52 protein-coding genes, 3 tRNA genes and 2 rRNA genes (2 of these 57 running past the window's edge) are annotated in these 56521 nt (G+C 58.7%); 31 read left to right on the top strand and 26 right to left on the bottom strand.

The window, feature by feature from the left end:
- A 23S ribosomal RNA gene (locus FRH_RS02905) occupies positions 1-1304 on the top strand (it extends 1587 nt beyond the left edge of the window).
- A 162-nt stretch (positions 1305-1466) separates the two neighbouring features.
- Positions 1467-1582 (top strand): 5S ribosomal RNA (gene rrf, locus FRH_RS02900).
- Positions 1583-1967: 385 nt separating this feature from the next.
- On the opposite strand, the gene hisC is transcribed toward rrf, so the two are convergent.
- A complete protein-coding gene (gene hisC / locus FRH_RS02895; RefSeq protein WP_281997703.1) occupies positions 1968-3032 on the bottom strand; it encodes a histidinol-phosphate transaminase in 1065 nt (354 codons plus the stop codon).
- A gap of 182 nt (positions 3033-3214) precedes the next feature.
- Here hisC and FRH_RS02890 point away from each other — a divergent pair, with 182 nt between their 5' ends.
- The 4 genes from FRH_RS02890 (at position 3215) to mnmH (ending at position 7293) form a co-directional block, all read left to right on the top strand.
- Entirely contained in the window at positions 3215-3664 is a 450-nt protein-coding gene (locus tag FRH_RS02890) for a copper resistance protein NlpE N-terminal domain-containing protein (protein ID WP_139526264.1), read from the top strand.
- 98 nt (positions 3665-3762) lie between these two features.
- Positions 3763-5136, top strand: a complete 1374-nt coding sequence (gene radA / locus FRH_RS02885; RefSeq protein WP_139526265.1) for a DNA repair protein RadA — start codon at positions 3763-3765, stop codon at positions 5134-5136.
- Between the two features lie 34 nt (positions 5137-5170).
- A complete protein-coding gene (gene selD, locus FRH_RS02880) occupies positions 5171-6208 on the top strand; it encodes a selenide, water dikinase SelD (protein ID WP_139526869.1) in 1038 nt (345 codons plus the stop codon).
- Positions 6205-7293, top strand: a complete 1089-nt coding sequence (gene mnmH, locus FRH_RS02875; protein ID WP_281997702.1) for a tRNA 2-selenouridine(34) synthase MnmH — start codon at positions 6205-6207, stop codon at positions 7291-7293. Before selD ends, mnmH begins: the two co-directional genes overlap by 4 nt.
- 25 nt (positions 7294-7318) lie before the next feature.
- Here mnmH and FRH_RS02870 read toward each other — a convergent pair whose 3' ends face one another.
- Complete coding sequence (locus FRH_RS02870) at positions 7319-8011, bottom strand: type 1 glutamine amidotransferase (RefSeq protein ID WP_281997701.1); 693 nt, start codon at positions 8009-8011, stop codon at positions 7319-7321.
- 153 nt (positions 8012-8164) lie between these two features.
- On the opposite strand from FRH_RS02870, the gene FRH_RS02865 reads away from it, so the two are divergent.
- Positions 8165-8767 (top strand): YjaG family protein, encoded by a 603-nt coding sequence (locus tag FRH_RS02865; protein ID WP_153844182.1) that lies wholly within the window; start codon positions 8165-8167, stop codon positions 8765-8767.
- 4 nt (positions 8768-8771) lie between these two features.
- On the opposite strand, the gene FRH_RS02860 is transcribed toward FRH_RS02865, so the two are convergent.
- The 5 genes from FRH_RS02860 to hisB form a co-directional block, all read right to left on the bottom strand.
- Positions 8772-9278, bottom strand: a complete 507-nt coding sequence (locus FRH_RS02860; protein ID WP_281997700.1) for a hypothetical protein — start codon at positions 9276-9278, stop codon at positions 8772-8774.
- 31 nt (positions 9279-9309) lie between these two features.
- Positions 9310-10083, bottom strand: a complete 774-nt coding sequence (hisF, locus tag FRH_RS02855; RefSeq protein WP_139526270.1) for an imidazole glycerol phosphate synthase subunit HisF — start codon at positions 10081-10083, stop codon at positions 9310-9312.
- Positions 10080-10826, bottom strand: a complete 747-nt coding sequence (hisA, locus tag FRH_RS02850; RefSeq protein ID WP_219861792.1) for a 1-(5-phosphoribosyl)-5-[(5-phosphoribosylamino)methylideneamino]imidazole-4-carboxamide isomerase — start codon at positions 10824-10826, stop codon at positions 10080-10082. Before hisA ends, hisF begins: the two co-directional genes overlap by 4 nt.
- An 11-nt stretch (positions 10827-10837) precedes the next feature.
- Entirely contained in the window at positions 10838-11479 is a 642-nt protein-coding gene (gene hisH / locus FRH_RS02845; protein WP_139526272.1) for an imidazole glycerol phosphate synthase subunit HisH, read from the bottom strand.
- 94 nt (positions 11480-11573) lie between these two features.
- Positions 11574-12167, bottom strand: coding sequence for an imidazoleglycerol-phosphate dehydratase HisB (hisB, locus tag FRH_RS02840; RefSeq protein WP_139526273.1), 594 nt, complete (start codon positions 12165-12167; stop codon positions 11574-11576).
- Positions 12168-12339: 172 nt separating this feature from the next.
- Between hisB and FRH_RS02835 the strand changes: the two genes are divergently transcribed.
- From FRH_RS02835 to FRH_RS02805, 7 genes are all read left to right on the top strand, one after another.
- Positions 12340-12819 carry an acetyl-CoA sensor PanZ family protein gene (locus FRH_RS02835; protein WP_139526274.1) on the top strand — a complete coding sequence of 160 codons (480 nt, stop codon included), beginning with the start codon at positions 12340-12342 and terminating at the stop codon, positions 12817-12819.
- Positions 12820-15153 carry an AsmA family protein gene (locus tag FRH_RS02830; RefSeq protein ID WP_153844179.1) on the top strand — a complete coding sequence of 778 codons (2334 nt, stop codon included), beginning with the start codon at positions 12820-12822 and terminating at the stop codon, positions 15151-15153. It abuts the gene before it with no gap.
- A gap of 102 nt (positions 15154-15255) precedes the next feature.
- Positions 15256-16347, top strand: coding sequence for an A/G-specific adenine glycosylase (gene mutY, locus FRH_RS02825; RefSeq protein ID WP_153844178.1), 1092 nt, complete (start codon positions 15256-15258; stop codon positions 16345-16347).
- Between the two features lie 48 nt (positions 16348-16395).
- Complete coding sequence (locus FRH_RS02820; protein ID WP_139526277.1) at positions 16396-16671, top strand: oxidative damage protection protein; 276 nt, start codon at positions 16396-16398, stop codon at positions 16669-16671.
- Between the two features lie 152 nt (positions 16672-16823).
- A tRNA-Phe gene (locus tag FRH_RS02815) sits at positions 16824-16899 on the top strand.
- Between the two features lie 6 nt (positions 16900-16905).
- A tRNA-Gln gene (locus FRH_RS02810) sits at positions 16906-16980 on the top strand.
- A 72-nt stretch (positions 16981-17052) separates the two neighbouring features.
- Positions 17053-17128: transfer RNA gene (locus tag FRH_RS02805), tRNA-Thr, on the top strand.
- A gap of 390 nt (positions 17129-17518) precedes the next feature.
- Here FRH_RS02805 and FRH_RS02800 read toward each other — a convergent pair.
- Together FRH_RS02800 and FRH_RS02795 are read right to left on the bottom strand one after the other, a co-directional pair.
- The gene (locus tag FRH_RS02800; protein WP_139526278.1) at positions 17519-17842 is read right to left on the bottom strand and encodes a DUF4124 domain-containing protein; all 324 of its coding nucleotides are present in this window, start codon (positions 17840-17842) and stop codon (positions 17519-17521) included.
- Positions 17843-18087: 245 nt separating this feature from the next.
- The gene (locus tag FRH_RS02795; RefSeq protein ID WP_281997699.1) at positions 18088-18537 is read right to left on the bottom strand and encodes an META domain-containing protein; all 450 of its coding nucleotides are present in this window, start codon (positions 18535-18537) and stop codon (positions 18088-18090) included.
- Positions 18538-18808: 271 nt separating this feature from the next.
- Here FRH_RS02795 and FRH_RS18565 point away from each other — a divergent pair, with 271 nt between their 5' ends.
- From FRH_RS18565 to FRH_RS02775, 3 genes are all read left to right on the top strand, one after another.
- Positions 18809-19090, top strand: a complete 282-nt coding sequence (locus FRH_RS18565; RefSeq protein ID WP_139526280.1) for a general stress protein — start codon at positions 18809-18811, stop codon at positions 19088-19090.
- Between the two features lie 332 nt (positions 19091-19422).
- Positions 19423-20259: a manganese catalase family protein gene (locus tag FRH_RS02780; RefSeq protein WP_153844174.1), complete on the top strand. Its 837-nt coding sequence runs from the start codon at positions 19423-19425 to the stop codon at positions 20257-20259.
- A 42-nt stretch (positions 20260-20301) separates the two neighbouring features.
- Positions 20302-20805 carry a DUF892 family protein gene (locus FRH_RS02775; RefSeq protein WP_139526283.1) on the top strand — a complete coding sequence of 168 codons (504 nt, stop codon included), beginning with the start codon at positions 20302-20304 and terminating at the stop codon, positions 20803-20805.
- A gap of 179 nt (positions 20806-20984) precedes the next feature.
- Here the strand turns inward: FRH_RS02775 and FRH_RS02770 are convergent, their stop codons facing one another.
- Positions 20985-23009, bottom strand: a complete 2025-nt coding sequence (locus tag FRH_RS02770) for a CocE/NonD family hydrolase (RefSeq protein WP_281997697.1) — start codon at positions 23007-23009, stop codon at positions 20985-20987.
- A gap of 10 nt (positions 23010-23019) precedes the next feature.
- The gene (locus FRH_RS02765) at positions 23020-24198 is read right to left on the bottom strand and encodes an ATP-grasp domain-containing protein (protein ID WP_281997696.1); all 1179 of its coding nucleotides are present in this window, start codon (positions 24196-24198) and stop codon (positions 23020-23022) included.
- Between the two features lie 538 nt (positions 24199-24736).
- On the opposite strand from FRH_RS02765, the gene FRH_RS02760 reads away from it, so the two are divergent.
- The 3 genes from FRH_RS02760 to FRH_RS02750 all read left to right on the top strand — a co-directional run bounded on the left by FRH_RS02760 (position 24737) and on the right by FRH_RS02750 (position 27634).
- A complete protein-coding gene (locus tag FRH_RS02760; protein ID WP_239297009.1) occupies positions 24737-25540 on the top strand; it encodes a Crp/Fnr family transcriptional regulator in 804 nt (267 codons plus the stop codon).
- Positions 25541-25858: 318 nt separating this feature from the next.
- A complete protein-coding gene (gene thpD, locus FRH_RS02755; RefSeq protein ID WP_281997695.1) occupies positions 25859-26842 on the top strand; it encodes an ectoine hydroxylase in 984 nt (327 codons plus the stop codon).
- A 126-nt stretch (positions 26843-26968) separates the two neighbouring features.
- Entirely contained in the window at positions 26969-27634 is a 666-nt protein-coding gene (locus tag FRH_RS02750; protein ID WP_139526288.1) for a fumarylacetoacetate hydrolase family protein, read from the top strand.
- 80 nt (positions 27635-27714) lie between these two features.
- Here FRH_RS02750 and speA read toward each other — a convergent pair whose 3' ends face one another.
- Positions 27715-29637: a biosynthetic arginine decarboxylase gene (gene speA / locus FRH_RS02745; protein WP_281997694.1), complete on the bottom strand. Its 1923-nt coding sequence runs from the start codon at positions 29635-29637 to the stop codon at positions 27715-27717.
- Positions 29634-30593, bottom strand: a complete 960-nt coding sequence (locus FRH_RS02740; protein ID WP_153842471.1) for a homoserine kinase — start codon at positions 30591-30593, stop codon at positions 29634-29636. Before FRH_RS02740 ends, speA begins: the two co-directional genes overlap by 4 nt.
- A 173-nt stretch (positions 30594-30766) precedes the next feature.
- Here FRH_RS02740 and polA point away from each other — a divergent pair, with 173 nt between their 5' ends.
- A complete protein-coding gene (gene polA, locus FRH_RS02735; protein WP_281997693.1) occupies positions 30767-33532 on the top strand; it encodes a DNA polymerase I in 2766 nt (921 codons plus the stop codon).
- 112 nt (positions 33533-33644) lie between these two features.
- Here polA and FRH_RS02730 read toward each other — a convergent pair whose 3' ends face one another.
- The gene (locus FRH_RS02730; RefSeq protein WP_281997692.1) at positions 33645-34670 is read right to left on the bottom strand and encodes a Fe(3+) ABC transporter substrate-binding protein; all 1026 of its coding nucleotides are present in this window, start codon (positions 34668-34670) and stop codon (positions 33645-33647) included.
- A 237-nt stretch (positions 34671-34907) separates the two neighbouring features.
- Between FRH_RS02730 and FRH_RS02725 the strand changes: the two genes are divergently transcribed.
- Entirely contained in the window at positions 34908-36005 is a 1098-nt protein-coding gene (locus FRH_RS02725) for an ABC transporter ATP-binding protein (RefSeq protein ID WP_281997691.1), read from the top strand.
- Between the two features lie 25 nt (positions 36006-36030).
- On the opposite strand, the gene FRH_RS02720 is transcribed toward FRH_RS02725, so the two are convergent.
- The 4 genes from FRH_RS02720 to dctP form a co-directional block, all read right to left on the bottom strand.
- Positions 36031-37731 carry an iron ABC transporter permease gene (locus FRH_RS02720; RefSeq protein ID WP_139526294.1) on the bottom strand — a complete coding sequence of 567 codons (1701 nt, stop codon included), beginning with the start codon at positions 37729-37731 and terminating at the stop codon, positions 36031-36033.
- A 173-nt stretch (positions 37732-37904) separates the two neighbouring features.
- Positions 37905-39233, bottom strand: coding sequence for a TRAP transporter large permease subunit (locus tag FRH_RS02715; protein WP_196781559.1), 1329 nt, complete (start codon positions 39231-39233; stop codon positions 37905-37907).
- Entirely contained in the window at positions 39230-39733 is a 504-nt protein-coding gene (locus FRH_RS02710; protein WP_139526296.1) for a TRAP transporter small permease subunit, read from the bottom strand. Before FRH_RS02710 ends, FRH_RS02715 begins: the two co-directional genes overlap by 4 nt.
- A gap of 77 nt (positions 39734-39810) precedes the next feature.
- Positions 39811-40914 carry a TRAP transporter substrate-binding protein DctP gene (gene dctP / locus FRH_RS02705; protein WP_139526297.1) on the bottom strand — a complete coding sequence of 368 codons (1104 nt, stop codon included), beginning with the start codon at positions 40912-40914 and terminating at the stop codon, positions 39811-39813.
- A 331-nt stretch (positions 40915-41245) separates the two neighbouring features.
- On the opposite strand from dctP, the gene FRH_RS02700 reads away from it, so the two are divergent.
- Both FRH_RS02700 and FRH_RS02695 read left to right on the top strand, forming a co-directional pair.
- Positions 41246-43447, top strand: a complete 2202-nt coding sequence (locus FRH_RS02700; protein ID WP_281997690.1) for a GNAT family N-acetyltransferase — start codon at positions 41246-41248, stop codon at positions 43445-43447.
- 32 nt (positions 43448-43479) lie between these two features.
- Positions 43480-44937 (top strand): aminoacyl-histidine dipeptidase, encoded by a 1458-nt coding sequence (locus FRH_RS02695; RefSeq protein ID WP_153842475.1) that lies wholly within the window; start codon positions 43480-43482, stop codon positions 44935-44937.
- 106 nt (positions 44938-45043) lie between these two features.
- Here FRH_RS02695 and FRH_RS02690 read toward each other — a convergent pair whose 3' ends face one another.
- On the bottom strand, positions 45044-45520 hold the full coding sequence (locus FRH_RS02690; protein WP_139526300.1) for a Dps family protein: 477 nt from the start codon (positions 45518-45520) through the stop codon (positions 45044-45046).
- Positions 45521-45681: 161 nt separating this feature from the next.
- Positions 45682-46815 carry a glycerate kinase gene (locus FRH_RS02685; RefSeq protein WP_153842476.1) on the bottom strand — a complete coding sequence of 378 codons (1134 nt, stop codon included), beginning with the start codon at positions 46813-46815 and terminating at the stop codon, positions 45682-45684.
- Between the two features lie 116 nt (positions 46816-46931).
- Between FRH_RS02685 and FRH_RS02680 the strand changes: the two genes are divergently transcribed.
- Genes FRH_RS02680 through FRH_RS02665 form a run of 4 tightly spaced genes read left to right on the top strand, consistent with a single transcriptional unit; the run spans position 46932 to position 49607 of the window.
- A complete protein-coding gene (locus tag FRH_RS02680) occupies positions 46932-47495 on the top strand; it encodes a hypothetical protein (RefSeq protein WP_153842477.1) in 564 nt (187 codons plus the stop codon).
- Positions 47492-47866, top strand: a complete 375-nt coding sequence (locus FRH_RS02675) for a hypothetical protein (protein ID WP_153842478.1) — start codon at positions 47492-47494, stop codon at positions 47864-47866. Before FRH_RS02680 ends, FRH_RS02675 begins: the two co-directional genes overlap by 4 nt.
- The gene (locus FRH_RS02670) at positions 47866-48537 is read left to right on the top strand and encodes a DUF1007 family protein (protein WP_153842709.1); all 672 of its coding nucleotides are present in this window, start codon (positions 47866-47868) and stop codon (positions 48535-48537) included. The genes FRH_RS02675 and FRH_RS02670 overlap by 1 nt, the downstream gene beginning before the upstream one ends.
- 59 nt (positions 48538-48596) lie before the next feature.
- Complete coding sequence (locus tag FRH_RS02665; RefSeq protein ID WP_153842479.1) at positions 48597-49607, top strand: nickel/cobalt transporter; 1011 nt, start codon at positions 48597-48599, stop codon at positions 49605-49607.
- Between the two features lie 2 nt (positions 49608-49609).
- On the opposite strand, the gene FRH_RS02660 is transcribed toward FRH_RS02665, so the two are convergent.
- On the bottom strand, positions 49610-50029 hold the full coding sequence (locus FRH_RS02660) for an HIT domain-containing protein (protein ID WP_153842480.1): 420 nt from the start codon (positions 50027-50029) through the stop codon (positions 49610-49612).
- 166 nt (positions 50030-50195) lie between these two features.
- Between FRH_RS02660 and FRH_RS02655 the strand changes: the two genes are divergently transcribed.
- Both FRH_RS02655 and FRH_RS02650 read left to right on the top strand, forming a co-directional pair.
- Positions 50196-50327: an entericidin A/B family lipoprotein gene (locus FRH_RS02655; RefSeq protein WP_139526306.1), complete on the top strand. Its 132-nt coding sequence runs from the start codon at positions 50196-50198 to the stop codon at positions 50325-50327.
- A 142-nt stretch (positions 50328-50469) separates the two neighbouring features.
- The gene (locus FRH_RS02650) at positions 50470-50808 is read left to right on the top strand and encodes an I78 family peptidase inhibitor (protein ID WP_239392688.1); all 339 of its coding nucleotides are present in this window, start codon (positions 50470-50472) and stop codon (positions 50806-50808) included.
- Here FRH_RS02650 and FRH_RS02645 read toward each other — a convergent pair.
- Positions 50805-51410 (bottom strand): LysE family translocator, encoded by a 606-nt coding sequence (locus tag FRH_RS02645; protein WP_153842481.1) that lies wholly within the window; start codon positions 51408-51410, stop codon positions 50805-50807. The two genes, FRH_RS02650 and FRH_RS02645, sit on opposite strands and share 4 nt — an antisense overlap.
- 95 nt (positions 51411-51505) lie before the next feature.
- Between FRH_RS02645 and FRH_RS02640 the strand changes: the two genes are divergently transcribed.
- On the top strand, positions 51506-52900 hold the full coding sequence (locus FRH_RS02640; protein ID WP_219861776.1) for a PLP-dependent aminotransferase family protein: 1395 nt from the start codon (positions 51506-51508) through the stop codon (positions 52898-52900).
- On the opposite strand, the gene FRH_RS02635 is transcribed toward FRH_RS02640, so the two are convergent.
- From FRH_RS02635 to FRH_RS02620, 4 genes are all read right to left on the bottom strand, one after another.
- Complete coding sequence (locus tag FRH_RS02635; RefSeq protein WP_139526309.1) at positions 52901-53905, bottom strand: ion transporter; 1005 nt, start codon at positions 53903-53905, stop codon at positions 52901-52903. It abuts the gene before it with no gap.
- Positions 53906-53938: 33 nt separating this feature from the next.
- A complete protein-coding gene (locus tag FRH_RS02630) occupies positions 53939-54484 on the bottom strand; it encodes an acyl-CoA thioesterase (RefSeq protein WP_153842483.1) in 546 nt (181 codons plus the stop codon).
- Positions 54485-54556: 72 nt separating this feature from the next.
- Entirely contained in the window at positions 54557-55867 is a 1311-nt protein-coding gene (locus tag FRH_RS02625; RefSeq protein WP_139526311.1) for a short-chain fatty acid transporter, read from the bottom strand.
- Positions 55868-56033: 166 nt separating this feature from the next.
- A protein-coding gene (locus tag FRH_RS02620; protein WP_281997688.1) for an MATE family efflux transporter crosses the window boundary here: on the bottom strand, positions 56034-56521 show its final stretch. 826 nt of this gene lie beyond the right edge of the window; only the last 488 of its 1314 coding nucleotides appear in the window; its start codon lies off the right edge, out of view — the gene reads right to left on this strand; its stop codon occupies positions 56034-56036.

Genomic DNA, 56521 nt, shown 5'->3' with positions numbered 1-56521 from the left:
TACCCCAAACCGACACAGGTGGTCAGGGTGAGAATCCCAAGGCGCTTGAGAGAACTCGGGTGAAGGAACTAGGCAAAATGGTGCCGTAACTTCGGGAGAAGGCACGCCGGCGTAGGGTGAGAGGACTTGCTCCTTCAGCCCGAACCGGTCGAAGATACCAGGTGGCTGCAACTGTTTAGTAAAAACACAGCACTCTGCTAACGCGCAAGCGGACGTATAGGGTGTGACGCCTGCCCGGTGCCGGAAGGTTAAGTGATGGTGTTAGGCCTCGGCCGACGCTCTTGATCGAAGCCCCGGTAAACGGCGGCCGTAACTATAACGGTCCTAAGGTAGCGAAATTCCTTGTCGGGTAAGTTCCGACCTGCACGAATGGCGTAATGATGGCCACGCTGTCTCCACCCGAGACTCAGTGAAATTGAAATCGCCGTGAAGATGCGGTGTACCCGCGGCTAGACGGAAAGACCCCGTGAACCTTTACTATAGCTTCACACTGGACGCTGATGTTGCCTGTGTAGGATAGCTGGGAGGCTTTGAAACCCGGACGCCAGTTCGGGTGGAGCCAACCTTGAAATACCAGCCTGGCATCATTGGCGTTCTCACTCAGGTCCGTGATCCGGATCGAGGACAGTGTGTGGTGGGTAGTTTGACTGGGGCGGTCTCCTCCCAAAGCGTAACGGAGGAGCACGAAGGTACCCTCAGCACGGTCGGACATCGTGCAATGAGTGCAAGAGCATAAGGGTGCTTGACTGCGAGACAGACACGTCGAGCAGGTGCGAAAGCAGGTTCTAGTGATCCGGTGGTTCTGTATGGAAGGGCCATCGCTCAACGGATAAAAGGTACTCCGGGGATAACAGGCTGATACCGCCCAAGAGTTCACATCGACGGCGGTGTTTGGCACCTCGATGTCGGCTCATCACATCCTGGGGCTGAAGTCGGTCCCAAGGGTATGGCTGTTCGCCATTTAAAGTGGTACGCGAGCTGGGTTTAGAACGTCGTGAGACAGTTCGGTCCCTATCTGCCGTGGGCGTTGGATGTTTGAGAAGAGCTGCTCCTAGTACGAGAGGACCGGAGTGGACGACCCTCTGGTGTTCCGGTTGTCACGCCAGTGGCATTGCCGGGTAGCTATGGTCGGACGGGATAACCGCTGAAAGCATCTAAGCGGGAAGCCCCCTTCAAGATGAGACATCCCTGAGACCTAGAGTCTCCTAAAGGGCCCAGCGAGACCAGCTGGTTGATAGGCACGGTGTGGAAGCGCTGCAAGGCGTTGAGCTAACGTGTACTAATGGCCCGTGAGGCTTGACCCTATAACACCCAAGGGGTCTGGTCGTAATGATGACGTTAAGGTTGAGAGATCAACAGAAAGCCGGATACGCAGCGTGTGGCCCAGGCAACAGCCAGGGCGGCAGGCGATGAGACGATCACAATTTAGGTAAAAACAGTTAGCATGATGTACATAGCCAGTTACGCCTGACGACCATAGCACGCGTGAACCACCTGATCCCATGCCGAACTCAGAAGTGAAACCGCTTAGCGCCGATGGTAGTGTGGGGTCTCCCCATGCGAGAGTAGGTCATCGTCAGGCACTTATTAAGAAACCCCGGCCATCTGGTCGGGGTTTTGTCGTTAAGGGGTCTCTCCCTGGAGCCGTTTGTCGGGAACGAACGGGAACCGCTTCAGCGGGCCCGAAGGGCGAGTCTCAGGATGAGACGAGTAAAGTCGCGGAGCGCCGCCCGCCGGGTGGCCGGCCCGAACATAATCAGGCACTTATACCGCAAAGAACCCAGCCAACCGGCTGGGTTCTTTGTTGCGCGCTCGATAAGCCCCGTACACACCGTGTACGGGGCTTTCTGCCGTGTGGACGCAGTACCCAACAGAGAATGTACACTGCATACTAAAAACCCAGCCAAGTGGCTGGGTTTTGGTGTTCAAGCATCAGGTGCTTCAGCATTGCGGGAAGCTAAGTAAAGCTATTGACCGCATAGGGACTCTAGCGCTTCGATAAAGCTATCCATCTCGTCATCGGTGCCGATGGAGATGCGCAGGAAGTTGTTGAGCAGATCGGTATTGAAGTGGCGTACTAAAATACCTCGCTCACGAAGCCCTGCAAACAGCTGCGCTCCGGCAACGTCCGGGTGCTGGGCCATCAGGAAGTTGGCTTTCGAGGGTAGCACTTCGAAGCCAAGGGCTTCCAAGCGCTGACGCGTGCGCTCCCTAGTAGCTATGACGTTGTTTCGGCAGGCGTCGAAGTGTTGGGTGTCTTTCAATGCTTCGATCCCTACGACGCTGGCTAGGCTGTCGACCGGATAGGAGTTGAACGAGTCCTTCACTCGTTGTAAGCCTTCGATCAGCTCGGGAGAACCAATCGCGTAGCCGAGGCGAAGCCCGGCCAAGCTGCGCGACTTCGAAAACGTACCGGTGACTAGCAGGTTGGGATAACGCTCGATAAGAGCCACCGCGCTCTCAGCGCCAAAATCGACGTAAGCTTCGTCGACCAACACCACCCGATCCGTCACGCGCTTCAGCAGGGCTTCGATACTGGCGAGCGGGTGGGCATGTCCGGTTGGCGCATTAGGGTTGGCAAAAATTACCCCAGCACGCTCAGAGGCGCTCGCCAAAGCGTCCAAGTCGACTTCCCACTGGTCGTTGAGTGAGTGCTTACGTAACTCGACGCCATACAAATTGGCATAGACGGGATAGAAGCTGTAGGTGATCGAGGGAACATCCAACGGAGCGCCTTGGCAAAAAAACGCCTGAAAAGCGAAGGCCAACACCTCGTCGGAGCCGTTCCCTACGAAGGTTTCTGCTACGCTAACGCCATAGGTCTTTGCCAAGGTTTCCCGCAACGACAGCGAGGTTGGATCAGGGTAAAGACGCAAATGATCGATCGCATACTGGCGCAGCGCCTCGCTCACGCCAGGCGCGGGCGGGTAAGGATTTTCGTTGGTATTGAGTTTGATGACACGTTCGCGGGGTTGTTCACCCGGCACGTAAGGCGTCAGATCCCTAATGGCAGGGCTCCAATATTGGCTCATGAGCGTAACCTGATTATCCTAGCGGTAATCGCACCATGGTCGCCTGATGGCCGCAAGAGCGCAAGCCTTCCCTGTGGCATGCGATAACTGTCTGCGTGGGGGTGGGCGTCGCACCTTGTAGCGGTTATGCTGTCATAAGCGCGCGAAAGAAATGTATGTCCAACACCATAAGGAGACACCCAATGCAATTCAGGAGTTTGCTAGCCGGTTCGGCTATGTTGGCACTGTTGGCGGGCTGTGCAGCTGGCCCAACGGATCAGCGCGACGATGCAGGGATGACAGCATCGCAGGCTAACTATCAAGGCACCCTGCCTTGCCGTAACTGTGACGGCATTGACCTGGATGTTACGCTGGTTGGTGAAGAGATGAGTGCTCCGGAAGAGCGTACGTTCACTCTGGATGCTACCTACCGTAACCATCCCCAGACACCGCCAGACGAGAACTACGCCGGTAACTGGGAAGTGTTGACCGGCACGCCCTCTGACCCCGACGCAACGGTCTACGAGCTTACGCCGAACGGCGACGGTCAGATCTACTACTTCCAGCGCATCGATGAGCGTACTCTGGAGCTGATCGACCCTGAGCGCCGCCGTTTCGAAAATGGCGAGATGTTGCAGTTACAGCGTCAATAAGCCCTATACGACGCTCGAAGGCGGCCACTGGCCGCCTTTTGCATTTCTGAGCACTCTTTTAGCCCTTTACGTGACACAAGAAAAGGAGCGAACAGGCGGTGGCAAAAGCGAAAAGTGCCTTTGTCTGCACTGAATGCGGTGCAGAGTATCGTAAATGGCAAGGTCAATGTACCAGCTGCCAAGAGTGGAACACGCTCACAGAGGTCAAACTGGCAAGCGCTCGTCCCGGTAGCGGCACCGCATCCAGCGGGCGAGCTGGTTACGCAGGCGATCTGTCGCGCGACGTGGTGGATCTCAGCAATGTCGATTTAAGCGAAGTTCCCAGGCTGACCTCGACCTTCGCCGAGTTCGACCGCGTACTCGGCGGTGGTTTAGTGCCAGGGTCTGCCGTGCTGCTGGGCGGTAACCCGGGAGCCGGTAAATCGACGCTGTTGCTACAAACCGCCTGCAAGCTTGCCCAGCAGCGGCGTATTCTCTATGTCACGGGAGAAGAGTCGCTGTCCCAGGTGGCCATGCGCGCCCACCGCCTGCAGTTACCCACCAATGGCTTGAAGATGTTGGCAGAGACCAGTGTCGAGACCATTCTAGCGGTGGCAGAGCGAGAGAAGCCGGAAATATTGGTCATCGACTCCATTCAAACCATGCATTTGGAGGATATTAGCTCGGCCCCTGGCGGCGTTGCCCAGGTGCGCGAGTCCGCCGCTGCACTGACTCGCTTTGCCAAGCAGACCCATACCGTGCTGCTGCTGGTGGGGCACGTCACCAAGGATGGCACGCTGGCGGGTCCCAAAGTGCTCGAACATATGATCGACGCCTCGCTACTGCTGGAAGGCGGCGCCGACTCCCGCTTTCGCACCCTACGCGGCCAGAAGAACCGTTTTGGTGCCGTCAACGAGCTGGGCGTTTTCGCCATGCTTGAACAAGGCCTCAAGGAGGTCAAGAACCCCAGTGCCATCTTCCTCTCGCGTCAGGAACAGCAGGCGCCGGGCAGCCTCGTCATGGTGGTGTGGGAAGGAACCCGGCCGATCCTGGTCGAAGTGCAAGCCCTCGTCGATGAGTCTGCTCTGGGCAACCCGCGTCGTGTGGCCGTCGGGGTCGATCAGAATCGCCTGGCCATGCTGCTGGCTGTATTGAATCGCCATGGTGGGCTGTTTACCGGGGATCAGGACGTTTTCCTGAATGTGGTAGGTGGTGTCAAGGTGCTGGAAACCAGTGCGGATCTTGCCGTACTGCTGGCCGTGGTGTCCAGCCTGCAGAACCGCGCGCTTCCCAAGGAGCTGGTGGTGTTTGGTGAGGTAGGACTTTCCGGTGAGATACGCCCGGTCCCCAGCGGCCAGGAGCGTATTGCAGAAGCGGCCAAGCACGGTTTTCTTCGCGCCATCGTCCCGCGCGCCAATGCACCCAAGCAGGCCCCCAAAGGCATGGAAGTGATTCCCGTGGATAAATTGAGCGATGCCCTGGAAGCGCTGTAACTTCGGCTATGCTTAACCAAAAAGGAGAGGGATGATGAGTTCGATTCGCTTGACCCAATATAGCCACGGAGCGGGCTGCGGCTGCAAGATCGCTCCGGACGTACTCGATGGCATTCTCGCCAAAGCCGGGCCTGCGGCGGGGCACCAGCGGCTGATCGTAGGCAATCAAGGTCGTGAAGATGCCGCCGTCTATGATCTGGGCGATGGTCGCGGCATGATTGCGACCACCGACTTTTTCATGCCCATCGTCGATGACCCGTTCGATTTTGGTCGTATCGCCGCAACCAACGCCATTAGCGATGTATACGCCATGGGAGGTACTCCCGTCATGGCGCTGGGCATTTTGGGTTGGCCGCTGGATAAGCTGGGCCCAGACATTGCCGGCGATGTGGTCGCAGGTGCCCAAGCGGTCTGCCGCGAGCTGGGCATTGCCCTGGCCGGTGGACACTCCATCGATGCCCCAGAGCCAATGTTTGGTTTAGCGGTAAACGGCCTGGTCGATCTCGACCATTTGAAACTCAACAGCCAAGCCAAACCCGGCGATCTGCTGTTTCTGACCAAACCGCTCGGTGTCGGCATGCTCACCACGGCCGAAAAGCGCGGACTGCTGGAAGCTGGGCACCATGGTCTCGCTCGGGAAACCATGCTCAAACCCAACGCCATCGGGGTCGCGCTCGCTCAAGTGAAGGGCGTCAATGCCATGACGGACGTGACCGGCTTTGGTTTGGCGGGTCATCTCAGTGAAATGTGTAGTGCCAGTGGCGTGATGGCCGAGATCGATTTTCGTCGCCTGCCTAGGCTCGCCGAGGCGGAAGGTTACCGTCGCCAAGGCGCCGTGCCTGGTGGTGCCTTGCGTAATCGTGACGCACTGGGGAGCGCGCTACCGGCGATGGATGACGCCCACTGGCAGTGGCTATGCGACCCGCAGACCTCTGGTGGCCTGCTGATCAGTGTGGATCCCGCCTGGGAAGATGACGTAGAACGTATTGGACGCGAGCATGGGCTCACGCTAGCGCCGTTCGGCACCCTCAAAGCAGCCCAGGGCAAGATAAGCATCGAGGTCGTTGGATGACGCTGTCGACCACGCCAGCCTCTCTTGAACTGATTGCAGCGAACATACCGCTGATCGATGTGCGCGCCCCAGTTGAGTTTGCCCAAGGCAGCCTTCCGGGGGCGGTCAATTTGCCGCTGATGGTAGACGAAGAGCGCCATCAGGTTGGCATTGCTTACAAACAGCAGGGCCAACAGGCCGCCATTGCGTTAGGTGAGCGGCTGGTCAGTGGTGAGGTGAAACAAGCCAGGATCGCTGCTTGGCAGCAGTACTTGGCCCAGCACCCAGAGGCGATCGTTTACTGCTTTCGCGGCGGGCTACGCTCGAAAATTGCTCAGCAGTGGCTGGCCGATACTGGAGTTCATCGTCCGCGTATCGAGGGAGGTTGGAAGGCGCTTCGCCAACGGCTTTGCCAGCGAATCGATGAAGCCGCTCGCCAACCCATGCTGGTGATCGCCGGGCTGACCGGTTGCGCGAAGACTGCACTGATCCATCGACTGCCCAATGGGATCGATTTGGAAGCCTGTGCCAATCACAAAGGCTCTGCGTTTGGCCGACAGCCCGAGGAACCCACGACGCAAATCGACTTCGAGCATGCCTTGGCCCAGCGTTTGATAGGGCAGACGGGCAAGCTCGTCTTTGAGGATGAGTCGCGGCAAATCGGCAACGCCAACATTCCGCTAGAGGTTTGGTACGCCCTGCAGCGCGCGCCGCGTATTCGCATCGAGATGCCGCTCGATTGGCGACTAGATCAGTTGCGTCGCGACTATATCGAAGCGCTAGAGCAGGGCTATGCAGCGCGCTTTGGCCCGGAAGAGGGACGACGACGTATGCAGCGCCAACTGTCGAGCGCCCTGGAACGGCTGGCCAAGCGCCTGGGCAATGCGCGTCTACAGCGCCTGCAGCGTCTGCAGACCATGGCGTTCAGAGCTCATGCCGCTGGCGATATCCAGGCCCATGAGGCGTGGCTCGCCCCGCTACTCACCGAGTATTACGACCCCCTTTACCGTTACCACCTGGAAAAGCAGCAGAACAATCGGCCCGCAGAGCTCTTCGTGGGCGATTGGGAGAGCTGTCTTGCTGCTGCGCGGCAGTGGAGTACTTAACGGTGACGCCCCGAGCGGTGGGGCATCAAGCGCTCTTAAGCCACTGAGTCATGACGCGATCCAGCAGCGGTGCCAAGCGCTGAAAGCGCGCGGGGTCTTCCAGTATCTCCTCATCGGTTTGCAAAAAACGCCCGGTGGAGGTGCTTTTCGCCTTGGGGCGGTCGGGATCGCGAAGCAGCGGAGCGAGGCTCGCTTGGGTGGTCTCGACGTGGCATAGCAAGCCTACTACCCGGCCGACATCCCAGCTAAACCCCTGTAGCGGCGCCGCCGCGCTGCCGCCCAGCGGAATCGCACCATCGGGTAGGCTGAATACCAAACGATGCCACATGAATGCCTCGAACTGCTCGGGTAAATCGAAGCCGCTTTCCGGCGCTAGGGTAACGGTGTGCCAACCGGTTTCGGGGTAGGTGCCGGGGGCGATGACGGCCTCGAGTGCTTCTGCGATCCATAGCGCGCCCAAGCCAATGCCCATCACGGGTTTTTGACCATCCAGGTAGCGATGGATCAGCTTACGCTCCGCTTTGTGCCAGGCGGGAGGCTCGCTAACTAGGCTATCGGTGCCATCCAGCACGATGAGCGCATCGGACTCTCCAGGGCGGGGCGTGAGTTCTCCCGCGTAAAGATGAAAAACGGTGTAACTATGGCCCATACTCTCAAGCCAGTCGGTCAGACGGGCGGGGCCATGGTCAGGGCCGTGCTGTAGCAGATGAATATGCATGGTAATCTCCTCGCCGGCCGAGCACATCGAGTGCAGCGGTGTACCCGCCGCGTGGGTGCGACGATAACGTATCGTGTTCGATTCACCAACTCAGTTTCGCCAACTCAGTTTCACCCACATACTTTCACCAACAGAGTGACTCAGGACATCAGCATGGTGGCTAAACCCCAAGGATTCTATCAGCGGCTGCAACTGCTGCCGCTGCCCGCCCAACAAGCCTTCATGGCAGCGCTGTGTGAGCGCCTACTGCCGAATTACGCCCTGTACGAGCAAACCAGTGGCCAGGGCGATGGGCACACCCTTCGCACCGTACTGAATTTGGTGTGGGAGCGCTTGAGCGTCCCCCACGCCAGCATCGATTTTGCCCGCCAAGCAGACAAGTTGGCCGAGTGCGAGCCGCCGGAGGGGGACGAGAGTTTTGGTGCACGTCGGGCGCTGGACGCGGTGGTGTCGATCTCTGCGCTACTCGATACGCTGCAAGGTGAATCCCCCGAAGCCGTGCTGGACGTCAGCCGCACGTCGCGGGCTGGCGTGCGAGCGTTCATCGAACTCACCGAGGGCGAAGTGGACGCGCAAGCGCTGGCTCTGATCATTCGCGACCATCCGTTGATGGAGGACGAAAACGACTTCCAAGACGCAGTGCTTGAAGCGGTCAGCGGGCCGATCAATAAAACCACGCTCAAAGAGATTCGCACGCTGGGTCGCAATGGCGGTATTAGTAATTTGGGTTTGAGCCTGGAAGACGCCGACGGCTAGAGCATCAAAAGCGCATGCCTGCCGTTATCATGACGCCCGCCGTTCCGAAGACGATGAGATCAGACTCCACTCGCCCCCACTGAACGCCAATGCTGGGCAGAAGCGCGGGGGCAATCTCTAAATGGTTGAGAGGAATTTTATCGCGGTATTCGTCTTTATAGCCGCGTAGTAAACCGCCCGTTAGCTTGGCGCGCACGCTAATCTCATCGGTGAGCTGCCATAGTGGAAACTCACGGCCAGCGTAAAAGTACCAAGTGGGTTGATCGAACGAGTTTTTGAACCAAGCCGCACCGGCTAGCCAGCGCTCTGGATTGTGAAGCTCGATACTCACCAGATTTTGCTGGTTGGTGTGTTCTGGGTCGGGCTCGAAGTGTCGTGTCAGCAGGCTGGTTTGCACAAACGTGTGATCGAGCGTAAGAGTGGGAGGCCAGTCCGGCAAAGAGAAGGCTGAGGCAGATGCACTCAGCCAAACTCCTGCCACTCCTCCAATCCATGGAATATTGCGGCGCATTAACAGCCCCTCAGTAAAGGGATAAGAGTCATCACAAACGCATTTCGATGCCGCGCTCGGCCATGTAGCGCTTGGCTTCCGGAATGGTGTATTCGCCAAAGTGGAAAATGCTGGCCGCTAGGACTGCATCGGCACCGCCTTTGAGCACGCCATCGACCAAGTGATCTAGGTTGCCGACACCACCGGAAGCAATCACCGGCACGCTGACCGCCTCAGAAATGGCGCGGGTGACGCCCAGGTCGAAGCCAATCTTGGTGCCGTCACGGTCCATGCTAGTGAGCAGCAGCTCGCCTGCGCCAAATTCGACCATTTTTTTGGCCCATTCCACCGCGTCTAGGCCGGTAGGGCGGCGGCCGCCGTGGGTGAAAATCTCCCAGCGATCGGGCTCACCCTCCTCGGACACTTTTTTTGCATCGATCGCCACCACGATACACTGGCTGCCGAAACGCTCGGCGGCTTCGCGTACGAACTCGGGGTTGGTGACGGCAGCCGTGTTGATCGAGACTTTGTCTGCACCTGCGTTCAGCATGGTACGAATGTCGTCGCAGGTGCGGATACCGCCGCCCACGGTCAAGGGAATGAACACCTCGCCTGCGATGCGCTCGACCATCTCGACCGTGGTGGCGCGATCTTCATGGCTGGCGGTGATGTCGAGAAAAGTGATTTCATCGGCACCCTGCTGGTTGTAGCGCTGGGCGATCTCGACCGGGTCGCCCGCGTCACGAATACCGACGAAGTTCACGCCTTTCACCACCCGCCCTGCGTCCACGTCTAGGCAGGGAATAATCCGTTTGGCTAAGCTCATTCTTGGCCTCCGCTGAGTTGGTCGCTCAGGCGCTGGGCCTCCGCCACATCCAGGCTGCCTTCGTAAATGGCCCGGCCTGTAATCGCACCGAGGATGCCGCTGTCGGCCACGTCGCACAGCGCGCGAATGTCCTCCAAGTTGGTCACGCCGCCGGAGGCGATGACTGGCAGGCCGCCGTCACGGGCCAGCGCCGCGGTGGCCTCGACGTTGACCCCCTGCATCATGCCGTCGCGTGCAATATCGGTGTAAACGATGCTGGAAACGCCGTCGTTGGCAAAGCGCTTGGCAAGCTCGGTGGCTTTGACGGTGGAGACCTCCGCCCAGCCGTCGGTGGCCACATAGCCATCTTTGGCATCCAGCCCCACGATGATATGACCGGGGAAGGCGCGGCACATGTCAGTCACGAATGCCGGCTCTTTGACGGCTTTGGTACCAATGATCACGTAAGACACACCGGCGCTGAGGTAGTGCTCGATGGTCTCCGCCGAACGAATGCCGCCGCCAATTTGGATTGGCAGGTTCGGGTAGGCGCGGGCGATGGCCGTGACCGCTTCACCGTTGACGGGCTTACCCTCGAAGGCACCGTTCAAGTCCACCAAGTGCAAACGGCGCGCGCCGGCTTCTACCCAACGCGCCGCCATCGCGACCGGGTCGTCGCCGTAGGAGGTCGCATCATCCATGCGGCCCTGCTTCAAGCGCACACACTGGCCGTCTTTGAGATCGATCGCAGGAATTACCAACATAGTGAAACCTCTCAGGGCGTCCAGGTGACAAAATTTTCCAGCAGGCGCAGGCCCGCACGGGAGCTTTTTTCCGGGTGGAACTGTACGGCGAAAGTAGCGTCGCGACCAATCGCGACGTGAGCACTCACACTGCCGTACTGGGTAGTGCCGAATACTTGGGCATCGTCGGCGGCATTGACGTAATAGCTGTGCACGAAATAGAAGTGCTCATGATTATCGATGCCTGCCCAGAGCGGATGCTCGTGGTGCTGATCCACCAAGTTCCAGCCCATGTGCGGTACTTTTAGGCGCTGCTCTTGCGCGTCGCGCATGTTGGCCGGAAAGCGGTCCACGCTGCCCTGAAAAAAGCCCAAGCAGTCCACGCCGCCATTCTCTTCGCTGCGCTCCATCAGCATCTGCTGGCCCACGCAAATGCCCAGCAGCGGTTTGGCTTGGCGGGTCAACACGTCATCCACTAGGCCGCGCAGTTCGGTGCGTTCGAGTTCGCCAACGCAGTCACGAATCGCCCCTTGGCCGGGCAGCACTAGACGGGTCGCGCCCAGAATGCGGCGCGGGTCGCGGGTGATGATCACGTTTTCATGGGTGACGTGCTCGAGCGCCTTGGCCACCGAGTGTAGGTTGCCCATTCCATAATCGATTACCGCAATGGTCATGAAGCGCTCCTTGAGGTCGTAGGCGAGAAGGTCATGGTCTTGGGAGTCGCGGAGGAGATGCGTGCCGCCACGCTGCTAATCGCAACGCCCAACATTATAAGCTTCCTTTGGTAGACGGCATCTGGCCCGCCATGCGCGGATCTTCTGCAACGGCCATGCGTAGCGCGCGGCCAAAGGCTTTAAAAATGGTCTCGGCCTGGTGGTGAGCATTGAAGCCTTTCAGGTTGTCGATATGCAGCGTGACCCGGGCGTGATTGACGAAGCCCTGAAAGAACTCCCAAAACAGCTGCGTGTCCAGTCGGCCGATGGTATCGCGGGTGAACTCGACGTTCATGAATAAACCAGGGCGGCCAGAAAAGTCGATCACCACGCGAGACAGCGCTTCATCCAGCGGCACATACGCGTGGCCGTAACGGTAGATGCCGCGCTTGTCGCCGATGGCCTCGTTGAATGCTTGGCCGAGGGTGATGCCCAAGTCTTCGACGGTATGGTGGTCATCGATATGCAGGTCGCCTTTGGCATCGATATCGAGGTCCACCATGCCATGCCGAGCCACTTGGTCCAGCATGTGGTCCAAGAACGGAACGCCAGTGTTGCACTTCAAGCGGCCTTCGCCATCGAGGTTGACGCTGACCGTAATCTGCGTTTCGTTGGTGTCACGGCTTACCGTGGCAATACGCGCTGACATGTTGCATCTCCTGCGCCGTGGCGCACTCTGAGGAATAATCGGCGGGCGGCAACTGAGGCCAAAGCAGCCATTATAGAGAATCGGCGCCCCCATCCGCTACAATGCGGGGAATGTCGCCGCCGTTTGCGGCGCTAAATAGCAGCCTAGCTGCGTTGGCAACGAGGATTTCACCATGCCGGTGACACTGCAATATGTCGACCAGGCCCGTTGGGAAGCAGACGAGCAGGTACGCATCGATCTGGTGCGCATTTATGAAGATGCGCCTCAAGAGCGCATGCCCACCCCCACGGTTTTGCCCTTCATCGAACAGCACTTGAGCGGCCAGCACTTTTTTGCCTGTGCGCATTTCAACGACCGTTTATTAGGTGCGGTAGCCATACAGGAAGCCGATGACCGGGCATGGTGGCTCTCTGAACTGTGCGTGCGTAAAACCACGCGCCGCCGCGGCGTCGGCTCTCGACTCATGGCGTTGCTGGGCGAGCAGGCCAAGCAAGACGGCCGCGTGCTGCGTATAGCCACGACGACGCTGCCGCTGGCGGACCGCGTCCTGCTATCGAAGCTTGGCTATCGGCCAATGGCCGATGAGTCGTCCGAGCCGGGCCTAACGGCGACCAGTGATTTTGTCGAGCTAGACCCACAAGGGAAAGGGTAAATGAAACAGCTATTACGCATTTTGCTGGCGGCAGTGGGCATTCTCGCCATGGTGGCCGTGGCCGCCGTGGTCTATGTCACCACCTTTTTAGACCCCGAAGACTTCAAGCCACGCCTGACGGCCGTGGTCGAAGAGCAAACCGGCCTCAATCTTGCCCTGGAAGGCCCCATCACTTGGTCGTTCTACCCGCGTATTGGGGTGAGCGTCGAGCAGGCCCGCGCTTGGCTGCCCGAGCAGTCTCAAGACGATACCGCCTTTGCCGCCATCAACCGTGCAGAAGTGAGCGTTGCCTTTGCGCCACTGCTTCGTGGCGAGATCGCTGTGGATGGCCTGACGTTGGATGGCATGCGCCTGAATTTAGAGAAAAACGCCGAGGGTGAGGCCAACTGGCAGCCGCTTTTGGAGCGTCTTTCCGAGCACAACAACGAAACCGCCGAAACCGTGCTGGCGCCTGCCAGCGCTGGCCCCAATGTCGATGCAGGCAACCTTTCAGTGGTGTTGAATATCGCCAGCGTCGACATCAAAGAGGCCGATATTCGCTACCGCGACGAGCAGAGCCAAGCGCTTTGGCGGATACAGCCGCTGAATATGTCGGGCACCAACGTCAACCCGGTGCGCTCGTTTCCGTTGAAAGCGATGTTTACGTTGACCAAGCACAACCGTCTGGATGCCGAAGTGCTAGAGCGAGGCCCGGACCTGTCCAGCGACGTCAACCTAGAAACACGCCTTCGGCTGGGCCTTGAAGAGGAGCAAATCGTTTTCGAAAATACCCAGCTCACCACCCAAACTCGGCGCGGTGCCGATAGCGAGCCGCAGCAGCTAGCCCTGAAAGCGGCTGAGATCGTTGCGCGTATGGGCGAGCGACAGCTCAGCATTCGCCAGGGAGTGTTGGAAACCGGCCTTCGGCATGCCGACAATTGGCAAGGGAGCTTGGCGCTTTCGTTGGCGTTTGGTTTCGATGGCGACTTCGCTGCGCAAACGGCTCAATTAAAGGATCTGCAATTGACCGGACCTGATGGACTGCGAGTCAGTGGTCATCTCAATCTCGAGCAACTGCTCGATGCACCTCAATATAGCGGCCAGCTCACCGCCGCCCCATTCAACCTGCGTCCCTGGATTGCGCGTACCGGCGCATCGCTCGATACCGCCAGCGAAGCCGCACTGAGCGATGTTGCGCTGACCAGCCCCATCGAAGGGAGCCTGGAGCGAGTAGCGCTACCGCGCCTTTCGTTAGTCGTCGATGACAGCACCTTTACCGGTGACGTCAGTGCGGCGCTGGATGGTAATCAGCTCTCTTTTACTCTTGAAGGAGATGCACTTAACCTCGATCACTACCTGCCTGGGGCGGCCACCGCGCAGCAGGCCAGTCGTGGGTTACTGCGTAAAGCATTTGCTCAAAGTGAAGAAGCACTGTTGCCCCAAGAGTGGCTCAGAACCCTCACGCTGCAGGGCGATTTGAGTGTCGAGCAACTAGTGTTGGCCGGATTGACCTTCAGCAATACCCAATTGGCACTACGCGGTGAGAACGGTAGCCATCGCCTGACATCGTTCGAGTCCGGCTTCTACGAAGGGGAGCTCAACGCCACCGGCCAGCTGGACGCCACTGGTAACGTATTGGAGTGGCAGCTCTCACCGAACGTCCGTAACGTGCAGGTCGCCCCGCTGATCGAAACCTTCAGCGAGGAAGAGGCTCCGCTGCGTGGCCGCTTCAACTTGGAAGGCGCGCTGACCACCCAAGGCAACCGCCGCGATGTGCTGGTGAGCAACCTCAACGGCGAGCTTGACGCCCGGCTGAACGACGGTGCCATTTTGCGCTCTAACGTCTCCCGTGAGATGTGTGAGCTGGTGGCGGAGCTAGAAGGGCGGGAGGTAGACCGCGAATGGCACCCTGATACCCGCTTCGAGCGTTTCGACGCCACTTTCCAAGTGCGTAATGGAGTCGTAGAGAGTGACGATCTGCTGGTTCGCCTACCGGGAATCGATGTGCAAGGGGAGGGGAGCTTCAACCTCAACAGCCTTGATTTCAATACGCAAGCCAATGCACGCTTAGTAGATACCGGCGATGCTGCTTGCCAAGTAAACCCACGGCTTCAACAGTTACCGTTACCGGTGCGCTGTGAAGGCCACGTTGGCGACGATAAAACCCAGTGGTGCCGCTTCGACCGGACCGCCTTTCAGGCCTCGGTGGTCGATCTGCTGCGTGGCGAAGCCGGCAGCCGGGTAGAAGAAGAGTTGGAAGAGCGGCTTGGCGAATCCCTCGACCGCATCGATGAGCGCCTGGGCGAAGGCGCAGGTCAAGAGCTGCGCGAAGGCATTCGTCGCCTCTTCAATTAACCGAAGCCTGCGTTGACGACGACCGCGTTGACGCACGATGCACCGTATGCGCCGGCCTTGGGCCGGCGCTGTCGTTCAAAGCGAGTGTTCAAAGGAAGCCCAATGGCCGAGATGCCCACGCCTTGCCTACCGGCGGAAGAGTTTCAACAACGGCTGCTCACCTGGTTCGACAAGCATGGCCGTCACGATCTGCCCTGGCAGTCACCCCGCAGCGCTTATCGCGTGTGGGTCTCCGAAATCATGCTGCAGCAAACACAGGTCGCAACGGTCATTCCTTACTTCGAGCGTTTCATGGCTCGCTTTCCCACGCTGGAAGCCCTGGCCACCGCGCCGCAAGATGACGTATTGCACCACTGGACGGGCCTGGGCTATTACGCTCGGGCCCGCAACCTGCACAAAGCGGCTCAGGTTGCCATGGAAACGAACGGGGGTGAGCTGCCCACCGCTAGCGTAGATGCGTTGATGGCGCTGCCCGGCATAGGCCGCTCCACTGCTGGCGCCATCATCGCTCAAAGCACCGGGCAGCAGGCGGCCATACTGGATGGCAACGTCAAACGCTCGCTCACGCGCCTACACGCCGTCACCGGCTGGCCCGGCAAGCCCGCGGTAGAACGCTCGCTGTGGGTGCTGGCCGACTACTTTACGCCCACCACGCGACTGGCGGATTACACCCAAGCAGTCATGGATTTCGGCGCGACGCTCTGTAAGCGCAGCAAGCCTGACTGCGTGATATGTCCATTCAATGACGTATGCCGCGCCTATGCCCAAGGGGAGCCGCAGCGCTATCCGGAATCTAAACCTAAGAAAACCACGCCTACCCGCGATACCATTATGCTGTTGCTGCGCGATCCCCAAGGCCGCGTTTGGCTAGAGCAGCGCCCACCCAGCGGCCTGTGGGGCGGGTTATGGAGCCTGCCGCAGTTTGAGCGCCACAGCGAACTCAACGACTGGCTGGAAGACAACACCGAAGCCCCCGAGCGTCAAGCCGCGCTGCCTAGCTTCACTCACGCTTTCAGCCACTTTAAGCTGTCGATTACGCCGCAGCCGGTGAGCTGCCAGCGTATCAGCGGCGTGCGTGAAAACGGCGTATGGTATGACGTTCACCACCCGCCTGCGCTAGGCTTGGCGGCACCGGTCAAATCACTACTGAGCCAGCTAACGCCGTTTACCCTAGACCCTGCCCCCGGGCCTTAAACGATACGGGCGATTGGCCGACACAGACACACTCTATAGGAGCACACCATGAGCAACACGGTTTTTTGCCGCAAGTACCAGCAAGAGCTACCCGCACTGCCTTTCCCGCCGCTGCCGGGTAAGCAGGGCCAAGAGATTCAGGCCACCGTATCGAAACAAGCCTGGGAAGAGTGGCAGGCGTTGCAAACCCGTCTGATCAATGAGAAGCACCTCAACATGCTGGAGCCGGAAGCACGCGCTTACCTTATGGAGCAGATGCAACGTTTCTTGGATAACGAAACCACCGACCAAGCGGAAGGGTACGTGCCGCCCAGCCAAGCATAAAAACAGCAACGCTGCGCTAAGCTACGGATGACGTGGCCTTTAATGCTTTTCGGCAAGCACCTGATGTGCCCTAAGCATGTGACTAGAAAGAAAGTTTCACAAAGGTGTTGACGAAAAGAGGAGCTTTTGGTTTAATACGCACCGTTGGCAAGGGCCAGATAGCTCAGTTGGTAGAGCAGGGGATTGAAAATCCCCGTGTCGGCGGTTCGATTCCGTCTCTGGCCACCACAACGTTGGGGTATCGCCAAGTGGTAAGGCACCGGTTTTTGGTATCGGCATTCCCAGGTTCGAATCCTGGTACCCCAGCCATTGCCAACAAGATTTCTTGTTGATTGGTTTGTCTAAGGGCAGCCCAGTCAAGTTCTCAAGAAAATGCGAAGCGCCGACATAGCTCAGTTGGTAGAGCAACTGACTTGTAATCAGTAGGTCCCGGGTTCGACTCCTGGTGTCGGCACCAAAGCATTAGAGAATATAAAAGGCCATCCAGTCGGATGGCCTTTTTCGTATGTGTGAGATAAACGAATAGCCGACTAATATCGCTTATTTTGGCATGACGCCTCATGCCCTCTCTATACCCTTCGAGCCGCTCTAGAAAGCGTTTCAGGCTGTTCTGACGTTATCTCACTCTCCCGTTACTATGTGTCGAATCGCTGCAAGAAGTCGATTTTAAGTTCATTAAAATTTATTGAATAGTTGAGAGTTGTATCGACTAGGCGCTCAATCGATTTCTAATGCCGGTAGCAATCTAATAGCTATGAAGAAAAGCCACTCAATCGAGCGGCCTGTTTATCAGCGTTTTCCTGAAGCGATAAAAGAACTTTCCGAAAGACGTGGCGTCACGCTCGCTTTACCAGCCGCGTCTCAATGGATAGCGAGCGCGTGTTTTCACTCGGCTGTTACGCAGTTCGAGAGCCGTTTGGTGTTGGTTTCTGTAGGGCGCAGCAAGGCGTGGAACAGGGCTAGCCCTGACGGATGGCTCGGCGCGAGCGGTGACGCTGGGTGGCGGAATAATGGTGAGGTTGTTGATATTGACTGTCTCTGAGGTGCCATCTGCGCAGGGGGCATCCTGGTAGGTGGTGTGCCCATTGCCATCGATACACTTATGTACTTCTGCTTGAGTAGAGAAAGGTATCCATACCAATAGCGCAGTCAACGCGAAACTCTTCCTCATCCGTGAATCCTAATCGAATATAGGTAATATAATGTTACCAGTAATGAGTAGAGAGATGTACCTTCAAAAACGAGAAAACACCCCGTTGCTTATTATGGAGGTAGTAATAGCTTGGGTGAGTTGAGAGGGCAGGTGGGCACCTACGTGAAAAACTTTTTAAATGATTGATTTTTTATATTTCACTAGTGCGTAGCAGCGCGGCGTAGCTCTTCCTCGTCCATACTATCGCTAAGCTTTTGTATTTTTTAATAAAGGTGTACTGCCCTGAGCCCTGCCAGTGGCTCCCCTTTATCATTGAAGAGCACTAAGCGTTCACCGTAGATCTTCCAATGCGTGGTTTGATAGAGCGCGCTCAACATGGCTTTCTCGATGTGCATTAGTGCAGCAGGGCAGGTCATTTTCGTAGTGACGATGGGGTGGAACGTGAGCTGCTGGCGGGTGTGCTGGTAGCGTCCGCTGAGCGTGTTGCAGCCGGTGGCGCCTGCCAAGCGAGCGCTGTTGTCGATGTGCAGCACTATATGTGCTTCGCGAACATTGTCTGCGGCCACCACGGGGTCGTCGTTTACGGTCAGTAGCTTCCAGTAGGTATTGATGAGCGATTCATCGACTGCCATGGAGGCTTGCAAAGCCGCATGGTTTTGGCATCCGGTCAGCCAAAGGCCGAGCGTGGTGGCGAGGGCGAATCGTGATCGCATGGGATGGCCGGTTCCTTGATGTCGGTATGTCCAGAAAGTGTGTTGTCAGTTTAGGAATTTAGTCAATCTTTTTATCTTTGGTTACGGGGAGATGATTAAAAAGTTATTTGATGGAAATGGTTGGCTGTGATCATAAAGGTTAAACGTTGTCGTTTAAGCCGCCATTCGCTTGATAAGAGAGTGAGGTTGGCTAGTCTCAAATTACTCGAGTGACACACCGAGTGCGAGTCAATGAGTTGGTTTTGCCGAATTCATGAAAAGGAGATTTATCATGGCGAATAACCGCAACGATAATGGAATGAGTCGCGAAGAGGCAGGACAAAAGGGGGGTGAAACCACCTCCAAAACCCACGATAAAGAGTTTTATCAGGATATCGGCCAAAAGGGTGGCGAAGCCACCGCTGATAGCCATGGCAAAGAGTTTTACGAAGATATTGGCCAAAAAGGCGGTGAAAACAGCGGAGGCAACTTTGCCAATGATCCCAAGCGCGCTTCAGAAGCCGGTAAGAAAGGCGGTGAGAATAGCCACAGTGGTGGTGGTAACAACCGCTAACTAGGTAGCTGCCGCGTTCTCTTTACACGTTCAAGAGTGCCTTTTGCCTTTAGGTAAAAGGCACAAGGAGTCAAGGATGAATCATCCTGTGAACGATAAGAACTTCGATATGGTGAGCACGCTATATCATGCCTCTCAAGGCGTTTAGCTAAGCCAGCAGTTTTCTCAAGATGCCAAAGAAAAGTCGGATCAAGAGGCGCAAGCGTTTTTTGATCGCGTCACGCAGCATTATGAGGACATTGCAGACGAAGCACGGAAGCTATTAAAGCAAACGCTTTAAATACGTTGCCAGGGAGTGCGCTCCCTGGCAATTCACGAAGGAGAGTAGCGCTATGTTCCACCACTCTGGAAAGTTACAGTATCCCGTTAAAGTCGACACTCCGAACCCAGAATTTGCCATGCTGCTGCAGCAGGCTATTGGCGGTATTGAGGGTGAAATCCGAGTGGCCATGCAGTACTTCTTTCAAGCAATGGGGGCTCGTGGTGATGACCGTATCCGCGATATGTTGATGTCCACGGCCACCGAGGAGTTGTCCCACATCGAGATGTTGGGTCATGCAGTGGCGCTCAATTTGGAAGGGGCGCCGGTTTCCTATCAAGAGGCGACAGCTAAAGACCCGGTTATGAACGCCATTTTGGGCGGTGCCAATCCACGTCATCTGCTTTCATCGGGCTTGTCGGCGATGCCAGTGAATGCCAATGGCGTCCCTTTTGATATGAGCCACGTTTACGCCACGGGCAATATCGCTGCTGATATGCTGGCCAACGCTACGGCCGAAGCTGGCGGTCGTGTCTTGGCATCGCGTCTCTACAATTGGACCGATGATCACGGCATGAAGGATTTTCTATCCTTCTTGATTGCTCGTGACACCTACCATCAGCAGCAATGGCTCGCAGTCATCGAAGAGTTGGGCGGCTTCGAAAAACAGCTGCCAATCCCCAATGCCACGCCGGAAGATCATGAGGCGATGCAGCACTCTTATTACTACCTCAACACCTTGATGGACAAGGAGGCGCCGAAGGGTCGTTGGTCCGAAGGCCCCTCGTTGGATGGCCGGAGCCAGTACAGCGTACGTAATCAGCCCGCCCCCGAAGGCCAAGAGCCTAGCCTGGGGAGTGCCAAGGAAAAGTCCGGGGCACAGAAGGAGCAAATCGACCCCAACAAATAAGGGAAAGTATCCTACGCCGCGAATGAACAAGGAGAGCACACGATGGAAGCCAAGTATTTGGAAGATTGGTTACGCGATGCGCATGCTATGGAAAAGCAAGCGGAAGAGATGTTGAAAGCACAGGCCAAGCGGATAGAGCACTACCCGGCGCTGAGCGCCCGCATCGATCAGCATTTGCACGAAACCGAGCATCAGGCAGAAAAGCTAGAGCGGGTAATGAACGAGCTGGGTATCGATACGTCCGCCGTCAAAGATATGGGCGGTAAGCTAACCGCTTTCGGCCAATCGCTAGGCGGTATGATGGCCGGGGACGAAGTGGTCAAAGGCGGGATTGCGAGCTACGCCTTCGAGTGTTTCGAAATTGCCAACTATAAGGCATTGATTGCCGCTGCAGAGCAGGCCAATCAGCCGGAGGTAGTGCGTGTATGCCGTGAGATCCTTGAAGAAGAACAGGCCATGGCCGATTGGTTGGACCAGCATCTGGATGATACCACGCGCACGTTCCTGGCGCGCGCGGATGACAACGACGTGCAGGCTAAAAAATAGCGCGAAGCAACGCTGTCAAGCCCAGTAGCTTACTTGCACGTCCAGTAGCTTACTTGGCAACGCCCTTTTCCCCGGTAGCCCTGACCGGGGTTTTTAATGCATGTATCCATGCACATTGAGCCACGACCGCCCCTGCTAATAACGAGGGGCGGTCTGACGTTCACTGAGAGCCTGACAGGTTACAGGTGGTCTCGAGGAATCTTGGACGACCAATTCTTGGAAAAGACACGATAGGCGTTTTCATAGGCATCTAGCTGGGCGTGAACCAAAAAGTGTGTGTCGGTGCAGGTAAGTACCGTGCGGGTATACACCTCTGTATCCCAGTCGCCGCGTTTGAAGTGGCTTTCGGTGAGGGTTTCGCCTTGGGCAGATGTGAAGTCATCGGTCACGGTACTGTAGTACTCCCGCGCGCTCCGGTGAATCTCGGTGCCCGTATCGTCGATGCGAAAACGTCCTTGGTCGTTGATGACTTCCAGCGTCGATCGTTTGGTGGCCAGGTCTCGGTGTAATAGCCAGTTATGTTGACTGGGATCAAGCGTGGTGGTGGCCAGCGGTGGCGCTGCTTCGGGAGCGGCAAAGGCAAAGGGCGTCTCTGCGTGAGACACCGTGCGTACGGGGAGATGCAATTGGCACTCTTGTAGTGTGATGTCGACCTGAGCAGGCGCAGGAGATAGCCACGCCAACGGCCAGTAAGTGGTCGAGATCGACAGGCGAAGCTGGTGTCCTTTAGGGAAGCGCTGAGCAATACCGTTCATGGCCAACTGTACTCGGTACTCTCTGCCGGGCACCAGCTCGCTCGGGTGCTCATCGCTCTCCCGGTGGGTCAGATTGAGCAGTCCGTAGGTCACGCGGGTCGCCTTGCCATCGGGAGCCACGTCGGATAGGCGCGCGGCCAGCATGGCCTGGGGTTGATCGCAGGAAACCGTCAGTGACAATGTGGCGACGCCGAACATATCCAGCGCTTCCTCTAGCGGCTCGCTGCTGAACACTAACGATCCTCCGTCCTCTTCACGCTGGTCACCGGGAAGGTCTGGCGTGGCGGCATAGGAGCACCATTTTCCCGCCGACATCCCTACGCTAACAGGCGACTGTAAACCCAGTGTGGACGGCACGAGGTGTGCTGGCATCGGCTCGGTCGTCAGGCGGTTGGGCTGTAGGTAGTAGCGCTGCATGTGGAGGTTGGGGGAGGGCCATTGCGCTTCGCTCAGCCAGCGCCCAGGCCGCTCGGCGTAGCTATTATCCGGCGGTACACTGTCTTGTTGCCAGACACGCAACATGGGTTCTTCCATGATGCCGTTCTGTTTACCTTTCAACCAGTAGTCCCACCAGCGCAGCGCTTCCTGGAGGAACCCAATGGCCGGGCCGGGAATGCCTTGGTGAGGGTATTTATGCCCCCAGGGACCAATGAGCCCTTTCCGGGGTACTTCCAAATGCTCCATCAACCGCAAGACGGTGTTGGTAAATCCATCGGCCCAGCCGCCCACGGCGTAAACGGGGCACTGTATCGCCTCGTAATGTTCGCCCACCGAGCTGGTCGACCAGTAGGCGTCTCGACGCTGATGGCGCAGCCACTGATCGAGCCATAGCCCGCTGTGCTCCATGCGATCGAACCACATGGTTCGCCAGCGGTCGCCGACGATCTCTGGATCGGGAGGCAGTGCATTGAAGGCAAACATCACCGTCGCCTCGGAAAGGTTATCGCCCAACAGACAGCCACCCATGTAGTGCATGTTGTCGGCATAAAGGTCGTCGCTAGAACACAGGCTGATGATCGCCTTGAGGGCGGGCGGCTGTTTGGCCGCCACTTGCAGACTATTGAAACCACCCCAGGAGATACCCATCATACCGACGTTGCCATCGCACCACGGCTGTTCGGCCAACCAGGCGATAGCATCGACCGCGTCTTGCTGCTCTTGCTGAGTGTACTCGTCAGTAAGTACGCCGTCGGAGTCGCCGCTTCCGCGCATATCCACTCGCAGACAAACGTAGCCGTGGCCCGCCAGGTAAGGGTGGTTGCTGGCATCGCGGCCTCGCGTCACGTCGCGTTTGCGGTAGGGAATATACTCCATGATGGCAGGAAACGGTGTGGCGTCGGGCGTGTCGGGGAGCCATACCTTGGCGGCTAGCTGTTGTCCATCGCGCATGGGGATGAAGAGGTTTTCAATCTCGCGGATGGGGTAGGGAAAATCGCGAACGATTTCCATAGGGGCCTCCTTACGTATCGATGGGCTCGATATCGAAATTGAGAACATCCAGGCAGAACTGATAATTCTGCTCGATCTCCTCATGAGTGTTGCCAGTCACGTAAAGCGTGCCCAGGCGGTAACAGAAACTGTCCTGATGCATCAGATGGCTAAGCTGTTGGCCTGGCGCGACATCGATCACGACCTCTGTATGCGGCAGCCGTTCTCTCAGCGCTGCGATCTCTGCGTCACTGGGGATGCGCTTGACCACGCCATCTTGGTGGGCAAAGGGAATGAAGCATTTGGCGGCAATCGGGGCAACGCCCTGACGGTTCAGCAGCGATGGGCGTTGGCCGAGGGCGATATCCAGGGCGATTTCATGATTCGACATGCCATCGACCATGACGAAAATCTCGCTATGAGATTGCGAGATGCGCGTATTCACTTCGATTAACCATAGTTTTTCTCGTGCCTCGTCCCACATGAACTCGACATTGAAACAACCATTGTTATAGCCGATATGGGTAAGAAAGGTTTTGGCGGTTTCCACCATTTTATGGTGAACGTGCTCAGGAAGATTACTGGGGTACTCCAAACGATCGAACAGTGACATGGAGTTCTTGGCTTTAGGTTGTGAGATGATGCCGTGAACATTGAACTCCCCGTTGAAGACAGAACCCTCAGGGGCACCTTGAACACCGCTGATGATCTCTTCAGCGATACAGGCATTGCCGTCTAAATGCGCTATCTCATCGGGTACGTTTATATAAGAAAGTGCTTCATTAAAAGCGTCACCGAGTTGGCGGATGCCCGCGCGAATCTCTTTGATAGCCTCTTCGAATTGAGCCGACGTTTCGATCTTGAAGCCTAGATGGGAAGAAAACGCTTTCACTGGCTTCAACCAAAACGGGTAGTCGAGCGTCACTTGGGAGAGCGGATCATCGGCGAAAGGATCGATCCCGCAAAATTTAGGTACCACCTCGGGCACGACTTTTTGCTGCTCTATGCGGCTCCAATACTTATGCTCACACTTTAAAACGCTCGTAATTGAGGGTGAGGGAATTTGGTACTGTTGGCATAAAATAGGCACGATCACACTCGTGGGAAAGTCCCATTGTGCAATAATCGCATCGACAGTGCCGGGATACGCATCTAGGTGCTCTTTGGCTAATGAAAGTAGATAATTAAAAGAGATTTTCTCTGCTTCCACGGCGCTCTTTACATCTAATACTCCATGTATATCTAAGTTCTTTTGCTCTCTTAGTGTTTGCATGGCTTTTTTTGCTTGTCTTCTAAAGCAATGACGAAAACGTGACGTTTCATGCGCTACTCCATTAGTCGGCAAGTGGGCGAACGCTCCCTATTACCCCGCACTGAGCGTATGAAAGACTTTTTTTATTTTCCAGGGCACGTAAGTGTTAAAGCTTAAAAATTAATGTATGTGGCACTTTTAGTGGGTTATGTACGGGGGTGAATGTTTTAGTCGGGGTGTTTGTTTTTGATTCTGTTATGCTGCAGGGTGCGATAGGGTTAATTGACTATCGTCGAATATGGGCAGTGTCAAAAAATTTAACAAATGTTAATGATCAATATTTTTTTTGTCGTTTCCTAACATGGATTATAAAGCCGCCTTGTTTACTCATTTATATTTGTCTATATTTTGTTGCGTTATCTTCCTTTCTATATATCGGCATTATAAATAATTCCTGGTGAGTATAGCTTTTGTCTAACTACAAAGGAGTGTAGAGATGGATAAGGTTACTGAAGAAGAGTATCAGCAAGTGGAAGATAGAAATCGCAAAAGTGTACATGGCGGCTTGAGTGGTGACAGTTCTTGTATAGGGTTGGGTGAGGTACTTGGCCTCTACGGTGAACTGGGGGGCGATGCCCGAGAGGCATTGGCGAACATTCGACAAAAACCCGTCGAGCTACGGCGTAACCAAAAAGTGTTTTCGCTATGCGAGGGTCGCGCCGACATTTTTGTGGTCAAGGAGGGGTGGGCGAGCCTTTCGCACGCGACCAGCACACGAGGGCAGGACATATGTAATGTCTTTATGCCGGGCGATATCATTGGCATGCGTGAAAGTTTTTTTGAAAGCCATGATATCGTGATTCTTTCTTTAACTAATTGCAAACTCGAAAAAGTATCGGTCGATGACTTGCACGAGTTGCTTAAAACCAATGAGGAAATAAGAAAGGCCATCACGTCTTATGTCATGGTCAATGACAATATTACAATCGAGCGATTAAGAAGCTGTACGCATCATCGCTCGGAAGAACGCGTGGCACACTTTCTTTTAGAAGTGTATGCTCGCTTTAATTTTAAAGGATTGCTAACAGGCAATGTGTTCTCGTTCCCGGTCACTCAAGATGTCGTGGGTGAACTGCTGGGAATGACGAGCGTGCATGTGAGCCGGTGTATGACAGCACTAGAGCAGAAAAAGCTAATCCGTAAAACACGTAGCAGTATCAAACTGTTGAAGCCCGAGGAAATGGCGCGAAATACCGGATTTGATCGCGATTTTATTTATGGCCATTTATGCCTTGGTTAGCGTTTCCGAGAGCTAGAATAACCAGAGCGGCGCTTGTAAAGGCTTCTCTGGTTTTTTTAGGTCTATCGATCAGGGCGAAACAGGAGGTCACTATTATCGGGCGTTAAAGTTATAAGGTATATCGATAAATAATAAGGATTTTTCTTAAGGCGTTTTTTTGCGATAGTCAGAGATGAGGAGGTGAATGTCATAACCCACGTTATGAAAGGAGCCATCCTAGGTTGCAAGCGCAGAAAGGTTAGCTACCCTATCTACTGCGCTGTGTTTCTAAATGAGACACGTTTTAACTGAAGTTTAATCATACAAGGAGTGGATTAGATGACAGTCAGCAATACACCGCTTAACCATGTGACCGCCCACAAACAGTATAGCGAGATGGCCGACGTGCCCACGGCGGGCAATGCCAGGGTGGTAGACGCTTATCCCACACGCTTGGCCCAAGCGCCTGCATCACTCACACAGCCCCGCCAGGATGGCGTTGTAAAAGGGCGTGCGTTACCGGGACCGCTGAGTGAGGCTCAGCTCGATGAGTTCGAACGCAAGGGATATTTGTTCATTCCCAATTTGATCGATGGCGAAGAGCTGGAGGCGCTTCGCAAAGAGATGAACGCCCTGCTTAGCAACGACGCCTATCGCGATAAGGCGTTCAGCATCACCGAGCCAGAAAGCCATGAGATTCGCTCACTGTTTGCCGTGCATCGCCTTTCTGAGCGATTAGGGGCGCTTGCCAGCGACGAGCGCGTGGCTGGTGCGGCTCGTCAGATCGTCGGTGACGACCCCTACGTGCATCAGTCGCGTATCAACTACAAGCCGGGCTTTGCCGGTAAAGGCTTCAATTGGCACTCGGACTTCGAGACCTGGCACGCTGAAGATGGTATGCCTAACATGCACGCGGTCAGCGCCTCGCTGATTTTGACCGACAACCACGAGTTCAATGGCCCGCTGATGTTGATTCCGGGCTCGCATATGGAATTCGTGCCTTGCCTGGGAGAAACGCCGGAAGACAACCACAAGCGCTCGTTGAAAGCGCAGGAAGTGGGCGTGCCGAGCCCAGAGGCGTTGACACACTTGGTCGATAAATACGGCATCGATGCCCCCAAAGGGAAAGCTGGCGGGCTGCTGTTGTTCGATTGCAACACGCTGCATGCGTCCAACGCCAACCTCTCGCCGGATCCGCGCAGCAACGTGTTCTTCGTGTTCAATCGGCCCGATAACCGCTGCGTTGCCCCGTTTGCCGCGCCTAAACAGCGTCCTTCGTTCTTGGCGCATGGGCCTGAGGAGAGCGGGTATCCCGAGGCATAAGGATCCAGATACTCCTGCAATTCGGAAATACGCGGTCGATACTGTGGAACATGGGCATGGCTGGGGTAGACTAATGCGCCTGTCGTTGCGAATACGGCACGCATAACGAGAAGGAGAAGACCCGCCATGCGTTTTGTTCCACAGTTTACCGATGGTCAGGAGTTTCCCCACGCGCTGGGCAAGGTCATCTGTGTCGGCCGCAACTATGCCGACCATGCCAAAGAGTTGGATAACCCGGTTCCTAGCGAACCGCTTCTGTTCATCAAGCCCGCCACCAGCGTGGTAGATTTAACCAAACCGCTCGATCCGCCATTTTCACGTGGTGACGTACACTACGAAGTCGAGCTGGCGCTACTAGTAGGCGAACGTCTGACCCACGCCACTCAGGATGAAGCCGAGCGTGCCATTGCGGGCATTGGTTTGGCGATGGATCTGACGCTGCGCGATGTGCAAACCAAGCTGAAAGAGAAAGGCCACCCTTGGGAGATCGCCAAGGCGTTCGATGGTGCCTGCCCGCTATCGCCCTTTTTGCCACTGAGCCGCGTGCCTAACTGGAACGCGCTGGCCTTTACCCTGGAAATCGACGGGGAAGAACGCCAGCACGGCGAAGGGGCCGATATGATTTTTGCCATTCCCACGCTGGTGGCAGAAATGAGCCGCCATTTCACCCTTGAACCGGGCGATGTGATTTTGACCGGCACGCCTGCGGGCGTGGGCGAGCTGCCGCGTGGCGCATCGCTACGTCTGACGCTCACTGGCGGTTTGGAGATCACCACCAGCGTCGTCGAATAACGTCGTCTACCTGCTCGCTTGTAACGCAAAGGCCACCGAGTATCTCGGTGGCCTTTCTTATACACATTGAACCAGAGGGGCTACTCCAGGTAGGTGTAGCCCTCGAGGCCTTCGGTCAGGCTAGCGGCAAAGTGCGCCTGCTCCTCCTGAGAGAAACCGCTCGTGACCAGCTGCTCGGTGAGCTTCTGTTTCAGTACGCGGGCATCGAAATTGACGTAAGCCAGTACGTTGGCCACTGTGTCGCCCGCCTGGGGGTTAGAGAGCACCCACTCGCCGTCAGCGCCGAGCGCCGCATCGACGGAGTCGGTGTCGCCGAACAAGTTATGTAGGTCTCCGAGAATCTCTTGGTACGCTCCTACTAGGAAGAAGCCCAGCCAGCGCTCGTCATCGTTGGCCCACTCGGGTAGCGGCAGAGTGCTTTCTACCCCTTGTCCATCCACGTAACTATCGATACGCCCATCGGAATCGCAGGTGATGTCCTGAATCACCGCACGGCGAGTCGGCGCTTTGTCCAAACCGGTGAGAGGCAGCACGGGGAAGATCTGCTCGATGCCCCATACGTCCGGCACCGACTGGAACAGCGAGAAGTTGACGAACAGCTTGTCGGCGAGCTTTTCGGCCAGCTCGTCCATGATCTCGCGGTGAGCGCGATTGCGCGTATCCAGCTTACCGCGCAGGCGCGTGCAGGCGGCCATGTAAAGGCGTTCGCCCTCGGCACGGGCGTTGATGCTGCTCAGACCCAGAACGAAACGGTCGTGTAGCTCGCTAACTGCCTGCAACAGGTCGTGCCACGCCTCGACCAGCACCCGCGGTTCTTGGGTCTCGGCCAACTGGTCGAACACCCGCCACAGCTCTTCGACCTGCGGGTCCTGCTCTTGCGTTGCCCGCTCTGGCGGCGTGTCGTTGACACGCTCTTCGCCGATCACGTTGGTGATCAGCACTGCGTGGTGGGCGGTGAGCGAGCGGCCCGATTCGCTGATCAAGTGCGGCTGGGGCAGGTCAGCCTCCTGGCAGAGCTGGGAGAACGCGCTGACCACGTTGCGGGCGTACTCCTGCATGGAGTAGTTCGCCGAGCAGTAGCTGCGCGAGCGGGTGCCTTCGTAGTCGATGCCCAAGCCGCCACCGACGTCGACGGTGTCGATGGGCGCGCCCAGACTCATTAGATTCTGATAAAAGCGGGCGCATTCGCGCAGGCCGCGCTGAATGTCGCGAATGTTGGCGATCTGCGAGCCTAGATGGAAGTGCACGAGCTGCAGGCTCGCCAAGGCATCTTCGACGCGCAGGGTGTCGACCACTTCCAAAATCTGGCTGGCGGTGAGGCCGAACTTCGATTTCTCGCCGCCCGTGTTCTGCCACTTCCCTTTACCCACCGAGGACAGGCGTGCTCGCAGGCCAATGCGCGGCGTCACGTCCAGCTCGCGGGCCTCCTCGAGAATCAGCGCCAGCTCGGAGAGTTTCTCCACCACTAGGTACACTTTGTGGCCGAGCTTCTCGCCCAGCAGCGCCAGGCGCACGTACTCGCGGTCTTTATAACCATTGCACACGATCAGTGACGAGCCGCCATCCGACAGCGCCAACACTGCCAGCAGCTCCGGCTTGCTTCCGGCTTCCAGGCCGACGCGGCCGTTACCGCGCTCGGAGGTCGCCAAAATCTCCTCCACGACGCGGCGCTGCTGGTTCACTTTGATGGGGTAAACGGCGGTATAGCCGCCTTGGTAGTCCACGTCCCGCATGGCGGCATCGAAGGCACCGCAGAGCTGCTCGACGCGGTCGTGGAGAATGTCGCTAAAGCGCACCAGTACCGGCAGGCGCAGCCCGGCGCTTTGCAGCTGGCGGACCAGCGCGCTGATGGGCAGCGCAGGGCCTTCCGCATCGCTGCCGAGTGGGCGCACCAGGGCCTGGCCGTGGTCGTCGACGTCGAAGTAACCGCTGCCCCACTGGTCCATGTTCCACGTGCGGCGGGCACGCACGGCGGGGCTACTGCTCGTTGCCATGTCACTCATGAAGATGCCTCTGGAATGGGAAGTGCGCCCCACGCGATGCGTGCCTTGAGAATCACGCGGAAGCGTTCGGGGTCATGGGGAGTCAAGTCGTGGGCCGGCGGGTCGACATACACCACCAGAAGCCGCGACAGCCAGTAGCGCAGAGCCGTCATCCGCAGCATGGTCGGCCACAGGGTGCGCTCGGTCTCGGTAAGCGGACGACGTGCTTGGTAGGCGCTCAAAATCGCATGGTAGCGCTCGGCATTCAGCGAGCCATCCTCATTGGAGGCCCAGTCGTTGATTACGATGGCGAGATCGAACAGCAGGTCGCCAGTGCAGCCGTTGTAGAAATCGATGATGCCGCCGAGGCTGTCGCCTTCGTACAGCGTATTGTCGCGGAACAGGTCGCCGTGCAGCGCCCCCTGGGGCAGCGCGCCGTGCTGATGGAACTCGCTCTCGACATCGTCGACTTCGTTTTTCATCAGCGTCTGATCGTCGGGGCTGATGTAGGTGAGCACCTTATGGTGGACCGCTCGCAGCCAGTGCAGGTCGCGGGGGTTGGGGCGGTGCCCAGGAAACCGTTGCGACACTTTATGCAGTTGACCAAGAGCAGTGCCCAGCGCATGACACTGCGCCAAGTTGGGGGCGCTGGGGTGTTTGCCCGGTAGGCGCGGGAACAGTAGCGCGGGCTTGCCCGCCAAGCTATGTAGGGCAACGCCCTCACGGTCGTGAATGGTGCCCGGTACCGGCAGGCGGTGCTCGTCTAGGTAGTCGAGCAGTTCCACGAAAAACGGCAGCTCTTCGTGCTCGCCCTGTTCGAACAGGGTGAGCACCAGCTCGCGGCGGTCGGTGGTCACGAAAAACGTCGAATTCTCCGTGCCGCCGGCCACACCCTGAAGTGCGACAAAGCTGCCAACATCGAATTTTTCCAAAAACGCGGCGACCTGTGCGTCGCTAAGCGGGGTGAATACTGCCATGAGGATCTCGCCCAGGTTGCTAAGCCCATTATTGTAGCGGCTTGCCGCACGAGTTGGCAGCGTTGTGTGGCGATGCGCCTCGTGTTTTACGGCTCTTTTCTGCAGGCCCGGCGTTGAACGCGTATCATAGAGAGCAGACATCCTTACCGTTTTGCTGACTATGGAATTTGGTTATGGCCCGTGCCCCAATCGTGCTCGTCGATGGCTCTTCGTACCTCTACCGCGCGTTTCATGCGCTGCCGCCGCTAACGACCTCTAACGGTCAGCCGACCGGGGCCGTGAAGGGCGTACTGAACATGCTCAAACGGCTGATGAAAGACTACCCCGATAGCCCCATGGCGGTGGTGTTCGACGCGCCGGGTAAAACCTTCCGCGATGAGCTGTACAGCGATTACAAGGCCCATCGTCCGCCCATGCCGGACGACCTGCGCAGCCAAATCGAACCGCTGCACGCCTGTGTCAAAGCACTCGGCCTGCCGCTGCTGTGCATCGAAGGGGTCGAGGCGGATGACGTGATCGGCACGTTGGCGCACCACGCCACTCAGGCTGGCCGCGACGCGGTGATCTCCACCGGCGATAAGGATATGGCCCAACTGGTGAACGGTCACATCACGCTGGTCAACACCATGAAAGAGGAAACCCTCGATGAAGCGGGCGTGGAGGAGAAGTTTGGCCTTCCTCCCGCACTGATCATCGACTTCCTCGCGCTGATGGGCGACAAGGTGGATAACATCCCCGGCGTGCCTGGGGTGGGCGAAAAAACCGCCATCGGTCTGCTGCAAGGTATGGGCGGCGGTTTGGACACGATTTATGGCGATTTAGAACGCGTGACCACCCTCGGTTTCCGTGGCGCGAAAACGTTACCCAAAAAACTGGAAGAGCATCGGGAGCAGGCCTTTCTCTCTTATCAGCTGGCCACCATCAAAACCGACTGCGACTTGCCCGTGGGATTGGATGATTTGGACATTGCCCACCCGGACCGCGAAGCGCTGGTCGAGCTGTACAAACAGATGGAGTTCAAACAGTGGCTCGCCGAGCTGCTGGAAGGTAACGACGAAGGCGTGGACGATGTGGCAGGCGGCGAGCCCGTCTCGGAAGCAGCCGACAGCGCGACGGAGACGGCGCCGACCGAGCGCCACGACCATGTGATTACCGAGCAGGCCGAGCTGGAGGCGTGGCTCGAACGGCTCAACGAAGCCGAACGCTTCTGCTTCGATCTGGAAACCACCAGCCTGAACTATATGGATGCCGATATCGTCGGCGTGGGGATTGCATTGAAGGCAGGCGAGGCCGCCTATATTCCGTTGGCTCATGATTACCTGGACGCCCCGGCCCAGTTGGACCGCCACACGGTTCTCCAGGCGTTGAAGCCGCTACTGGAAGATCCTGCCAAGACCAAGATTGGCCAGAACCTGAAGTACGATATCTCCGTGCTCGCCAACGTGGACATTCATGTCGTGGGGCCGCTGGCGGACACCATGCTGGCCTCCTACGTGCTCAACTCCACCGCCACGCGTCACGATATGGACTCGCTGGCGTTGAAGTACCTGGGTGAGAAAACCATTTCCTTCGAAGAGATCGCAGGCAAAGGGGCCAAGCAGCTCACCTTCAACCAGATCGCCCTGGAGCAGGCGGCGCCTTACGCCTGTGAGGACGTCGACATCACCCTGCGCCTACAAGAGTCGTTGCGCCCGCAGGTCGAACGGGAAGGGCGTTTGGCCGAGGTGCTCGACCACCTCGAACTGCCGCTGATCAACGTGCTGTCGCGCATCGAGCGCAATGGCGTTGCCCTCGATGCGGAGCGCCTTCACGAACAGAGCCAGCAGCTCGAACAGCGTATCCGTGAGTTAGAGAGCGAGGCCTTCGAGCTGGCGGGCCGCGAGTTCAATTTGGGCTCGCCCAAGCAGTTAGGGCAGATTCTGTTCGACGAGCAGAAAATCCCGGTGATCAAGAAAACGCCCAAAGGCGCGCCCTCCACGGCGGAAGCGGTACTCGAAGAGCTGGCGCTAGACTACCCGCTGCCTAAAGTCATCATGCAGCACCGTGGCCTGGCCAAGCTGAAATCCACCTACACCGATAAGCTACCGCGCCTGCTCAACAAGACGACGGGGCGGGTTCACACCAGCTATCACCAGGCGGTCACGGCGACCGGGCGGCTGTCGTCGTCGGACCCCAACCTGCAGAACATTCCCATCCGCACCGAGGAGGGGCGCAAGATTCGTCAGGCGTTCGTGGCGCGCCCTGGCTACCGCATCGTCGCAGCGGACTACTCGCAGATCGAGCTGCGCATCATGGCGCATCTATCTGAAGACAAAGGGCTGCTAGAGGCGTTTGCCGAAGGGCGCGATATCCACACCGCGACGGCGGCGGAAGTCTTCGGCACCTCGCTGGACAAGGTCTCCGCCGACCAGCGGCGCAGTGCGAAAGCCATCAACTTTGGCTTGATCTACGGCATGAGTGCCTGGGGGCTCTCTCGCCAGCTGCACATTGACCGTAACCAGGCGCAAACCTACATCGACCGTTACTTCGACCGCTACCCCGGTGTGGCCCGCTATATGGACCGTATTCGTACCCAGGCGGCGGAAGATGGCTTCGTCGAAACCGTGATGGGACGGCGGCTCTACCTGCCAGAGATCCACTCGCAAAACCGCAGCCGACGACAAGGCGCCGAGCGTACGGCGATCAACGCGCCCATGCAGGGTACGGCGGCGGATATCATCAAGCAGGCGATGATCGACGTAGATACATGGCTAGCGGAGGGAGAGTTCGACGCGCTGATGGTCATGCAGGTACACGATGAACTGGTGTTCGAAGTGGCCGAGGCCCAGGTGGATCGCTTTATCGAGCAGGTGCAGGCGCGCATGCAGGCGGCGGCATCGCTCAACGTCCCGCTGATTGTAGAAGCGCAAAGCGGCGCGAATTGGGATGAAGCTCACTAACGAACGAGAGAGCACTCGCCAATAACACACAACCCCCACAGCGGTCGCTGTGGGGGTTGTGTTGAGTGCGTTACTTAAGCACCGGCTTCAAAAGCGTGTGCCCAAGCCGCGCTTAACGCCAGCTAACGCGGTCGAAGATACGTACCGCTTCCGGGTTGTTCTCACCCAGGATGCTGATGTTGATGTCGTCTTTGGCGAAATCGCCCCAAGACTCCAGCACCGGGTTTTTCTTCACGCCCTCGACCACCGGGAACTCGTAGTTACGCTCGGCCAGCACTTCCTGCGCTTCGTCGGAGGCCAGGAACTCCAGGAAGCGAATACCGTTTTCCGGGTTTTGAGCGTTGGCAACCAAGCCTGCACCGCCCACGTTCACGTGGGTGCCACGGTCATCCTGGTTGGGGAAGATCACGCCTACTTTGCGTGCGGCTTCACGCTCGGCGGCATCGTCAGAGTGCAGCAGACGCACGTAGTAGTAGTGGTTGGCGACGGCGAGGTTACACTCACCGCTGGCAACGCCGAGAATCTGATCCGTGTCACCGCCTTCTGGGTCGCGAGCCATGTTATTCACGACGCCCTGGGCCCACTCTTGCGCGCCCTCTTCGCCGTGGTGCTCGATCATCGACGCCAGCAGAGACTGGTTGTAAATGTTATTGGACGAGCGAATGCACACTTGGCCTTCGAACTGCGGATCGGCCAGGTCTTCGTACGTGGCGATCTGGCTCGGGTCGAAGTTTTCGCGGTTGTAGAAAATGACCCGCGCACGCTGGCTAAAGCCAAACCACATGCCTTCCGGATGACGCATGGAGGTCGGCAGGCGCTCGTTGAGTACCTCGGATTCGACGCTCTGGAACAGGCCATCTTGCTCGGCACGCCACAGGTTGCCCGCATCGACGGTCAACATGACGTCAGCAGGACTGGCCACGCCCTCACGCTGCATACGCTCCATTAGCTGGTTGGCGTCGCCTTCCAGCACGTTGACTTCAATACCCGTTTCGTCGGTGAACGCTTGGTAGAGAATTTCATCAGAGTCGTAATGACGAGCAGAGTAGATGTTGACTTCGTTAGCGAGTGCGCTGCTGGCAAACGCGGAGCCGGCCATGATGGCGGCAACGGAAGCCGAGAGACGTGCCTTTTTCATAAATAGCATCCTGAATGTTTATGATAATAAGTTGCATTAGCGCCGTAGGCTATTGAAACGTCTTGTTCGACACACGTCAAGTGAAATGGTAATGACACGCATCCCTTTTTATGTCAGGCGGGTCCGCGCAAGACGTGCATCTCTCGTTGATAGAAAATAGAATGCAAATACCTTTCAACCGTGTTTGCAATATCCATATGCTCAGCGCTATGTTGCGAACAACTCATGGGTGAACGAATGACGGCAACAGTGTCCCTTTCTGAGGTGGCTGCGCCCGCATCGGCGCTATCGCTGCGCGGTGTGCAGCATACGTTTGCAGCCAATCACGTCGTTAAGGGCATCGATCTCGATATCGCCCAGGGCGAGGTGGTCTGTTTGCTTGGCCCGTCTGGCTGCGGTAAAACCACGCTACTGCGCATCGCCGCAGGGCTCGAAGTGGTTCAAGAGGGCACCGTCAGTCTAGAAGGGCAGGCCATCGCTGCTCCCGGTAGACGTCATGTGCCGCCGGAGAAGCGCAATGTCGGGCTGGCGTTTCAAGACTCTGCCCTTTTTCCGCACTTGAGCGTGCTGGAAAACGTCACTTTTGGTTTAAAGCATCTGCCCTCTGGCCAGCGCCGCGCCCGAGCGCTGGAGCTATTGGCACAGCTGGGCATGGCCGATTACGCCGAGACCTATCCTCATATGCTCTCGGGTGGCCAGCAGCAGCGGGTGGCGCTGGCTCGCGCCCTGGCGCCCACCCCAAAATTGATGTTATTGGATGAGCCCTTCTCTAGCCTGGATGCCCGGCTACGTGATCGGATTCGCGACGATACGCTGCACGTGTTGAAAAAGCTGGGGTCTGCGACGCTGCTGGTTACCCACGACCCGGAAGAGGCGATGTTCATGGCCGACCGCATCGCCCTGATGCGCGATGGTAGGATCGTGCAGACGGGCACGCCGCGGGAGCTGTACTGCGCCCCGGTCGACCCGTTCGTCGTGACGTTTTTCGGTGAAGTCAACGAGCTCGAGGGCGTGGTAAAAGGCGGTGTCGTACAAACGCCGGTGGGGCCCGTGGACGCAAGCTGGCTACCCGAAGGCAGTGCCGCGCAGGTGATGATTCGCCCTGAGGCGCTGCGCATCAAAGAGCGCGACCTGCCGGCCGACGCACACAGCCACAGCCATGTGGTGATGGCAAAGCTGCTCGGCCGCACGAGTTTGATTCACCTCTGCGCCCACGGCGCACAGGGCCAGGAGGCACACCTCCACGCCCGTGTGCCGGGTGTTTTCCTCCCCCAAGAGGGACAGCCGATCGATATCGATCTCGACCACTCCCAGGTGTTTATCTTTCCGCGTTAAGCGCCTTGTTTTGCAGAGCGTCCACTTACTCGGCTTGGCTGCCCGGGCGCGCCCGGCGCATCGCCAAGCTAAGAAGGATCACCGGCAAAATACCCACCACCACGATGGTCAACGAGGCCGTGGAGGCCTCCGCCAAGCGTTCGTCGGACGCTAAGCTATGGGCGCGCACCGCCAGGGTATCGAAGTTGAACGGGCGGAGAATGATCGTGGCGGGCAGCTCCTTCATCACATCCACGAACACCAGAATGCCGGCCGCCAGCAGGCTGCTGCGCATCAGCGGCGTATGAATGCGCCGGAGCGTCCCTCCAGCGGTTTGTCCCAGTGTACGTGAGGCGGCGTCCATGCTCGGGGTGACCTTGCCCAAGCTTGCCTCGACCGCGTTGAACGAGACGGCCAGAAAGCGCACGACGTAAGCGTAAATCAATATGAACGCCGTGCCGCTGAAGACTAGCCCGATGATGGTGTCGTAATGGGTGTGCAGCCAGGTGTTAATGGCATTATCTAGCCAGGCAAACGGAATCAAAATCCCCACGGCCACCACCGACCCCGGAATGGCGTAGCCCATGGCCGCGATGCGAGTAAACAGCCGCGCGCTGGGGGAGTCGTGCAGCCGCACGCCGTAGCTCAGCAGCACCGCTAGCCCCACGGCAATCAGCGCTGCAACCGTCGCGAGGCTCAGGCTGTTCATGGCAAAGCCGATGAAGCGCGTACCGAACAGCCGGTCCCCGGTGGTGATCGCCATTTCCAACAGAATGCCGCTGGGCAGCAAGAAGCCAACGGTGATCGGTAACAGGCAGGCCAGCGTCGCCCCGACGGCGTGCCAGCCGTGCAACCTGTACTCAGGCAACTGTTGATAGCGGTTGGTGGTGTGGAAGTAGCGGCGCTTACCCCGCGACCAGCGCTCCAGCAGCACGAAGGCGATCACGAAGGTCAGCAGGCAGGCGGCAAGCTGGGCCGCAGCAATCGGCTCACCCAGGCCAAACCAGGTGCGGTAAATACCCGTGGTGAAGGTATCCACGCCAAAGAACTGGACCGCGCCGAACTCATTGAGGGTTTCCATCAAGACCAGCGAGACGCCGCCTACCAGCGCCGGGCGCGCCAACGGTAGCGCCACGCTGGCAAACAGCCGCCAGGGGCCTCGCCCCAATGTTCGTCCCACATCCAGCACACACACCGATTGTTCTAAAAAGGTGGCACGGGCCAGCAGGTAGACATAGGGGTAGAGCACGAAGGTAATTAACGTGGCGGCACCGCCCAACGATCGCACGTTGGGGAAGTAGTAGTCGCCCACCTGCCAGTCGAACCACTCCCGCAGCAAGCTTTGTAGCGGCCCGGCCACCTGTAGAAAGTCGGTGTAGGCGTAGGCGATCACGTACGTCGGCACGGCCAGCGGCAGTAGAAGCGCCCACTCGAACAGACGCTTGCCGGGAAAGCGACACATGACCACCAGCCAGGCGGTGCCGGTGCCGATCACCAAGGTGCCTAGCCCGACCCACAGTACCAGCCAAAACGTGTTGGAAAGATAGCGCGGTAAAACGGTACTGGCCAAGTGCTGCCAAACGCCTTCGGTGGGCATCACGATATGCGCGAGTACGACTAAGATGGGCAGCGCCACGATCAGCGCAATCAAGAACAGCGTCACTGACCAAGGGCTGAGCGACAGCGTAAAGCGCGAGGCGAAACCTGACAGCAGAGCCGTGGGTGAGCGGCGAGCAGGCGTAGACACGTCGTGAACTCCTAGGACGAGAGGCAGCGTGGCTCGTCAATGCGAAAAGATAGCGGCTGCAAATAGTATCACCTGGGCTGACAGGGTGCAGCCAGCATTCCTGCCGTCACATCGACAGGCAAAAAAAATCCCTCCGCAGCGCGGAGGGATGTGTGGTACCGAAAATGACGCGGTCAGTAACCGACCATCAGGCTCGGCAGGCCGGTAATCAAACCGGGGAAGATCGACATCAAGATACACGCCAAAAGGATGATGATGACAAACGGCACCACCGCTTTATAGAGATCGACGATCTCGACCCCAGGCGGCGCCACTCCTTTTAGATAGAACAGCGCATAGCCAAATGGCGGGGTTAGGAAGGAGGTTTGCAGCACCACGGCCACCATCACCACGAACCACAGTACGTCGACGCCCATTTGGGCGATGATGGGCAGCATGATCGGGAAGCTCAGCAGTACGATGCCGGTCCAATCCAGGAACATACCCAAAATGAAGACCAGGAACAGCATTAGAAGCAGCGCACCAAAGGTGCCGCCCGGCATGGCCAGGACGAAGTCGCTGATCACCGTCATACCGCCACCAATGGAGAACACGCCGGTAAACGCCGTGGCGCCCACCAGCACCAGCATCACCATGGTGGTGGTTTTGCCCGCTTCGATCAGCGTGTTGTAGCAAGTCGAGAGCTTACGGTCGCCAAAGATCAAGAACAGCAAGAAGGCGATAAACACGCCAATCGCCGAGGCCTCGGTCGCGGTGGCGATCCCGGTAAATAGAGCACCGAGCACGCCCAGGATCAGCGACATCGGCGGTACGACGTATTTACCCAGCATGATCAGCAGCGCTTTGGTGCTGACCTCGGCGCGCTCTTCTTTAGGCACTTTGGGGCCGTAGCTGGGTTTCAGCCAGCAGATCAGCACCACGTATAGAGCGTACATCACCCCCAACAGCAGGCCGGGCACCAGCGCTCCGGCAAACAGCGCGCCCACCGATACGGGCGAGTAGCTGGCCATCAAAATCAGCATGATGCTGGGCGGAATCAAAATGCCTAGACAGCCGCTCGCCATGATCACGCCCGCGCTGAGCTCTTTGTTGTAGCCATACTTCAGCATCGGCACCAGCGCGATCATCCCCATGACGGCGATGGACGCCCCGACGATGCCGGTGGTGGCGGCCAGCAGTACCGAGACCACGACGACGGTCAGCGCCAGGCCACCGCGCACGTTGGCCAACAGTAGGCGCATGGCGTCGAACATCTTCTCCGTGACGCCGGAGTCGTTGAGAAAGCGCGCCATCAAAATGAACAGTGGAATGGCGACCAGCACGTAGTTGTCCATGGCGTTGCCATAGACGTTGTTGATGATGATGCCCAGGGTATTGATACCGGGGCCTAGATACGCGCCGATGACCGCCATGCCGCCCAGTACGAACGCCAATGGGTGTCCCATGAACAGCCCGACCAGCAGTCCGCCAAACATCACCAGCGTTAGTAGTTCTGCACTCATGCGGATGTCTCCTCACGCAGTTGCATGATGGCGCGTAGGACGATGGCAATCGCCTGCAGCAAAATCAGCGCAGCGGCCACGACGATGACCCCTTTCACCGGGTAAACGGGAATCGAGACCATGCCGTAAGTCGTTTCGCCACGGCTAAAGGAGCGCTCGAAAAAGGCCCAGCCGTAGGTCAGAAGCAGCCAAATGAACGGGACGAAAAAGACCAAATACCCAATGAGATCCAGCACGGCCTGCTTTTTACGGGATAGCAGCCGTTTCACCACGTCGACTTCCACGTGAGCGTGATGGCGCAACCCGTAAGCGGCCATGAGCATGAAGTGGGCGCCAAACAGCATCTTCGTCACATCGAACGCCCAGTCGCTGGGGCGACCAAAGAAAAAGCGCGACACGATGTCGTAAAGCACGATAAGAGTAATGATGGCAATTAACGGCGCAATGATGCGGCCAAACAGCTCGTTAATCGCATCGATCGCCTTGGCAATCGCATTCATGGAAGATCTCCGCAACTGAGCTAAGGCCGCCCCGACAAGGGGAGGGGCGGCCATGTTACGCTTTTATAGTGAGTGCCTTATAAGCAGGCTTCGATCTCTTCCAGTGAGGGGAGGTTGTCCATGGTACGGCTCATGTTGAAGGGGGCCGTCACATCACGCCATGCGGCGTACTCTTGCAGGTAGGTGATCATGGAGTGGTAGACCTTGGCATGGTCTGGATTCTCACAGGCGCCGCGTACGATCACCTCGTTGGTGATCTCCTGGATGCGCGCCAGATCCTCTTCGGAGAACTGGTTGATGGTCACGCCCGCGTCGATGAACTTCTGGGTCGCTTCGGTGGACTCGCGCTCGGACCAGGAGAGTGACCACGCCATGGTGGCTTCGGCGGCAATACGCAGTTTGGCCTGGGTCTCTTCGGAGAGGGCATCCCACGCGTCTTTATTGATCATGACGCCGAACACGCTCGCTGACTGGTGCCAGCCGGGGGTCGCCCAGTAGTCGGCGACTTCGGCAAAGCCTGCATTGAAGTCAACGCCAGGGGTAGAGAACTCACCTGCGTCGATCACCCCACGCTCGATGGCTTGGTATACTTCACCACCGGCCAGCGTGACCTGGGAACCGCCCAGCTCTTCGAGTACGCGGCCCTGGTCACGGCCAGAGAGACGCAGGCGCTTGCCTTCTAGGTCGGCGATGCTCTCGATGGGCGTGCGGCCCATGAAACCCGATTCGTTGTTGGTGATGCCGTAGGGCAGGTACACCATATTGTACTGGCCGTAGATCTCTTGGTAGAGCTCGAAGCCGCCCCACTGTTGGATCCAGTTCAGATAATCGACACCGTTGAACAAACTGGTGGTGGTGGCCAGCGGCGAGAACGCCGGGTTCAGACCCGCCCAGTAGCCGGGCCAGTCGCCTGCGGCTTGAATCGCACCGGTTTCGGTCGCATCGAATACCTCGGTGCCCGGCATCAAGGTGCCGCCTGCGCGGAAATTGATTTGGACTTCATCGCCCGCCAGTTGGTTGACCAGCTCGGCCCAGTGCTGATCGATCTTGATCAGGTCGAGGTTCTCCGGCCACGTGGTGGTCATGGTCCACTGCTCCTGCGCTTGAGCGGTAGACGTGAGGGCGGCGAAGGCGACGCCAGCGGCAAGGCTGGTGAGTGCGAATTTTGTGGTCTTTTTCATTGTATGTTTCCTGGTACTTTGGCGGTTAGCGTTATTAGTGTTGGAGACCTGAAAGCAGGAAAGTACAGCAGCATGCTGACGTTTACGTAAAGTAAAACAACGCTGCGCTGCATCGCTAAGCTAGCACACTCCACCCGCTGCAGCGCAATATCAGTAAATCAAGGAAGTTAACGCGACAGCCATCGCAGAGATAATGCGGAAAAAGCCGTTAAAACATTGCTTTAAAAGGTACTTCTACGATCTTTACCCCGTCTTGAGGGGTGAGAAAACGTTGAAAAGCCCGGGTTTGTTCAACCAAAGTTGTAAGAGAATTCTTGCCTAAGGAGCCGCTATGAGCGGGTCACGCCACGCCGAGCCCACCTTATCCCGCGAACGCATCGACAGAGACGCCGCCACGCTCATCTGCCATGCCCGCCGTTTAAAGCAGCGGGGCTGGCGCGGACTGGTGTGGTTAAGCGGTGTGCCGGAGCAGGCCCGTCAGCAAGCGTTGGCGCTGTGGCAGGCCGCCGACTGGCAGACGCCACTGTGGGTAGGCGATGCCCAACAGGCCCCTGTCTCAGCCAGTTTATCTAGCCGTAAAGCGCGTACCCGGCTGGGGGCCGAGCACCAGCTCGTGATTCTCGATGCCAGTGGCCACGAAGGGCTGGATCCCGATGCGCTGGGCGCACTGGCGGGGACGGTGAGTGCGGGCGGTCTTCTGGTGCTGATGACGCCCTCGGCTTGGGGTAGCCAGCCCGATCCCAACTACGCTCGCTTTGCCGATTACCCCTGGCCTTGGGAGCACTTTAGTGCCCACTATTTGGCGCGTTTGGCGCGCTTGCTGAGGGCGTCGAATCAGGTGGTGCGCTGGCCTGTGGGAGGGGCACTGCGGTTGCCGATCCTGGGCAAACGGCCAAGCGCCCCTGAGCCCAGTGAAGACGCTGACTGTCTTTCCGCGGACCAAGCCTTGGCGGTGAGCGCGCTGGTCAAGCTCAAGCGGCGTCGGCCGCTGGTCGTGACTGCCGACCGAGGTCGGGGCAAGAGCGCCGCACTGGGCATCGCCTGCGCACGGCTACTGCAGCAAAGCGACGGTGGCGAGTGGCTGCTCACCGCGCCTCGGCTAAGCGCCGTGGAAAGCGTCTTCAACCGTGTGGCGGCGCTGTGCCCGGCGCTGCAGCGCCACGGCCCCGCCGAGGTGTCGCTGGCCAACGGCAGTCGGTTGCGCTTTTTGCCACCGGATGTCCTAACGGAGCTCGTCGAACAGGGTACGTTGGGGGGCAGTGGCAGTACGCTGCTGGTCGATGAGGCCGCTGCCATTCCCGCCTCGCTGTTGGGGCGCTGGCTGTCGGCGTTTCCGCGCATTGCCTTCGCCACCACGGTGCATGGCTACGAAGGTTCTGGGCGCGGTTTTGCGCTGCGTTTTCGCGATGTGCTGGACCGCCAAGCACCCCACTGGCGCGAGCTAACGCTGCAAACGCCGATACGCTGGTCGACCGGAGACCCGCTGGAGGCGCTCATCCAGCGCTTGCTCTTATTGGATGCGCCGCTACCTAACGCAACTCCTTCACAAGACGAGTTGCCAGCGAGCGTCGTGCTCAGCCAAGCGCAGCTCGCGAGTCAGGATGCACGATTAGAAACGCTGTTTGGTCTGCTGGTGCAGTCCCACTACCGCACCACGCCGAGCGATTTACGCCAACTGCTGGATGGCCCCGGCACGGGACTACGCATGATACCCAGCCGCGACGGGGACGACCCGCAAGCCGTTCTGGTCACCCGCGAGGAGGGCGGCTTCGCGGCCGAGCTGGCCGACCAGGTGGCCAGGGGCGAACGCAGGCCCCAGGGGCATTTGCTGGCGCAGTCGCTCGCAGCCCATGGTGGCAGTCGAGCGGCCCTCATCGCCCGCTGGCGGCGGGTGGCGCGTATTGCCACGCATCCCCAGCGCCGCCGAGAAGGGCTGGGGCGACAGCTCCTGGAAGAGGATATCGATAGCGCCACCCAGCAAGGGCTGTCCCTGTATGGCGCCACCTTCGGGGCGGAAGCGTCGCTACTGCGCTTTTGGCTGGCGCTAGGGTTCGTACCTGTCCGTTTGGGCATGACCCGCGAAGCCGCCACCGGCGAGTATGCTGTGATGGTCGCCAGGGCGCTCAACCCCGAGGGGCACGCGGTGCTGGACACCTTGAGGAGCGGCTTTGCCGCTTCGCTGCCTAGCCTGCTGGCCTTCGAGCTGGCCGCATTGCCTGCGTCGGTCGTGGCGCTGCTGCTCGCTGCACTGCCCGCTCAGCCGCTCGGCACGGCCGAGCGCCAAGCCATTCATGACGTGGCTTATGCCCGTCGCGACCCTGCGCTGGCCCGACCCGCGCTCCAGGCGCTAGCGCGGGAAGCCAGTCGACAGCCGCTGGGCGAGGCTCAGCAGGCGCACCAGCAGCTCGCCGCCTGGGCCTACCAAAACCAGCCGCTGGACAAGACCCAGAACCTCGCCGTGCAGCGCTTGCGCGAGTCGGCGCAACAGGTGATCACCGCGTGCGAGCTTTTCCCCAGTGAGCCAGAGCGGTAAAGTAAGTCGGTTATCGATAATGAAGAGTTTCCATGAACGCACATCTAGCAGCGCTCGAGCCACGCCTTGTATGGCAGCACTTTCGTACTCTGTGTAACACGCCGCGCCCCTCCGGTCATGAGGCCGCGTTGGTCGCTACCTTGGAAGCCTGGGCGGATGCGCAAGGGCTTGCCCACGACCAGGATGCCTTCGGCAACCTGCGTATCCGCAAGCCTGCCACCCCTGGCTGTGAAGGCGCGCCGGGAATCGTACTGCAGGGCCATCTGGATATGGTGGCCCAGGCCAATGCGGGGCATGCGCATGACTTTACCCGCGACCCCATTCGCACCGTGGTTAAAGAGGGCTGGCTGCACGCCGAAGGCACGACGCTAGGAGCGGACAACGGAATGGGCGTGGCCGCGATATTGGCCGTGCTGGAAGACCCCGACCTGACCCACGGCCCACTCGAAGCCCTGTTCACCCTAGAAGAAGAGACCTCCATGGGCGGTGCGCTGAATCTTGCCGAGAACTGGTTGGAAGGCTCGCTGCTGCTCAATTTGGACAGTGAAGACCGTGGCGAGGTGTATATCGGCTGTGCTGGCGGCGCCGATGTGGTGGTCGATGCGCAGCTGCCTTGCACCGCCCTGCAAGCCGATGAGCGACTGCTTTCCCTCTCGCTGACGGGCCTTAAAGGCGGCCACTCGGGCATGGACATTCACCAGCCTCTGGGCAACGCCAATCGCCTGTTGGTGCGCGTTCTTTGGGCGCTAGAAGAGTACGATGCTCGTCTAGTGAGCTATCAGGGCGGCACGCTGCGCAACGCCATTCCCCGTGAAGCCTTTGCGCAGGTGGCGCTGCCCGCCGACGATATGGAGGCCGCCCTGGCCACCGTCGAGAGGCTGGCCGCCACCCTCAAGGCCGAGCTGGGCAGTGGCGATAGCGGCCTGGTATTGACCGCCGAGCGCGCCGAGCAGGCCGACGCCGAGCCGCTGACGCTCGATGCCAGCGCGATGCTGCTGGCGGCGCTGCATGCCGCCCCGTGCGGCGTCGAGCGCATGAGCGCCGACGTGCCAGGCGTAGTCGAAACCTCCAACAACCTGGGCGTGTTAAGCGTCGAAGCCGGTCGCTTTCATCTCTGTGCCCTGGTGCGTTCGTTGCACGATAGCGCTGCCCAAGCGATGGCCGAGCGCTTTCAGGCGCTGTTTGGGCTCATGGGCGCACGGGTGAAAGTCGAAAACGGCTACCCCGGCTGGGCACCCAACCCGGATAGCCCGCTACTGGCCACCTTCAAGGCGCGCCACGCGGCGCTGATGGGCCACGAGCCCGAGGTGAAAGTGATCCATGCGGGGCTAGAGTGCGGTATTTTGGGCAGCAAATACCCGCACTTGGACATGATTTCCTTCGGCCCGCTGATTCGCGGCGCGCACTCGCCGGATGAGCGGGTGGAGATCGAGTCCGTGGCGGAGTTCTGGGCCATGCTGCGCGATCTGGTGGCGGCGCTGGCGAAGTAACGTCCTCTCGCCATGCCCAACACCATCAAAAACGGCACCCTAGAGGTGCCGTTTTTGATGAAGCGTGATGACCGCCTGCGATATCGATGGCGGCCAATCGCCTCGCTTATTTGCCTAGATAGGCGTTGAGCATCCACACGGTTTTTTCCTGCTCGCGGATGTAGTCGCCCGCTTGGGCGGCGGTGCCCTCGTCATCGGCGTCGGACGCTAGCGCCAACAGTTCGCGCTGCAGTTCGATCAGCGTTTGATAGCCTGCCAGAACGCCTTGCACGCAGGTCTTGCCATCGTGGACGTCTTTGTCTTCTTGGATGCGCGACAGCTTGGTGTAATCGCTGTACGCGTGAACCGGTTTGTGGCCCAAGGTCAAAATACGCTCAGCGACCTCGTCGACCTTGGTCAGCAGGTCGGTGTAGAACTCTTCGAATTTGGCGTGCAATTCGAAGAAGTCGTTGCCTTTCACGTTCCAGTGATAGCCACGAACGTTCATGTAAAAAATCTGATAATTGGCCAACAGGTGGTTGAGTTTCTCGGCGAGCTGGCTGGCGCTGCCTTCGTGTAAACCAATGCTATTGGTATCGTCCATTGTCTGCTCCTCCTTGGTGGGCGCTGCATTTCAACGTGTGTCTGTTTCGTGCCGAGTTCAGCTTAGAGTGCTGCAACGGCGAGGTGAAACAGATTTTTTGCATCGCCGTCATAGCGGATAAGGTATACGTGCAGGCACCATCACAGGATTTCAAGGGGCGCTTAGCGGCAGGCGAGCCAAAGCCGCGCAATGCTTTCGCAGCGGTCTGCCAGCAGCTCCGCAGTGCGTGGCAGCGCCTGCTCTAACGTCATCAATCCATCGGCGAGGGCAAAGGCGGCGGTTACCCCCTCGTCGGTACACGCCTGCCAGCCATCGCCCAGGCTACCCGCGAGCACGACCACCGGTTTACCCAGGCGTTTAGCGACGCGGGCGACGCCAATCGGCGTTTTGCCCGCTAGGCTCTGACCATCCAAGCGGCCTTCACCGGTAATGACCACGTCGGCCTCATTCATCAACCGGGCAACGTTCGCCTGTTGCATGATCATCTCGATGCCCGGTGTCAGCGTGGCGTTCAGAAAACAGCGGGCTGCAAAGCCCATGCCGCCTGCCGCCCCCGCCCCTGGGAGCTCTCGTTCATCGCGGCCCAGCGCTTTGGCCGTCAGGTCGGCAAAGTGGCCAAGCGCGCGGTCGAGTATGGCGACATCGCCTTCCGTCGCGCCTTTTTGTGGGCCGAAGACGGCGCTGGCACCGTGTTCGCCCAGCAGCGGATTATCCACATCCACGGCGGCTTCAACGTGCAAGTCGGCGAGGCGTGGATCCAGCGTCGACAGATCCAAGGTGGCCAGCTGCTGGAGCGCCGCGCCGCCGCGGGGCAACGGCTGGCCTTGGGCATCCAACAGCGTGGCGCCCAGGGCCTGGAGCATGCCCGCGCCAGCATCGTTGGTAGCACTTCCGCCGAGCAGCAACAGGGCATGCGTGGCGCCTGCCTCCAAGGCAGCGCGAAACAGTTCACCTACGCCGTAGGTGGTGGTGTGCAGTGCGTTGCGCTCTTCGCGGGTCAGGTGCTGTAAGCCGCTGGCTTCTGCCAGCTCGATAAACGCGGTACGCTGCTCGTCGAGCCAGCCCCAGGCGGCTTGTCGGGGCCGTCCCAGGGCGTCCTTGACGGTAAGGGTGCGGCGTTCGGCGCGCGTGGTGGCAATCAATGCGTCCAGGCTGCCTTCGCCGCCATCGGCCAGGGGGCAAAGCTGTGTGATGGCACTGGGAGCTGCCCGTTTGATGCCCTTGGCCATGGCCTTGGCGGCCTCGTCGGCACTTAGGGCGTCCTTAAAACTGTCAGGGCAAAGCAGTACATTCATCGCACGACCTCCTTAAAACGTTGTCTCAGCGTGTTGTCGTTCTTTTAATGTCTGTTGGCGAGCTTAGCGCGCTGCTTGGCGACACACCAGCCATGACGGTAGCGAGAGGATTTTTCATGAAGGCCATACCCCTTAGCATCACCTGCCTATTGGCACTGGCAGGTTGCCAAACGGTTCCCGACCGTCTGCCCCAAGCAGAGCCTGCGCCAGCGGCGGCGTGCTTCTTTCCCACCGACCAGCCTGCGTCTGATGAAACGCTGCACGTTTTGACGAAAAGCATCGACGTCCTGGAAGCCTGGGGATTTTCGTTGGAAACCACTGATACTGAACTTGGGCTAGTGAGTGCCTCCCGGGAGCGCGAGCTGATCGGCTACTACGACCGCTATGACTACGACTATGGCTACGGCAGCGGCTTCCGCCTGTTTGGCGGATTTGGTATTGGTCGCGGTGTAGGGATTGGCGTGGGAGGCTCCTTCGGCCCAGGTTTTGGCCAGCAGCCGGTTGAAGTAGAGCGGGTATCGCTGCTTGCCCGCGATGGCCATCTGCGCATCTCTCGTGACATTCGTCGTTTCGACCATCTGGGCGAGCTGCGCGAGTCTTACAGCGCCAGTAACGATGATTTTTGTGGCCGTTTCCAGGAAGCCTTTTATTCGTCCGCCACGCCTCAGGGGGCATCATGACACCGTCCCGTCCCACCGTATTGGCAGCCCTCACGCTATGCACCATGTTGTGGCTGGCAGGCTGCGCCACGACGCAGCCGTTAGAACCCAGAGAGCTGCGCTACAATGCCCCAATGGAGCAAGCCTTCCGCGAGGCGGTGGCACTGATGATGGAGCAGGGCTATGTGATACGCCACGCCGATTTGACCTTAGGGCGCGCCGAGGCAAGCCTGGCACGCTGGCCCGGATATCGGGTTCAGCTTCAAGTAAGCGAAGCTCAAGGGGGGAGTCTGGTCAGCGTGTCAGCACTGCGCGGTAGCCAGCCGATACCGCCTTATGTGCTAGACCCCTGGCTCGTGGCGTTACAGCGCAATTTAGGAGAATTGCCGTGATGAATGCATGGTCACCTGCCACGCTGCGTCGTACTGGCCAAGCGCTGCTGGTGGGCAGCCTGTTGGTCAGTTCGATGGCACAGGCCCACCCTCACGGCTGGATCGACATGAGCGTGCGTGTCATTACCAACGACGTCGGTGCAGTCACCGGGCTTCATCAAACGTGGCGAATGGACCCCTTTTATAGCTTGGTCGTCATGGAGGAGTTGCAGCAGGTACCAGGCACGAGCCTGGAGCAAGGGCTGGATCAGTTGGGCAGTGAGATTCGCGATAACTTGACTCCTCAGCACTACTTTACCGAGGTGCGGATCGGCGAAGAGCCACAGACGTTTGGCGAGGTCACCGAGTACACCGCGCTGGCGCGAGACGGGCGTTTGACGTTTATGTTCATCCTGCCGCTGGCGACTCCCCAAGCGCTCAGCGGGCAGGTGCTGGAGTACCAAGTCTTCGACCCCACGTACTACATCGAGATGGTACATGAGGAAGAGGACAACGAGCCCTCTCCTCGGGCGCTGATTCTCAACGGCGACCCTGACTGCGCGCTCAGCGTTTTGCCTGCCGATCCCGACCCTGAGCGGGTCATGCAGGCGGCGCTGTTGGATGTAGACGAAGAGGGCGAGCCAGGGTTAGGCCGCCACTTTGCGGAAACGGGCCGCGTGGATTGTCGCTAGCCGCCCAACGGGCGAGTCGTGTATAAAGTGTTACTTTATATCTTTTATGCGGAGGGGGCATGCCGTTAAGCCGACGACAACTTACCATCGGCGCTGTGGCGATAGTGGGCGTGGCGCTGCTGGTATGGGCCATACAGGTGAATTTACAGAGCGTTAGCCTTCAGCTGTTGGCGTGGCAGCGGGAGCTACACCGTAGCCTGACCCTGGCGATTACCGAGCTGTCGCGGACGCCCACCACCGCCACGTGGGTCACGCTGCTCGGCGTGAGCTTTGCGTACGGCGTCTTTCATGCGGCCGGGCCGGGGCATGGTAAAGCGGTATTGGCGACCTATTTGGCGTCCCATGGCGGTGCGACTCGCCGGGCGCTGGGGCTCTCGTTTGCTGCCTCGTTACTGCAGGGCCTCACGGCTATCGCGATGGTGGCGGTGTTGGTACACGGGCTAGGCTGGGTGACGCGACAAGCCATGGGCAGTGTGGCTTGGGTGGAACAGGCCAGCTTTCTTCTGGTAGCGCTATTGGGTGCTTGGCTCTGTTGGCGGGCGGTGCAGCAGCTGCGCCACGCCTATGCGGCTCGCCATGAGCCCGTGATAGAACATACGCATTCTCATGACCACAGCCACGATCACAGCCACAGCCACGATCATACCCACTGCTGTGGCGGGGCTCATCACGTCGAACCCGCGCAGGCACTGGATTGGCATACGGCGTTGATGACCGTTGGGGCGATCGGTATGCGCCCCTGCAGTGGCGCCATTCTGATGCTGGGGGCCGCAAGTCTCTTGGGGCAATTTTATGTGGGGGTTGCATCGGTGGTGGCAATGTCGCTGGGCACGGGTATCACCGTGTCGATATTGGCCCTGGCCAGCATCGTGGCTAGAGGGTGGGCGACCAAGCGGCTACACAAGCAGAGCCAGCAGCGGGTCGAGAAAGCGGCGGGCTGGGCGGCGCTCACTGGTGGGGTCGTGATCATTGCCTTGGGTGTTTCCTTGGCGCTGGCAGGTGCGGCGCAGCCCGCCAGCGGCACATTACTCAACGAGCCACCCGCGCGCAGCTCTCTGCTGGGGGGCTAAGCTTAAAGCGTCAGGCTCTCGATGTGCGCCAGAAGCTGTTCACGGCGCTCACCCTGCTGGTCGAGCTCGTAAGGCGTGGCGGTGCCGTTGCCCCACACGGGCGCGGGCCAGCTGGCGTCATCGGTATAGCGCACCACCAGATGGATATGTAGCTGGCTAACCACGTTGCCTAGCGTGGCAATATTGAGCTTGTCGCCTTGAAAGCCCTCTTTCATGGCGGCGCCCAGCTGCGTCGCCTCCTGCCAAAGTTGGGCCTGCTCGGCCTGGCTCAGCTCGAATACCTCACTGATCGAGGCCACGCGGGGCACGAGCACCACCCAAGGGTAGCGAGCATCGTTCATCAGCAGAGCGCGGCAAAGCGGTAGGTCAGCGAGGGGAAAGGTATCGGCCTCTAAGCGTGAATCGAGTTCGAAGGTTGCCAAGCGGAGTGCTCCTAAGCCAAACGGTTGGACTAGCATCATAGCAGGCAGTGATTATGTCAGGGAAAACAGGCGAAATGATTAAAATCTGTTACGCTGAAAACACTCCTAGGCGGTAAGGCTGCCGCCGGAGCTTCCCGATGTCGAATGACCTGTTAAGGAGAACACCATGAAAAAATTACTGGCGACTAGCTTTATTCTGCTCATGACGGCAGGCGCACTCGCGGGCTGCAACACCATTGCAGGAGCAGGACAAGACGTGGAAGAAGGCGGCCAAGCCGTTCAAGACGCCGCAAGCTAAGGCTCGGCCTCAACGGCTTGTCGTGTTTACGTGCGGGCTAGGCAGCAATGCCTAGCCCGCACTGCTTAGTGAGCCAGTGACACGTGTGAGTCAGAACAAACTTCATCGAGGAACATCAATCATGACGCCAGGAAGCACGGGGATGATGATCGCAAAGGGCCATATGAAACGCTTGAGCAGCGCGCTGGCCGTGCTGCTGCTTGCAGGGTGCAGCAGCGCACCCAGTGAAACGGCCGCGCCGACACCGCCAACGGTCGATCAAACGGCACCGGCTCGACCAACATGCGATGCTAGCGCCGTGCAGTACGCCATCGGTGCGCCCTTCGATGAAGCCAACGTCGAAACACTTGAAGCGCAAAGTGGCGCCAACCAAGTGCGGGTGCTGCGCCCGGGCAGCGCCGCCACCATGGATTACCGTGACGATCGACTCAATATTCATCTGGAAAGCAACGACATGATCGAGGCGCTGCGCTGCGGCTAACGCAAAATCAGCCATACGCAGGCGGCGGTGAGAACGCCCATCGTGATGTTGAACCCACGCCACGCCCGGTCGCTTTTGATCCACTGCCCAATGGCGCTACCAAATGCGGCCCACAGCGCAATGCAGGGCAGCGCCACCACTTCCGCAAACCCGGCCAGTACCAGGGCATTGACGATCGGCTGGCCGCTCTCCGGTAGAAACCCCGCCATCAGCGCCAACCCCATCACCCACGCTTTGGGGTTGGCGAACTGAAACATGGCTGCCTGCCAAAACGTCAGCGGCACCCCGTGCTGGCTGGCGTGTAAGTTGGGCGGCGGGGCGGTGGCGATTTTCCAGGCAAGGTAGAGCAAATACGCACTCCCTACCCAGCGCAGCGTGGTTTGCACCACCGGGAAGCGTTCGAACAGCACGCCTAGCCCCAGCGCAATGCTGGCAAACAGTAAGAAACAACCTCCTAAAATGCCCCACATATGCGGCATGGTGCGCCGAAAGCCAAAGTTGGCCCCCGAGGCGGTGAGCATGATGTTATTGGGCCCAGGTGTGAGCGTCATCGACATCATATAGAGCGCTGCGGGGCCAAGGATGAGCCATTCGCTATTCATTTTGTATCCATACAATTTTGATGAATTGGGTTGTTGGTGGGCATTTTTGTTAGCATAATGTGGCTATTTTTTACGTCAAAGGTTTTATTGTCACCATGACAATTTGGGTGCCTTCCATTGAACACATGACCGGCCCACGCTATCGGGCGATTGCCCAGGCCATTGGCGATGCCATTGCCAGGGGTGGTTTGGCGCCAGGAGAGAAACTGCCGCCCCAACGCCGGTTAGCGGATGCGTTAGGCGTCACCGTGGGCACCGTCACCCGGGGCTATGCCGAAGCAGAGCATCGCGGATGGGTGAGCGCCCGGGTAGGCAGCGGCACCTATGTGAAAGAGCGCAGACCAAGCCACGTCTTTGGCAGTCAGCCCAGTACGCAAGCCGGTGACGATACGATCGATTTGAGCCTCAGCCTGCCGCCACCGCATCTTTTAAGAGAGCAGGCGCTGAGTGCGGCTCTGACCACACTCAGTACTTCGGCGGATGCGCTCAGGCGCAGCGTGGCTTACTCAAGCTCCCAGGGTAGCGACCACCACCGCGCCGCTCTCTCTCAGTGGCTCACCCAGTTAGGCATGGCCCTCGACGCTGAGGAACTGCTGATCACTCAAGGCGGGCAGCACGGCATCAGTCTGGCCATCGGCACGTTGTTACGCCCCGGAGAGCTGGTTGCTGCCGATGCCTTGACGTACCCAGGGGCGATCAGCGCAGCCCAACAGGCGCACCTCAAGATGGTCGCCATCCCTTTCGACCAGGAGGGGATGTGTATGGAGACGCTGGCGGCCCAGTGCGCGCGTCAGCCGCCGCGATTGATATACCTTACGCCTGATCAAAATAATCCCACCGGCATCTGCCTGAGCGAAGCGCGCCGAGAGCAGCTCGTGGCGCTCGCAAGGCGCTACGATATATGGCTGCTAGAGGATGGCGTGCAGTACCTACCCGTCGAGCAGCGTGGCACGCCGCTCTATCGGTTAGCGCCAGAGCGCACGCTGTTCGTCTTTAGCACGGCAAAAGTGCTGGCGGGCGGGCTGCGTATGGGCGTGCTGCGCGCGCCACCTGCGCTGCTGGAGCGGCTGGCGGCGGCCTTAAGAGCGCAAAGCTGGATGGTGCCACCGCTCATGGTGGATGTGGTTTGCCACTGGGTGAGCCAAAGCGCGTCACACGAGCTGCTGACGTGGCAAACCCAGGAGCTGGCGGCACGGCAGCAGCTCGTCACGGACCACCTGGCGGGCTACTCGCTGAGCCGTCGGCCAAACGGCAGCAACGTATGGCTAACGCTACCCGATGGCGTACGGGCGCTCGAGCTGTGCGAGCGGCTCAACCAGCAGGGCGTCAAAGTGACCAGCGCGGAACCCTTCTGCGTAGGCAGCGCACCGGCCCCCCAGGCGGTGCGGATTTGCATCGGAGCGGCCGTTGATCAGGCGGCGCTTACGCGTGCGCTGTCCATTGTGCGCGCGAGCCTAGAGCAGACGCCCCTTGCGACCGCAACGGTCTAGCTAGTCATAGCGATCTTTCCAACCCTGATGGCGCACCTGCTCTTTGAGCATGTCGAGCACGTCGTAAAGCACCTGTTCGGTCACTTTGGCGCTGGTGTCGTCGACGGTCAACCAACTGTCAAAGCTGGTGTCGGCGGTGCGCTCGACGAGTTGACGAAAGGCGGGGGAGTGCATGCCTTGCGCCATTTCATCCACCAGCCGCTGGGCGACGCTGCTGATAGAAGCTTGCATCGCGCTTGATGCGGTTTTTCCCATGGGTAAGCGGTGTAGTCGTTGAATTTCCGGGCTCTCTCGCAGCGTGCGGCTCACCAGATCGTCGATGGCCATCATGATGGCGGTGCGATTTTGCTGATACGCCCGTCCGGCCGTCGCCTCGAGGCGCTCGGCAATTTCATGGATCAACTGGGTTTTGCGCGGCATGATCACCCGCTCGATGACGCGTTCGGTGAGCGAGTCGCTGGACATGATCTGCTCCTGAGCGTTGCCTAGCAAACGCAGCGCTATACGGTCTGAGAGCTCCTCCAACAAAATATCGTAATACTTGGCAAAAAATCGATAGACCGACCAACGGGTCACATCGATCAAGCGCAGTCGATGTAACCGGTGTAGGAGCGAAATGACGCGTAAGGCGCGTAGCCAACGAAACCCACTGAGTGGGATGCAGCCCAGCACGTCGTACCAGTGTACGAAGGGATAGAAAAACCAGCGGTGATAGCGCCGCTCGGCAATCGCGACGGCCCAGCCCAGGAGTACATCGGCAATGAAGACGCTGACGAAAACCAAGTCGATGGTGATGAAGCGGCTGTGAATCGTCGTATCGTAAAACTCGTGAAAGCCAGGTGCGATGGTGGCCAGCGACTGGTTGATTGGACCGATAAGGAACAGCGAGTCAAACAGCAGCAGGCTTAGGTTGAGGACAACGGCGGCAAGGATCAAGAGATCCCAGCCGATGTGCGCATACTCGACGGCCTTGGGCAGGTGGGGGTAGCGCTGCCTGATGGGCATGATGACTCCTTGTCGTCGCGGGTAGGGTAGCGCTTAGCGCTGCTGGTGATGCTGTTGAGTCAGCTCCTCTTCGCGCTCGGCCTGCTTACGCAGCTTCTTGCGCAGCGCCGCCTTTTCGAAGCGCAGCTTCTGTAGCGGGGTCTCCAACGCCAGCGGCGGCACCCGGGCGGGCTTGCCGTTGGCATCCACGGCTACCATGGTGAGGTAGCAGCTATTGGTATGACGAATCAGCTTCTGGCGAATATCCTCGGCCACCACTTTGATGCCAATTTCCATGGAGGAGCGCCCCACATGGTTCACGCTGGCGAGAAACGTCACCAACTCGCCGACATGGATTGGCTGTTTGAACAGCACTTGATCCACCGATAGCGTCACCACGTAGTGGCCGGAGTAGCGGCTGGCGCAGGCGTAGGCGACTTCATCGAGTTTCTTCAGAATAGCACCGCCATGCACTTTACCGCTGAAGTTCGCCATGTCCGGCGTCATCAAGACCGTCATGGAAAGCTCGTGCTGGCCCGGTAAGGCGCTGTGTTCAAGGCTCTGGTCTGAGGCGTTGGGTACATCAGAGGCGTTGGACATAAAAGTTACCCTACGATTAAAAATGCCCGCCCCCAGGCGATAGGGGCGGGCGTTGACGTCGTGCTTAGCTGCTTAGAACCAGACCAAGCCTACGGAAATGATAATACCGGTAATGAATAGCTGGATCAGACAGAATCCCATGATGTCCTTGGCTTTCAAGCCGGCAATCGCCAACACCGGCAGGGCCCAGAAGGGCTGTAGCAGGTTGGTCCAGGCGTCGCCCCAGGCCACCGCCATGGCCACGCGGGCAATGTCGGCACCCAGCGCTTCTGCGGCAGGTAGCATGACCGGCGCTTGTACCGCCCACTGGCCGCCGCCGGAGGGCACGAACAGGTTGACGATACCGGCGCTGAGGAACGACCAGAACGGCAGCGAGTTAGCGGTGGCAAACGAGACTAGCCATTCGGACATGCTCTGGGCCAAGCCTGACTGCACCATGATCGCCATGATGCCTGCATAGAAGGGGAACTGAATGACGATGCCTGCGCCGCCTTTAATGGCTTCGTTCAGGCTAGTGAGCAGGTTACGGGGCGTGCGGTGCAGCACGATCGCCAGGAACAGGAACATGAAATTCACCACGTTCAGGTTCAGGCCGCCGCCGCGCAGAAGGAAGTGGTCGAGCAAGAACAGCAGGCCCGGTACGCCCACCAGCAGCGCCAGCGGCATGCTGTTTTCGAGCTTTTCGGCAGGGCGCGTGAGACGGCCCACGGGCTCTGGTTCGTCGTCGAGCAGTTTGGGGTCGACGTAGACGCTGTCTTTCTCATCCGGCAGCATCATGCGGTTGACCAGCGGTACGGCGATGAAAAGGCAGATGACGATAGCCAGGTTGAAGAAGGCGAAAATGGTCGAACCGGTGCCGATGACGCCGATCTGGTCCGCAGAGAAGTGGCCTTCGGTGGCGATCGTCAGCGGCACGGAACCGGCCAGGCCACCGTGCCACACCACGAAGCCGGAGTAGGCGCTGGCCACCAGCAAGCGGTAGTCGACCTTGATCAGACGGGCCAGCTCTTTGGCGAACAGTGCGCCGACCACCAAGCCAAAGCCCCAGTTGATCCAGCTAGCCGCCAGCGAGACCAGCGTGACGAGAATGATCGCGCCGCCGGGTGATTTCGCCGTACCGGCAATTTTTTGCAGAATGCGTTTCACGGGCGGAGAGCTTGCCAGCATGAAGCCGGTAACCAGCACGAGCAGCATCTGCATCGAGAAGGTCAGTAAGCCCCAGAAACCGTCGCCCCACATACGCAGCACGGCCAAGGGCGTTTGGCGCTCTACCGCGATGGCGGCGACGGCAGCAATCAGGGTTAGCAGGAGAACGAAGATATACGGGTCTGGCAAATAACGCTCGACCAGCTTGACCGCTGGTTTTGATATGAGTTTTAGCATGGAGTGCTCACTTTATTCGTTATTAGGAAGTGCGCGGCTAATATACGGTGGTGCGGTACAATTTTCATCCCTCCACGGCCAATGCGTGGGGTGCTTAACATTGTCACATCATCTTACGTTAGCGCAGTTCGCTCGCCCTGCCCGTTGTGGCGTTCAACGCTGCTGATCAAAGGTGAGAAACGCCGGATGACGGCCGCCAGCGGGTCAGCCGGTAGTGCCGATAATAGCCAATGAGCACGGCCGAGCGGGTGAGCATAAAAAGTGTGAAGGCTAGCCAAAGGCCGTGATTGCCCAGACCCTGACAGAACCACCAGGCCGGCAGGTAGACGGCAAGGCCCGCAAAGATGCTGTTACGCATCTCTCGCACTGCCGTGGTACCGATGAAGACCCCATCCAACAGGTAGCTCCACACGGCAATCAGTGGCATGACGACCATCCATGGCAGATAGGCCGCTGCGGTAGCGCGCACGTCGCTGAGCCCGGTAAGCAGGGCGATCAGCTGATTTCCCCCTAAGGCAAATAGCAGTGCCGCAGCGGCAGAGGTCCAGAACGAAAAGTGGGCCGTCGCGCGTACCGTGGCGGTAAACTCGCGCCAGTCTTGGCGGCCGTAAGCGCGCCCCACCAGCGATTCGGCGGCATGGGCAAAGCCATCCA

This window comes from Halomonas sp. A020, from assembly GCF_027943625.1.
Lineage (GTDB): Bacteria > Pseudomonadota > Gammaproteobacteria > Pseudomonadales > Halomonadaceae > Vreelandella > Vreelandella piezotolerans.
The sequence above is the reverse complement of the archived record's forward strand: the minus strand, read 5'-3'. Positions and strand labels throughout refer to the sequence as shown.

What these genes read in the sequence shown, in the direction of transcription:
- FRH_RS02640 (WP_219861776.1), top strand. Translation starts at nt 51,506, where the DNA reads ATGACAATTTGGGTGCCTTCCATTGAACACATGACCGGCCCACGCTAT.
- FRH_RS02690 (WP_139526300.1), bottom strand. Translation starts at nt 45,520, where the DNA reads ATGGACGATACCAATAGCATTGGTTTACACGAAGGCAGCGCCAGCCAG.
- FRH_RS02655 (WP_139526306.1), top strand. Translation starts at nt 50,196, where the DNA reads ATGAAAAAATTACTGGCGACTAGCTTTATTCTGCTCATGACGGCAGGC.
- FRH_RS02770 (WP_281997697.1), bottom strand. Translation starts at nt 23,009, where the DNA reads ATGGAAATCGTTCGCGATTTTCCCTACCCCATCCGCGAGATTGAAAAC.
- mutY (WP_153844178.1), top strand. Translation starts at nt 15,256, where the DNA reads ATGGCCGAGATGCCCACGCCTTGCCTACCGGCGGAAGAGTTTCAACAA.
- mnmH (WP_281997702.1), top strand. Translation starts at nt 6,205, where the DNA reads ATGACGCTGTCGACCACGCCAGCCTCTCTTGAACTGATTGCAGCGAAC.
- FRH_RS02665 (WP_153842479.1), top strand. Translation starts at nt 48,597, where the DNA reads ATGCCGTTAAGCCGACGACAACTTACCATCGGCGCTGTGGCGATAGTG.
- hisC (WP_281997703.1), bottom strand. Translation starts at nt 3,032, where the DNA reads ATGAGCCAATATTGGAGCCCTGCCATTAGGGATCTGACGCCTTACGTG.
- FRH_RS02625 (WP_139526311.1), bottom strand. Translation starts at nt 55,867, where the DNA reads ATGCTAAAACTCATATCAAAACCAGCGGTCAAGCTGGTCGAGCGTTAT.
- FRH_RS02830 (WP_153844179.1), top strand. Translation starts at nt 12,820, where the DNA reads ATGAAACAGCTATTACGCATTTTGCTGGCGGCAGTGGGCATTCTCGCC.
- FRH_RS02725 (WP_281997691.1), top strand. Translation starts at nt 34,908, where the DNA reads ATGACGGCAACAGTGTCCCTTTCTGAGGTGGCTGCGCCCGCATCGGCG.
- FRH_RS02710 (WP_139526296.1), bottom strand. Translation starts at nt 39,733, where the DNA reads ATGAATGCGATTGCCAAGGCGATCGATGCGATTAACGAGCTGTTTGGC.
- FRH_RS02760 (WP_239297009.1), top strand. Translation starts at nt 24,737, where the DNA reads ATGGATAAGGTTACTGAAGAAGAGTATCAGCAAGTGGAAGATAGAAAT.
- hisA (WP_219861792.1), bottom strand. Translation starts at nt 10,826, where the DNA reads ATGTTGGTAATTCCTGCGATCGATCTCAAAGACGGCCAGTGTGTGCGC.
- FRH_RS02860 (WP_281997700.1), bottom strand. Translation starts at nt 9,278, where the DNA reads ATGCGCCGCAATATTCCATGGATTGGAGGAGTGGCAGGAGTTTGGCTG.
- FRH_RS02740 (WP_153842471.1), bottom strand. Translation starts at nt 30,593, where the DNA reads ATGGCAGTATTCACCCCGCTTAGCGACGCACAGGTCGCCGCGTTTTTG.
- FRH_RS02685 (WP_153842476.1), bottom strand. Translation starts at nt 46,815, where the DNA reads ATGAATGTACTGCTTTGCCCTGACAGTTTTAAGGACGCCCTAAGTGCC.
- FRH_RS02650 (WP_239392688.1), top strand. Translation starts at nt 50,470, where the DNA reads ATGATGATCGCAAAGGGCCATATGAAACGCTTGAGCAGCGCGCTGGCC.
- FRH_RS02730 (WP_281997692.1), bottom strand. Translation starts at nt 34,670, where the DNA reads ATGAAAAAGGCACGTCTCTCGGCTTCCGTTGCCGCCATCATGGCCGGC.
- hisF (WP_139526270.1), bottom strand. Translation starts at nt 10,083, where the DNA reads ATGAGCTTAGCCAAACGGATTATTCCCTGCCTAGACGTGGACGCAGGG.
- FRH_RS02795 (WP_281997699.1), bottom strand. Translation starts at nt 18,537, where the DNA reads ATGCGATCACGATTCGCCCTCGCCACCACGCTCGGCCTTTGGCTGACC.
- selD (WP_139526869.1), top strand. Translation starts at nt 5,171, where the DNA reads ATGAGTTCGATTCGCTTGACCCAATATAGCCACGGAGCGGGCTGCGGC.
- thpD (WP_281997695.1), top strand. Translation starts at nt 25,859, where the DNA reads ATGACAGTCAGCAATACACCGCTTAACCATGTGACCGCCCACAAACAG.
- FRH_RS18565 (WP_139526280.1), top strand. Translation starts at nt 18,809, where the DNA reads ATGGCGAATAACCGCAACGATAATGGAATGAGTCGCGAAGAGGCAGGA.
- FRH_RS02820 (WP_139526277.1), top strand. Translation starts at nt 16,396, where the DNA reads ATGAGCAACACGGTTTTTTGCCGCAAGTACCAGCAAGAGCTACCCGCA.
- FRH_RS02780 (WP_153844174.1), top strand. Translation starts at nt 19,423, where the DNA reads ATGTTCCACCACTCTGGAAAGTTACAGTATCCCGTTAAAGTCGACACT.
- FRH_RS02635 (WP_139526309.1), bottom strand. Translation starts at nt 53,905, where the DNA reads ATGCCCATCAGGCAGCGCTACCCCCACCTGCCCAAGGCCGTCGAGTAT.
- FRH_RS02865 (WP_153844182.1), top strand. Translation starts at nt 8,165, where the DNA reads ATGGTGGCTAAACCCCAAGGATTCTATCAGCGGCTGCAACTGCTGCCG.
- FRH_RS02670 (WP_153842709.1), top strand. Translation starts at nt 47,866, where the DNA reads ATGAATGCATGGTCACCTGCCACGCTGCGTCGTACTGGCCAAGCGCTG.
- FRH_RS02645 (WP_153842481.1), bottom strand. Translation starts at nt 51,410, where the DNA reads ATGAATAGCGAATGGCTCATCCTTGGCCCCGCAGCGCTCTATATGATG.
- hisB (WP_139526273.1), bottom strand. Translation starts at nt 12,167, where the DNA reads ATGTCAGCGCGTATTGCCACGGTAAGCCGTGACACCAACGAAACGCAG.
- FRH_RS02675 (WP_153842478.1), top strand. Translation starts at nt 47,492, where the DNA reads ATGACACCGTCCCGTCCCACCGTATTGGCAGCCCTCACGCTATGCACC.
- FRH_RS02800 (WP_139526278.1), bottom strand. Translation starts at nt 17,842, where the DNA reads ATGAGGAAGAGTTTCGCGTTGACTGCGCTATTGGTATGGATACCTTTC.
- FRH_RS02835 (WP_139526274.1), top strand. Translation starts at nt 12,340, where the DNA reads ATGCCGGTGACACTGCAATATGTCGACCAGGCCCGTTGGGAAGCAGAC.
- FRH_RS02775 (WP_139526283.1), top strand. Translation starts at nt 20,302, where the DNA reads ATGGAAGCCAAGTATTTGGAAGATTGGTTACGCGATGCGCATGCTATG.
- polA (WP_281997693.1), top strand. Translation starts at nt 30,767, where the DNA reads ATGGCCCGTGCCCCAATCGTGCTCGTCGATGGCTCTTCGTACCTCTAC.
- dctP (WP_139526297.1), bottom strand. Translation starts at nt 40,914, where the DNA reads ATGAAAAAGACCACAAAATTCGCACTCACCAGCCTTGCCGCTGGCGTC.
- FRH_RS02870 (WP_281997701.1), bottom strand. Translation starts at nt 8,011, where the DNA reads ATGCATATTCATCTGCTACAGCACGGCCCTGACCATGGCCCCGCCCGT.
- FRH_RS02750 (WP_139526288.1), top strand. Translation starts at nt 26,969, where the DNA reads ATGCGTTTTGTTCCACAGTTTACCGATGGTCAGGAGTTTCCCCACGCG.
- FRH_RS02715 (WP_196781559.1), bottom strand. Translation starts at nt 39,233, where the DNA reads ATGAGTGCAGAACTACTAACGCTGGTGATGTTTGGCGGACTGCTGGTC.
- FRH_RS02695 (WP_153842475.1), top strand. Translation starts at nt 43,480, where the DNA reads ATGAACGCACATCTAGCAGCGCTCGAGCCACGCCTTGTATGGCAGCAC.
- FRH_RS02630 (WP_153842483.1), bottom strand. Translation starts at nt 54,484, where the DNA reads ATGTCCAACGCCTCTGATGTACCCAACGCCTCAGACCAGAGCCTTGAA.
- FRH_RS02890 (WP_139526264.1), top strand. Translation starts at nt 3,215, where the DNA reads ATGCAATTCAGGAGTTTGCTAGCCGGTTCGGCTATGTTGGCACTGTTG.
- speA (WP_281997694.1), bottom strand. Translation starts at nt 29,637, where the DNA reads ATGAGTGACATGGCAACGAGCAGTAGCCCCGCCGTGCGTGCCCGCCGC.
- FRH_RS02700 (WP_281997690.1), top strand. Translation starts at nt 41,246, where the DNA reads ATGAGCGGGTCACGCCACGCCGAGCCCACCTTATCCCGCGAACGCATC.
- FRH_RS02680 (WP_153842477.1), top strand. Translation starts at nt 46,932, where the DNA reads ATGAAGGCCATACCCCTTAGCATCACCTGCCTATTGGCACTGGCAGGT.
- hisH (WP_139526272.1), bottom strand. Translation starts at nt 11,479, where the DNA reads ATGACCATTGCGGTAATCGATTATGGAATGGGCAACCTACACTCGGTG.